The sequence below is a fragment of the Ottowia flava genome (genome assembly GCF_008017535.1).
GTDB classification, from domain to species: Bacteria; Pseudomonadota; Gammaproteobacteria; order Burkholderiales; family Burkholderiaceae_C; genus Ottowia; species Ottowia flava.
In genome coordinates this window covers 1-56244 of the sequence record NZ_VRUA01000019.1, presented here as the reverse complement: position 1 = coordinate 56244, position 56244 = coordinate 1, and the positions used below count along the sequence as shown (strand labels likewise).

Below are 56244 nucleotides of genomic sequence, written 5' to 3'. Positions count from 1 at the left end.
GCCGAGCAGGTTGCGCGCCATGTCCTGCACGATCTCCTCGGGCGGCTCGAAGCCGAACGGCGCGAGGTTGCCAATGTTCAGCTTGATGATCTTCTGGCCTTCATCTTCCATCTGCTTGGCGGCATCCACGATCGGACCGCGAACGTCGTAAAGCACGTTGGCCAGCTTGGCGGATTTCGGAATCGGCTTCATGGATACACCTTGTGCGGCAATGGATCGCCAGGGAAACCTAGAATTGGAACACATTCGCCACAGGTTTCTCCCATATAAGGCGATCGACAGGTTCCGCATGAAATTTCAGCCCGACGTCTTTGGCACTGCCATCACCGGCTACGGCCCCGGTTGGATTGCCGTGGCAGGCGAGCGCGTGCATCACAGCCTGATTCTTGACGGCACGACTGGTGAACAACAGGACTGGCGGGTCGACCGGTTCGACGCGCTGGATGCCGCCCATTTCGAGCGCCTCGCCGCGCTCAAACCGGAACTGGTGATTTTTGGCAGCGGCAACGCCCTGCGATTCCCCCGGCCACCCTGGATTCGCGCCTTGGTTGAAGCGCGTATTGGCATTGAAACCATGGACACGGCAGCAGCTTGCCGGACCTACAACATCCTGGCAGGGGAGGGGCGCCGCGTGGTCGCCGCCATCCTGGTCGAGCAAGGCAACGCCGACGCAGATGGGGTAAAATAACGGCTGGTAACTGTTGCCTGCGACACCGCGCGGCGTGGCTTACGCGGCGCGGGAATTCGCATGCGCAGCAGCGCTGCCTCGCAGCCCCATCAGAAAACCGTCCGGAGATTGAAGTTCATATGGCGATCGTTGTCAACAAACCCCTTCCCGAATTCGAAGCGATTGCCACCGGCGACGTCAAGGTTACCAACACTTCCCATATCGGCCAAGCTCTCGTCCTGTATTTTTACCCGAAAGATAACACTCCTGGGTGCACAACCGAGGCAATGCAGTTTCGCGATAAGTACAAAGACTTCGTCAAAGCCGGTGCCGTGGTGTTTGGCGTCAGCCGGGACAACATGAAATCGCACGACGATTTCAAGGCCAAGCTGGAACTGCCATTCGAGCTGATTGCCGATACCGAAGAGAAGATGTGCCACATGTTTGGCGTGGTCAAAAACAAGATCATGTACGGCAAGAAGGTCAAGGGCATCGAACGCAGCACCTTCCTTGTGAACGCCGAAGGCATTCTGGTTCAGGAGTGGCGCGGCCTGAAAGTACCCGGTCACGTTGAGGAAGTGCTGAAAGCCGTCAAGGTGCTCAAGAAAGCTGCTTGATCATTCACGCGACAGGAACCAGCGAACGCCCTCACACCAGCGTCAAACGGCTCATGCATAATGGGTCGACATGCTGCAGTCAGTCCAGTTGACGCTCATCGCGATCAAAGCCGCCGTGGCTCCCATGGCGGCTTTTTCTTTGGTGGTATCTCTTGCCGCCAGCCGGTATGCGGGCGGCCTGCCGCTCGCTCGAATCATCTGAGCACCTAGACCATGCCCCTGCCCCCTCCTCCTGCCAAGCGCGGCGCCCAGCTCACGCCCGACGTCATTGACCTGTCCGCACGCCGCAAGGCACGCGGGAGCCTCACCAAAGTCGCGCCTACGGCAAGCCAGGCGGATGAGCGCGATGAACAGCCCACGGCGTCTGCCGTGGCCGCCCGCAGCGGTCGTGCGCCAACGCGCGCCCGTTCGCCGGCAACCGAACCTGCCATGACGGCGCGAGAGCCCGCACTGCTGCGCGAACGCTCCCCGGCATTGGAGCAACCCAAGCCCACGCAACGTGCGCGCCGGGCCAAAGTGGCGGGCCCCAAGCGCCTGTTCGTGCTGGACACCAATGTCCTGCTGCACGACCCGGTAGCCTTGTTCCGCTTCGAAGAGCACGATATCTATTTGCCGATGATCGTCCTGGAAGAACTGGACGGGCACAAGAAGGGCATGACCGAGGTGGCCCGCAACGGTCGCCAGAGCAGCCGCTTGCTGGACGCGCTGGCCGGGGTGAAAGGCGCTGACATGGCCGAAGGCCTGGCGCTCGATTCCACCGGTCATGCGGAAGCCGCAGGCAAGCTGTATTTCCAGACCGCACCGCTTGACGTGACGATGCCGGCCGCGCTGCCGCAGGGCAAAGCCGACAACCAGATCCTGGGCGTCGTCGCTGCGCTGGAAAAGTTGCATGCCACCGCACACGTGGGCGCGGACCGTGGCCGCGAAGTGGTGCTGGTGTCCAAAGACATCAACATGCGCGTTAAGGCGCGCGCGCTAGGACTCGCAGCTGAAGACTACGAGAACGACAAAACGCTGGAAGACGGCGATCTGCTCTACCCCGGCTCGCTGCAACTGCCACCGGACTTCTGGACGCGCCAGAGCAAAACAGTGGAAAGCTGGCAATCCGGCAGTTCCACCTATTACCGGATCAGCGGGCCAGTTGTGCCGCAATTGCAGATCAACGAGTTCGTGTACTTCGAATCGCCGGGCGAACCCAGCCTGTACGCGCGCGTCACTGAAATCCGCGACAAAACCGCGGTGCTGCGCACACTGAAGGACTTCACCCATCTGAAAAACGGCGTGTGGGGCGTGACCGCGCGCAACCGCGAGCAGAACTTTGCCCTGAACCTGCTGATGGATCCGGAGGTCGACTTTGTCACCTTGGCGGGGACGGCAGGCACCGGCAAGACACTGCTGGCCCTCGCGTCCGGCCTGACCCAGGTGCTGGACGACCGCCGCTACACAGAGATCATCATGACCCGTGCCACCGTCAGCGTGGGCGAGGACATCGGCTTTCTGCCCGGTACCGAGGAAGAGAAGATGGGCCCCTGGATGGGCGCGCTGGACGACAATCTCGAATTCCTGGCCAAGGGCGACGCCGGTGGCGCCGGCGAGTGGGGCCGCGCAGCCACCAACGAGCTGATCCGCAGCCGTATCAAGATCAAGAGCATGAACTTCATGCGTGGCCGCACCTTCCTGAATAAGTGGATCATCATCGACGAGGCGCAGAACCTCACGCCCAAGCAGATGAAGACGCTGATCACGCGCGCCGGCCCCGGCACCAAGATCATCTGCATGGGCAACCTCGCGCAGATCGATACGCCCTACCTGACCGAAGGCAGCAGCGGCCTCACCTACGCCGTTGATCGCTTCAAAGGCTGGCCTCACGGCGGTCACATCACGCTGGCGCGCGGCGAACGCTCGCGCCTGGCGGACTTCGCCAGCGAGGTGCTGTAAGCATGAGCGACAAGGCCTTCACGCCAGCCGTGCAGGCGGCCATTCGTCTGTCCGATGCCCAACCCGGGCCGTACTACGTTCAGCTGCAGCGCCAGCTGCAGGCCCTGATCGACAGCGGCACCCTGGGTGAAGGCAGCTACCTGCCGTCCGAGCGCGACCTGGCCGAAGCGTTGAACGTCAGCCGCACCACGGTCAAGCGCGCCTACGATGCGCTTCGCGAGGCCGACGTCATCGCCAGCGGCGCCGGCCGGGGGGGCACGGTAGTCAAGCGCGCGCCGCGGGTGAGCCCGGAAATGTCACGGCTCAAGGGTTTTACCGAAGAAATGCATGAGCTCGGCCTGGCGCCGTCGACGCGGCTGCTGGCGCTGGAAGTGGTGCAGGATCGCACCATCGCCAGCATCTTTGGCCGGCCTTCTCACGCCCCGCTGCTGCACGTGCGCCGTCTTCGTCTGGGTGATGGCGCGCCGCTGTCGCGCGAACTGGCCTGGTACGACCTGACGCTGGCGCCGCAGCTCGAAGATTGGTCGGGTGAAGGCTCGGCCTACAGCTGGCTGCGCGAACACTGCGGCATCCAGATGGGCGGCGCCGAGCAAAGCATTGAGGCCGTGATGAGCTCACCCGCCGAGATGGAGGCCTTTGAATTCGACGTGCCCATGCCCTGTCTGCTGATCAAGCGCCGAAGCCTGGATAGGCAAGGTCACATGTTCGAATACGTCGAAGGCACCTTCCGCGGCGATGCCTACGCCTACCGGGTGCATCTGGCGAGCTGAGTGGGATCCCGATCCCTTTCGCTGACAGGCTGTCTGCATAGGTTCTAAAGAAAATCCTGGCCTGGCGCCTTACCAACCTGCGTGAGCAGCTATTCTTTTTGAAGCTATCGGCGTCCTGACAGGTCGTCGGAGTAAGCCGCAGCAGCAAGCCCCAGAACCTCCTCCCGACGTGGCAACGCCGCGAGAATACCGTCCCGACTGGTGGCCAGCGCGCCGCACGCGTTGGCCAGCTTCAGGGCGTCGGCCATGGCTTCGCCAGCGGTCAACGCGGCGCACAGGCCGGCGCTGAAGGCATCTCCCGCGCCAATCGGCTGACGGACATCGACCAAATGGCCCTGCACGTCCACGACTGAACCATCGGCACCATAGGCGACGCAACCGCGGGCGCCCAGCGTGATAACCAGCCACTGCCCGCCGGGCCAACGCCGCCATACCAAATCGGTCACGTGCGGCGGCAGGGCCGCCAGTGTGGTCACGCCGCCCTCGGGCTCAGATCGATCAGCCAGTTCGGCCAGAGCGGCGACCGCCTCGTTCTGATTGAGCACCAGTACGCACGTCGCTGCCAGCAGCCCTGCCCAGCTTTCTTCACGCCCTGAGAGTGCCGTCGCCGGCCATGGCGACGCATTGAGCACCGTGAGCGCACCGGTCGAGCGAGCTCGGCGCAAAACCTGTTGCGCCAGCGCCAGCGGCACCTCCAGTTGGGCATAGACGACCGAGGCGCTGCGCAGCGCCGCCTCCGCCAACTGCAACTCCCGCCCGCCAAGCAACGCATTTGCGCCAGCAAAGACGGTGACCGTGGTACCCCCCTGCGCAGTGATCAGCCCACATCCCCGCCCCGAATGCTGGCCAAGCCGATGGGTGTGCATGCTCGACACGCCTTCCTCCAGAAGCAGTGCCAGCAAGGCATCACCGGCGGCGTCCTCGCCAGCTGCAATCAGCAAATCGACTGCCACACCCAAGCGATGCGCGCCCAGCGCCACCGCCAGCCCCTTGCCGCCAAACTCCCGCGCGTAAGCATTCGCATGCTGGCTTTCGTCGGCGGCAGGGCGCTCCGCGACAAACCAGCAATGCGCTTCCACAAAACTGCCCACGACGAAAAGCCTGGGCAGGGCTACGGCAGTCGGCACATTCATTCATGAAAGCATACACATTTTCATGCACTGCCATGAGTATTTCAATCATTGAGCCATGTGGGCTCCACAGCGCCACCATACTGCTGGCATCCAAGCCATCCCGTTGCCCGCATATGAAAGGCACGGATTCTTAATTGCTATCTTTTGCATAGCTTTCAGCGCTTATCCACACTGCCTCAGAGCCAATTTTCTCTAACCACGACACGCGTCGACCGAAGATCCGATCCAGCAGGTCGCTGCTCCTGATCAACAAAAAAACCCGCGCCCTTTCGGGTCGCGGGTTCTTCAGCAGCGTCCCACGAGGGGTGCTGCCAGCAAGAGCGAGCGATCAGACTTTTTCCGCCACTTGGGCGTACTCCTCGATCTGATCGAAGTTCATGTAGCGGTAGACGCTGGCCTTGTCGGCATCGATCACGCCCATTTCCTTAAGGTACTCCTCCTTGGTCGGCAGCTTGCCCAGGCGGGACGCGATAGCGGCCAGCTCAGCGGAGCCCAAGAACACGTTGGTGTTTTTGCCCAAACGGTTCGGGAAGTTGCGCGTGGAGGTGGAGATCACCGTCGCGCCTTCGCGCACCTGGGCCTGGTTGCCCATGCACAGCGAGCAGCCCGGCATTTCGGTGCGCGCACCGGCCGTGCCGAAGGCCGCGTAATGGCCTTCCTTGATCAACTCGTTCTGGTCCATCTTGGTCGGCGGAGCGACCCACAGCTTGACCGGGATGTCACGCTGGCCGCCGAGCAGTTTGGCAGCCGCGCGGAAGTGACCGATGTTGGTCATGCACGAGCCAATGAAGGCTTCGTCGATAGGCGTGCCCGCCACTTCCGACAGGAACTTGGCGTCGTCCGGGTCGTTCGGGCAGCAGACGATAGGTTCCTTGATGTCGGCCAGATCGATCTCGATGACGTGGGCGTACTCGGCGTCCTTGTCGGCTTCCAGCAGGTCGGGCTTGGCCAGCCAGGCTTCCACTTTCTCGATGCGGCGCTGCAGTGTCTTGGCGTCGGCATAACCGTCGGCGATCATGTTCTTCATCAGAACGATGTTCGAGGTCAAGTATTCCTTGATCGGCTCGGGGTTCAGCTTGATGGTGCAACCGGCGGCAGAGCGCTCGGCAGACGCATCAGACAGCTCGAACGCTTGCTCGACTTTCAGGTTCGGCAGGCCTTCGATTTCCAGGATGCGACCCGAGAATTCGTTGATCTTGCCGGCCTTGGCTACGGTCAGCAGACCTTGCTTGATGGCGTACAACGGAATCGCGTGCACCAGATCGCGCAAGGTCACGCCGGGCTGCATTTCGCCCTTGAAGCGCACCAGCACGGATTCGGGCATGTCCAGAGGCATCACTCCCGTCGCGGCGCCGAAGGCCACCAGCCCGGAGCCAGCGGGGAAAGAGATGCCGATAGGGAAACGGGTGTGCGAGTCACCGCCGGTGCCCACGGTGTCGGGCAACAGCAGGCGGTTCAACCAGCTGTGAATCACGCCGTCGCCCGGACGCAGGGCCACGCCGCCACGGTTGCTGATGAACTGGGGCAGTTCGCGGTGCGTCTTCACGTCCACAGACTTGGGATATGCAGCCGTGTGGCAGAAAGACTGCATCACCATGTCGGCCGAGAAGCCCAGGCAAGCCAGATCTTTCAGTTCGTCACGCGTCATGGGGCCCGTGGTGTCCTGCGAGCCCACCGTCGTCATGCGAGGTTCACAGTAGGTGCCGGGGCGCACGCCCTGACCTTCCGGCAGTCCGACTGCGCGGCCGACCATCTTTTGCGCCAGGGTGAAGCCAGTCTTGGACTCGGCCGGCGCTTGTGGCAGGCGGAAAGCGGTCGATGCGGGCAGACCCAAGGCCTCACGCGCCTTAGCTGTCAGCGAGCGGCCGATGATCAGGTTGATGCGGCCCCCGGCCTGCACTTCGTCCAGCAGGACATCGGACTTGAGTTCGAAGTCGGCAACCTTGGCGCCGTTCTTCTCGATCTTGCCGCCGTACGGGAAGATGTCGATCACGTCGCCCATCTCCAGTTTGGAGACGTCAACTTCGATCGGCAGCGCTCCAGAGTCTTCCTGCGTGTTGAAGAAAATAGGAGCGATCTTGCCGCCCAGCGTCACACCACCAAAGCGCTTGTTAGGCACAAAGGGGATGTCCATCCCGGTCGCCCAGATGATGGAGTTGGTCGCGGACTTGCGCGAAGACCCCGTGCCCACCACGTCGCCCACGTAGGCCACCAGATGACCCTTTTTCTTCAGCTCGTCGATAAACTGAATGGGGCCGCGCTTGCCGTCTTCTTCGGGCTTGAACGCCGCGTCAGGACGCGTGTTCTTGAGCATCGCCAGGTAGTGCAGCGGAATGTCGGGACGGCTCCAGGCGTCAGGAGCGGGCGACAGGTCGTCGGTGTTGGTTTCGCCGGGCACCTTGAAGACGGTGACGGTGATCTTTTCTTCGACCTTGGGGCGAGAGGTGAACCACTCGGCATCGGCCCAGCTTTGCATCACTTCCTTGGCCTTGGCATTACCAGCTTTGGCCTTAGCTGCGACGTCGTTGAAGAAGTCGAACATCAGCAGCGTCTTCTTCAGGGCTTCTGCCGCGACGCCCGCCACGTCGGCATCGTCCAGCAGCTCAATCAGCGGGTGCACGTTGTAGCCGCCCACCATGGTGCCGAGCAGCTCGGTGGCCTTGGCCTTGGAGATCAAGGCCACCTGGATGTCGCCATGGGCAACGGCGGCCAGAAACGAGGCCTTGACCTTGGCAGCGTCATCCACACCAGGCGGCACGCGGTTCGCGAGCAGGTCAAGCAGGAACTGCTCTTCGCCTGCGGGCGGGGTCTTGATCAACTCGATCAGTTCGGCGGTCTGCTTGGCATCCAGCGGCAAAGGCGGGATGCCCATCGCGGCGCGCTCGGCTTCGTGGGCGCGGTAGGCTTGCAACATCGTTCTCTTCTCCTGCGTTTCAATGTCTGCGAAGCGGGGCACGCATCACCCCGCGCCGCGGTCCACGGCGGTCCACGGCCAGTGCAGGCCGCCCTGAGACCTGGATTACTTCTTCGGCGACCCGTCCAGCAAGCCGGGACCGCCTGAGCGCTCCAGTTGGGCAGCAAACTGCTTCTGCTCAGACGTCTGGCAGTCGTCGGCAACGCGCTGGCCCAGCTTCTGGTTCATCACCATCGATTTGTTGCCCAGCTGCAGCATCATGGCTTCAGCGCGGCCGTCTTCCAGGCGGATGGCGCCCGTGCGGCTTTCCACCGGGTGCATGTAGTAGCGCTGTTTGCCGGCAGACACGTTGAAGAAACCCGGGTTCTTCTCGTCCGGCGTCACGGTGATGTCCGCCCCCAACTCGCACTGGATACGGCCGGTGTAGACGCGCTGGGCAATCGCCAGTTCAGCGTCCGACAGCCGCTTGGACAACGGCTCCACCGGCGTGTTGGACTCGACCGCCTTGGCCGTTTTGGCCGGTACGCCCTTGGATGTCTTCTTGACGGTTTTCTTGGCTGGCGCCTTCTTGGTGGTCGCCGCTTTCTTGGCTGGCGGCTTGTTGGCGTTCGTCTGTGCTTGCACCACGCCGAAAGGCATGGCCAGAACGGCTACCGCAACGATGGAGAGCGCGAGATGCTTCATGGGGAGGTCACTTCCGTTGAACAACTGTAAGGAGTGGAATGATGCCATGCCACCCGGTCAAAACCACACGCCTGCCTCGGCCGGCAATACCACTCCTGTGGCGTGCGCGCGCTCGAGAATCTGCCAGAAATGGCGATAGCTGGCCCGGTCATGCAACTGACCCGCGTGGCTGATGGGCGCCCATTCCTGTCGTTCCGCCGCGATCAGGATGTCGGCGGCGGCTTCGACTTCTTTTTCGTCCGGGGCAAACGCTTCGAGAATCGGCCGAATCTGGCTTGGATGGATGCTCCACATGCGGGTGTAGCCAAACTCACGCGCCGCACGGCGCGCTGCACCGCGCATCGCGTCGATATCGTTGAATTCGGTGACTACGCAATGCGAGGGCACCTTGCCAGACGCATGAGCGGCCGAGGCGATTTCCAGCTTGGCACGCACCACCAGCGGGTGGGTGAACTGCCCTTCAACGCCCATGCCTGCTGCAGGGATGGCGCCCGCGTGCGCCGACACGAAATCCATCAACCCGAAGCTGAGCGATTGGACCCGTGGATGCGCGGCAATTTCAAAGGCACGATGAACGGCCCCAGGGGATTCGATCAGCACCTGCAACGGCAGCCCCAAAGGGAACGCGGCCAAGACCGCGCGTTCAGCGCGATCCACGTCGGCGACCGTCTCGACTTTCGGGATCATGACGTGCGTCAGACGCTGACCGGCCCGGCCAACAATTCGCGCCACGTCGGCGTCAAACGCCGGATGGTCCACCGGGTGCACGCGCACACCCACTCGAGCATCGGCTGGGGCGTTCAGTGCCAGTTCCGCCACCAACTCGGCGTGGTCGGTCTCCGCCCCTACGGGCGCACCATCCTCACAGTCGAGCGTGACGTCAAACACGCAAGTGCCGAATTCCTGCGTGAGTTCTGCCTGCAGCTGAAGGCTCTTGCGCATGCGCGCCTCGACGCCGCTGTAGTGGTCGCACACCGGCAGCAGGCCGGTGGCGGCCTGGGCACCAAGCAGAACGTCACGCGGATGGGCCATAGCTCGCGCGATCAGAGCAGGTGCTTGACGCCGTCCTGCTCGCCCTTCAGCTCGTCGAGGGTCTTGTTGATGCGCTCTTGCGAGAACGCGTCGACGTCCAGACCTTCGACGATCTTGTACTCGCCGTTCTCGGTGGTGACCGGGAAGCCGAACACCACTTCCTTGGGAATGCCGTACTCGCCATTGGAAGGCACGCCCATCGTGACCCACTTGCCGTTGGAGCCCAAGGCCCAGTCGCGCATGTGGTCGATGGCGGCATTGGCAGCCGACGCCGCCGAGGACAGGCCACGCGCTTCGATGATGGCAGCGCCACGCTTGCCCACCGTGGGCAGAAACACATCCGCGTTCCAGACCTGGTCGTTGACCATGTCCTTGATCGACTTGCCGTTGGCCGTGGCGAAGCGGTAGTCGGCGTACATGGTCGGCGAGTGGTTGCCCCACACCGTCAGTTTCTCGATGTCGCCCACCTTGACGCCGGTCTTGGCTGCCAGTTGCGACAGCGCGCGGTTGTGGTCCAGACGCAGCATGGCGGTGAAGTTCTTGGCCGGCAGGTCAGGCGCCGACTTCATGGCAATGTAGGCGTTGGTGTTGGCCGGGTTGCCCACCACCAGCACTTTCACGTTGCGCGACGCCACGGCGTTCAGGGCCTTGCCTTGCGCGGTGAAGATCTGAGCGTTGGCCGCCAGCAGATCAGCGCGTTCCATGCCCGGGCCACGCGGGCGGGCACCCACCAACAGTGCGTAGTCAGTGTCCTTGAACGCCGTCATCGGATCGCTGTGGGCCTCGATGCCCGCCAGCAGCGGGAATGCGCAATCCTCCAGCTCCATGATCACGCCCTTGAGCGCCTTCTGAGCCTTCTCATCGGGAATCTCAAGCAGCTGCAGGATGACCGGCTGGTCCTTGCCCAGCATCTCGCCCGAAGCGATGCGAAACAGCAGGGCGTAACCGATCTGACCAGCGGCGCCGGTAACGGCCACTCGAACGGGCTTCTTGCTCATGGATGGATAACTCCGATAGTTGGTGATGAATCCGGTCAGAGCCGCAGGCACGCCAAGAGGCGCATCACCTGAGCAGGCCAGCCGGCCACGGGAAAACCTTCGAAGTGTATCCGCGATAACCCTTAGGGTCAATTTGTCTTGTGTCTTATATAAGATATCATTGAAGGCTATCGCGCAGCCTCAGTCATCCCAAGTTCCACCCCATGGCATCCGCCAGCCCCGTATCACCGCCCGGCCAACAAGCGCCGGAGGCTTCCGTCAGCGCAAACGGGTGGTCGGGTCAGGCGCCCGCCTTCAGCCCGCTTTACCAGCAAATCAAGGGATTGATTCTGCAGAGCCTTCAACAGGGTGAATGGAAGCCCGGCGAAGTCATCCCGAGCGAATTCGATCTCGCCGCCCGGTTCAAGGTAAGTCAGGGCACCGTACGCAAGGCCGTGGACGAGTTGGCCGCCGACAACCTGCTGGTGCGGCGCCAAGGTCGGGGCACCTTCGTTGCCACCCACGCCGAACAACAGATTCAATACCGCTTTCTGCGCCTGATGCCCGATACCGGCAGCGTCGACAGCGAAGGGCCGGCTCAGCGCGACTTCATCGATTGCCGCCGTCAGCGCGCCAGCGCCGACGTGGCCCGGCTGCTCGGCCTGCGCGCCGGCGACCCGGTGCTGCAGGCCCGCCGCCTACTGCGCTTCAAGGGTGTTCCGACCATTCTGGAGGACATCTGGTTGCCCGGCGGGCCTTTTAAGGGCCTCACGGCAGAACGGCTTTCCCAGTACCACGGCCCCATGTACGCGTTGTTTGAAGCCGAGTTCGGCGTTCGCATGGTGCGCGCCGACGAGAAGATTCGCGCCCTCACACCAGACGACTCCCAGGCAGCGCTGCTGGAGGTTGATTCCGGCACGCCGCTTTTGAGCGTAGAGCGAATTGCCTACACGTACAACGACGTCCCGATGGAACTGCGCCGCGGGCTGTACCGAACCGACACCCATCACTACCGCAACCAGTTGAGCTGAGGTCGGTTTTTGTGCGCGCCAATGAGGCCTTTCGTCAGCCTCGCGACAGCGGCCTTGCTGCATTGCAATAGAATTTAACGGTTTGTCCGCCGATCACAACAACATCGCCAATTCTTCCACGAGAGTCTGCCCATGAGAGAAGTCGCCAAACCCCGTCCAGAGTACCGGAACATCAACGCCTTAAGCGATCTGCCCCATTACCGGTGGCCGTTGGCGGCTCTGGTGTCGGGTGCGCACCGCTTCAGCGGTGTCCTGATGTTTCTGCTGCTGCCTTTCGTGCTCTGGCTGTTTGATAAATCGGTGTCGTCAGAAATCTCGTTCGGGCAATTCATCTCTGCCTTTACCAACGGCCTGATCGGTCTGCCGGGCTGGTTCATCAAGCTGGTGGTGCTGGCGCTCATCTGGGCCTACCTTCACCACTTCATCGCAGGCCTGCGCCACATCTACATGGACGTGTCGCACAAGACCACCAAAGCATTCGGCCGCCAGTCGGCCGCGGTCACGCTGGTGCTGAGCATCCTGCTGACGGTGGTTCTGGGCGCCAAGTTGTTTGGCCTGTACTGATTCAGAGGAAGAAGGAAACCACCATGGCTGTCAACTACGGCTCCAAGCGCACGGTCGTCGGCGCGCATTACGGTTTGGCCGACTGGCTCGTCCAGCGTTTTACCGGCGGCCTGATGGCGATCTTCACCGTCGTGGTGCTCGCCCAGGTCCTGTTCTCGCACGGCCCGATGGGCTACGACAAATGGGCCGGCATCTTCGCGTCGCAGTGGATGCGCGTGCTCACCTTCTCCGTCATCGTCGCACTGGTCTGGCACGCATGGGTCGGCATGCGGAACGTATGGATGGACTACGTGAAATCGGTGGGCGTGCGGATGACGCTGCAGGCCCTTACCCTGGTGTGGCTGATCGGTTGCGCGGGCTGGGCTTTCCAGATCGTGTGGCGCCTGTGATCCCCGCTGCGCCGATTCAAGACAAGAACGACTGAACCACGACCATGAGTTACACCAAAGATCAAGTCAACGTCCGCAAATTCGACGTGGTCATCGTCGGCGCTGGCGGCTCCGGCATGCGCGCCTCACTGCAGCTCGCGCGCGCCGGCCTGAACGTCGCCGTGCTGTCCAAAGTCTTCCCCACCCGCTCGCACACCGTGGCAGCGCAGGGTGGCGTCGGCGCCTCGCTCGGCAACATGAGCGAAGACAACTGGCACTACCACTTCTACGACACCATCAAGGGCTCCGATTGGCTGGGCGACCAGGACGCCATCGAGTTCATGTGCCAGGAAGCGCCCAAGGTGGTGTACGAGCTTGAGCACTTCGGCATGCCTTTCGACCGCAACCCGGACGGCACGATCTACCAGCGCCCGTTCGGTGGCCACACGGCCAACTACGGCGAAAAGCCGGTGCAGCGCGCCTGCGCCGCGGCCGACCGCACCGGCCACGCCATGCTGCACACGCTCTACCAGCAGAACGTGGCGGCCCACACCACGTTCTTCGTGGAATGGATGGCGCTTGACCTGATTCGCGACGCCGACGGCGACGTCGTGGGAGTGACCGCCATCGAGATGGAAACGGGTGACTTCTACATCCTGCACGCCAAGACGGTGATGCTGGCCACCGGCGGTGCCGGTCGCATCTTCCAGGCCTCCACCAACGCCTTCATCAACACAGGTGACGGCCTGGGTATGGCCGCGCGTGCGGGCGTGCCGTTGCAGGACATGGAGTTCTGGCAGTTCCACCCCACCGGCGTGGCCGGTGCCGGCGTGCTGCTGACCGAAGGCTGCCGAGGCGAAGGCGCCATCTTGCGCAACAGCGAAGGCGAGCGCTTCATGGAGCGCTATGCGCCCACGCTGAAGGACTTGGCCCCGCGCGACTTCGTGTCCCGCTCTATGGACCAGGAGATCAAGGAAGGCCGTGGCTGCGGTCCCAACAAGGATTACATCCTGCTGGACATGACCCACCTGGGCGCCGACACCATCCACAAGCGCCTGCCGTCGGTGGAAGAAATTGGCCACAACTTCGCCAACGTCGACATCACCAAGGAACCGATCCCGGTGGTTCCCACCATCCACTACCAGATGGGCGGCATCCCGACCAACATCAACGGTCAAGTGGTCGTCCCGATGGGCGACGATCCGAACGTGCCGGTGCGCGGCCTGTACGCGGTGGGCGAATGCTCCTGCGTCAGCGTGCACGGCGCCAACCGCCTGGGCACCAACTCGCTGCTCGACCTGCTGGTGTTCGGCAAAGCCGCCGGCAACCACATCATTGCCAACCACAGCAACGGTGCATTCAAGCCCCTGCCCGCCACTGCGGCCGACTATTCGCTCGAACGCCTCAATCGCCTCGAATCCGCCAGCGACGGCGAATACGCGCAGCACATCGCCAACGACATCCGCAACACGATGCAACAGCACGCTGGCGTGTTTCGCACGCAGGCCAGCATGGACGAAGGCGTCGTCAAGGTCGCAGAACTGCGTGAACGCGTCAAGGGCCTGGGCCTGAAGGACCATTCGCGCGTGTTCAACATGGCGCGCCAGGAAGCGCTGGAAGTCGAAAACCTGATCGAAGTCGCCCAGGCCACCATGACCTCGGCCGCTGCCCGCCACGAGTGCCGTGGTGCACATACCGTGCTCGACTACGAGCGCCCGGCCGACGACCCGGTCGCGCCACTCGGCCGCAACGACGCCGAATGGATGAAGCACACCCTGTGGCTTTCGGAAGGTAACCAGCTCGGCTACAAGCCGGTGCGCACCCAGCCCCTGACGGTGGACACGGTGCCACCCAAGGTCCGCACGTTCTAAGCCCCGGCCCGGTTCCAAGGAAATCCACGATGCAAAAACGTACCTTCAAGATCTACCGCTACGACCCGGACAAGGATGCCAAGCCGTACATGGAGACGGTGGAAGTCGAGCTGGAAGGCAACGAGCGCATGCTGCTCGACGCGCTGATCAAGCTCAAGGAAAAGGACCCTACCCTGTCCTACCGCCGCTCCTGCCGCGAAGGCGTGTGCGGCTCCGACGCCATGAACATCAATGGCAAGAACGGCCTAGCCTGCTTGACCAACCTGCGCACGCTGAAGGACCCGATCGTGCTGCGCCCGCTGCCTGGCCTGCCGGTGATCCGCGATTTGATCGTGGACATGACGCAGTTCTTCAAGCAGTACAACTCGATCAAGCCTTACCTCATCAACGACACGCCCGTGCCCGAGAAAGAGCGCCTGCAGTCGCCCGAGGAGCGCGAAGAGCTCAACGGCCTGTACGAGTGCATTCTGTGCGCCAGCTGCTCGACCAGCTGCCCCAGCTTCTGGTGGAACCCCGACAAGTTTGTCGGTCCTGCCGGCCTGCTGCAGGCCTACCGTTTCATTGCCGACAGCCGCGACACCGCCACCGGCGAGCGTCTGGACAACCTGGAAGACCCGTACCGGCTGTTCCGTTGCCACTCCATCATGAACTGCGTGGACGTGTGCCCCAAGCACCTGAACCCCACCCGAGCGATCGGCAAGATCAAGGAATTGATGGTCCGCCGCGCGGTCTGATCGGCCAGCTCTGATCTACAGCGCATGACCGACGCTGCCCTGGACGAACGAGCTATTGCCAAGCTGCGCTGGCGCTGTCGGCGCGGCATGCTTGAAAACGATTTGTTCATCGAGCGCTTCTTCGAGCGCCATGAACACGAAATCACGCCCGCGCGCGCCCATGCGCTGGGCCTGCTGATGGATCTGTCCGACAACGATCTGCTCGACCTCTTTCTGAGACGAAAAGAACCCGTCGACGATCTCGACACGCCGGATGTGCGCGAACTGCTGGTCCTGCTGCGAGTCACGCCTCGCACAGCACCCTGAGGCAGCACCTCCGCCCACCAACCTGTAAGGAATCCAGACGACATGAAACTCGCCGACAACAAATCGACCCTGTCCTTCTCCAACGGCAGCCCCGCGGTGGAGCTGCCGGTGTACCAGGGCACCATCGGTCCCGACGTCATCGACATCCGCAAGCTGTACGCGCAAACCGGCATGTTCACGTACGACCCGGGCTTCATGTCCACGGCGGCGTGCCAATCGGCCATCACCTACATCGACGGTGACAAGGGCGAACTGCTGTACCGCGGCTACCCCATCGAGCAGTTGGCCCAGAAGTGCAACTACATGGACACCTGCTACCTGCTTCTGAACGGCGAGCTGCCCAACGCCGCGCAGAAGGCCGACTTCGAAGACCGCGTGACCAAGCACACCATGGTCAACGAGCAGATGCAGTTCTTCCTGCGTGGCTTCCGCCGCGACGCGCACCCAATGGCCGTGCTGACGGGTCTGGTCGGCGGCCTGTCGGCCTTCTACCACGACAGCACCGACATCAACAACCCGGAGCACCGCGAGATCTCGGCCATCCGCCTGATCGCCAAGATGCCCACGCTGGTCGCCATGGCCTACAAGTACGGCAAGGGCGAGCCGTACATGTACCCGCAGAACAACCTGAGCTACGCCGGCAACTTCCTGCGCATGATGTTCGGCACGCCATGCGAAGACTACAAGGTCAACCCGGTCATCGAAAAAGCGATGGACCGCATCTTCATCCTGCACGCCGACCACGAGCAGAACGCCTCCACCTCCACCGTGCGCCTGTGCGGCTCGTCGGGCACCAACCCGTTTGCCGCCATCGCGGCCGGCGTGGCCTGCCTGTGGGGCCCGGCCCACGGCGGCGCCAACGAGGCGGCGCTGAACATGCTCTACGACATCCAGAAACAAGGCGGTGTCGAGAAGATCGGCGAGTTCATCAAGCAGGTCAAGGACAAGAACAGCGGCGTCAAGCTGATGGGCTTTGGCCACCGCGTCTACAAGAACTACGACCCGCGCGCCAAGCTGATGCAGGAAACCTGCAACGAAGTGCTGGCCGCCATGGGCCTGGAAAAAGACCCACTGTTCGCGCTGGCCAAGGCGCTGGAAAAGATCGCCCTGGAAGACGAGTACTTCGTGTCGCGCAAGCTGTACCCGAACGTCGACTTCTACTCCGGCATCGTGCAGCGCGCCATCGGCATCCCGGTCAACCTGTTCACCGGCATCTTCGCCCTGGCCCGCACGGTCGGCTGGATCGCTCAGTTGAACGAAATGATCGCCGACCCCGAGTACAAGATCGGCCGCCCGCGCCAGCTGTACGTCGGTTCGCCGCGCCGCGACGTGCCCTGATCCGCGCCCTCATTGCAGGGCGCAGCCCGCACCGAACCCGCCCACAAGGCGGGTTTTTTGCGCCTAGCACGGACTCACCACAACTATTTTTTTGATAGCTGCTCGCGCAATTGGTTGTAGGGCCAGAGGTCGATTTGATTCAAATATTGACCGATAGGGCATGGCGTCGAACACTTGCGCAGTCGCGTGCCGCAGCCCAACCCGGGCGCCCTCGCCCACAATTCGCCCATGCCCGACCTTACCATCCGCCCTGCCACGCCCGCCGACATCCCGACTCTCTTGGGCTTCATCCGCGACCTGGCGATTTACGAGAACGCCGTGGACCAGGCCCAGGCCACGCCCGGTCATCTGCAGCGCACGCTCTTCGACGCTGGCGCCAGCGCCCATGCCTTGGTCTGCGAACGCGCCGGCGCGGCCATCGGCTTTGCCGTGTACTTCTTCAACTACTCCACCTGGCAGGGGCGCAACGGCCTGTACCTGGAAGACCTGTATGTCGACCCCGCCGCGCGCGGCAGCGGTGCGGGCAAGGCGCTGTTGCAGCACCTGGCGCGCATCGCCGTCGACCAGGATTGCGGCCGCTTCGAGTGGAGCGTGCTGGACTGGAACCGCCCCGCCATCGACTTCTACGAAAGCCTGGGCGCCCTGCCGCAGGGCGAATGGGTGCGCTACCGCCTGAGCGGCGACGCGCTGCTGAAGTTGGCCCAAGCGGCTTGAACCGGCGCGACTGCGGCACGGAAGTCTGAGCGTGGCAACGCATCGTTTCGTAAGCCCGACGCGCGCTTTTTACAATCGGGGGGTGAACCCCAATCTGCCCGTCCTCAACATTTCCGCTTACCTGTTCGTGCCGTTGACCGACCGCGAGACGCTGCGCGAGCAACTTTTCGCCGCCGCCGAAGCGCGGGCGCTGATGGGCTCCGTGCTGCTGGCCGAAGAAGGCATCAATATGTTCCTGGCCGGCACGCCTGACAACGTGCGCGCCTTCGTCGAAGAACTGCGCGCCGACCCACGCTTTGCCGCCCTGGCGCCCAAGGAAAGCTGGTCTGCTCGTCAGCCCTTCCGGCGCCTCTTGGTCAAGCTCAAGCGCGAGATCATCCGCATGAACCACCCGGCCATCCGCCCCGCTGCGGGCCGCGCACCGGCGGTGAACGCGCCCACGCTCAAGCGCTGGCTGGACCAGGGCCATGACGATGCAGGCAAGCCCGTGGTCATGCTCGACACGCGCAACGCCTTTGAGGTCGACTACGGCAGCTTTGATGACGCCATCGACTGGCGCATCACCAAGTTCACCGAATTTCCACAGGCGGTGATCGATCACCGCGCGCAGCTCGAAGGCAAGACCGTGGTGAGCTTTTGCACCGGCGGCATCCGCTGCGAAAAGGCCGCGATCTACATGCACGACCTGGGCCTGACCAACGTGCTGCAGCTCGAAGGCGGCATCCTCAAGTACTTCGAGGAAGTCGGTGGCGCCCACTACCACGGCGACTGCTTCGTGTTTGACGGCCGCGAAGCCCTGGCGCCCGACCTGAGCGCGCGCTCCAGCGAGCGCAGCGCCCGCGCCGTGGACGACCACGATCTGGCACGCAAGCTGACCGGCTGAGTCGCCGCCCAGGCGGCGCGCCGCGCTGAGGACGTCCTGCGTGGTCGCCCGAACCTGACGCTATTGATTGAGTAGCTGCCCGCGCAATGAGCTGTAGGGCCAGCGAGCCGTTGGGCGCCCCATTTTTTTGATGAGCGCCTCCTTCACGCGACCCGCGCCTTCGTGCGCAGCGCGCTTGCCAGCCCCGGCGCGCCTGCTCTCCGCCTCGTTGAATTCGTGCCGTCGCGGCCATAGCGTGATCGGCCACGCCGGCGGCTGATCTCCGCTCCCCGCGCATCAGCCCCCTTCACGCCTTGCGAGCGCCACGCGCATCCGCGACGTCACCTGCGCATGTGCCGCGCAGCACCTCAGCGTTCCGCCCGCGCCGACACAAGGTCGCGCCGTCAACGCAAAGATGTGTAAAGCAGCGACATGGGCTCTTGTTCTAAGCTGTATTACGATATATCTTTGACACATCTTTAACCACACAGGGTCAATCAATAATGCCTCCTCACCACCATCACCATCCGCACCACCACCATCCTCACGCCCCGCGCCACGCGCATGGCGACGACTTTGGCGGCGGCGGTCCCGGGCCGCGTCACCATGGGCCCGGCCACGGCCCGCGCCATGCCGAACACCACCAAGCACGCCGGCGCGAACGCATGTTTGAAGCCGGTGGCCTGCGCCTGTTGGCGCTGCACCTGATCGCCCAGCAACCCAGCCACGGCTACGACCTGATCCGCGCCGTGGGCGAACTGGTTGGCGGCGATTACCAGCCCAGCCCCGGCACCATGTACCCCACGCTCAGCGTGCTGGTCGACATGGGCCACATCACCGCAACCGAAGCCGCGGGTGGGCGCAAGCAGTACGCCATCACGCCCGAGGGCCAGGCCGCGCTGGCCGAGCAGGACGCGGCGCTCCAGCAACTGCTGGGCCGCCTGTCCGAAGGCCGCCGACACGAGCGCCACCAGCGCCCGGCGGCGCTGATCCGCGCGCTGGAGAACTTCCGAACCGCGCTGCGCCTGAAGCTCGACGGCCGCCCCGGCGTGCCGGCCGAGCCGCTGACCGACGTTCAGGTCAAGGCGATTGCCGCGGTGCTGGACCAGGCCGCGCTGCAGATCGAAGCGGCCTGAACCGCCACGCCGGCGTGTCGTCAACGCCCGGGCGTGACGATCCAACAGAAGAGCCGACGGCAGCACGCCGTCGGCTTTTTTTGTGCGTACACCGCTGCGTCAGGACAACGCCGGCCACCAAAAATCAAGAAAAATCAAGCGCTGGCCCTACAACCACCTGCGCTGCAAGCTTCTCTTTTTATAGCATTCTGTCAACCGCCACCGACCGCGGCGGACCGCCTCAAGCGTCCTTGGGCTCGCGGTGCAGCGCACAGATCTTGTTGCCCGCCGGATCGCGCAGGTAGGCGATGTACATGCGCCCCGGCTTCTCGCCGCGCCAGCCCGGCGGGTCTTCGCAGGCCACGCCGCCATGCGCCAAACCGGCCGCGTGGAAAGCGTCGGCCTGTTCGGGCGAACTGGCGGCAAAGCCGAGGGTGCCGCCGTTGGCGTGCGTGGCGGCTTCGCCATTGATCGGCGTGCTGATCGAAAACGTGCCACCGCCGCCGCGGTAGAAATAGCGGTGCTTGTTGGCCGCACCGGGCGCGATGCCCAGGGTGCCGAGCACGGCGTCGTAAAACTGGCGGGATTGCTCCAGGTCGGCGGCGCCGATCATGACGTGGCTGAACACAGGGACTGTCTCCTCAAAGTGGTTGAATTTTGGCCACTGCCCGCACGCTGGCTGCGCCCAGAACAGTGGCTTGGCCATCGTACCTTCGCGCCGCACCTTGGGCCGGCCCTGGCTGCCACGCGGGCGACAGCTCGGCATGGAGTGAGCGCACCTTTGCAGCCCCTGTCCGTGCCCCTTCAGCGTCGCAGCGCGATGATCTAATGCCAGCTTCTCTCCGTTGCCCTGCTTCGCGCCCCCATCTCTCCGCATGCGCCTTCTTCACACTTCCGACTGGCACCTGGGCCAGCACTTCATGGGCCAGACGCGCCAGGCCGAGCACGCGGCGCTGATCGACTGGCTGCTGAGGCAGGTGGATGCCCACGCGGTCGACGCCGTGCTGATCGCGGGCGACATCTTCGACACCGGCGCGCCACCCAGCTACGCGCGCGAGTTGTACAACCAACTGATCGGCCGCCTGTGCCGCGCCGGCGTGGCCCTGCTGGTGCTGGGCGGCAACCACGATTCGGTCAGTGTGCTGGGCGAGCACCAGCCGCTGCTGGCGCAGCTGAACGCGCACGTCGTCGCGGCCGTTGATGCCGACGCGGCGCAACACGTGCTGACGCTGCCCATGCGCGGCGACGCAGCCACGCTCGGCTGCATCGTCTGCGCCCTGCCCTTCATCCGCGCGCGTGACGTGGTGCAAAGCGACGCCGGCCAGTCGGCCGCGGACAAGCAGCTGGCGCTGCAGAGCGCCATCCAGGGCACCTACGCGCGCGTCTACGCTGCCGCGCAAGCGCTTCAGGCGCAGCACCTGGCGGACCACGGCCAACGTCTGCCCATCGTCGCCACCGGGCACCTGACCACCGTCGGCGCCAGCCGCAGCGAATCGGTGCGCGAGATCTACGTCGGCGCGCTCGAAGCCTTCCCAACCAGCGCCTTCCCACCGGCCGACTACATCGCGCTGGGCCACATCCACCAGCCGCAAAAAGTGGGCGGGCTGGACCACGTCCGCTACAGCGGCTCGCCCATCGCGCTGAGCTTTGACGAAGCGCGGCAGGCCAAGCAAGTGCTGCTGATCGACCTGGGCGCCGACGGCGTACAGCGCATTGAGGCCTTGCCAGTGCCCGCCTTCCGGCCGCTGGCTGCGGTGGCCGGCTCGCTCATCACCCTGCCCGCCGCGCTGCAGGCCGCCGCCGCGCCCGGCACCGCCGAATGCCCGGTGTGGCTGGAAGTCACGGTGCAGGAAGACGACTACCTGCCCGACCTGGCCGCGCGCGTCGACGCGCTCACCGCTGCGCTGCCGGTGCAGGTGCTGCGCGTGCGCCGCCAGCGCGGCACGGCCGCGCCGCAACTGGCGGGTGACGCGGGTGAGGCGCTGCACGAACTCAGCCCGCACGAGGTCTTCGCGCGTCGGCTGGCGCAGGAAACGCTGACGCCAGAACTGCGCACCGCGCTGGACACGCGCTACCGCCAGGTGCTGGACCAGCTCGGCACCGACGCCGCCGGCGGAGCGGCCGCATGAAAATCCTCAGCCTGCGTTTGAAGAACCTGAATTCGCTCAAGGGCGAATGGACGGTCGACTTCCGCCAAGCGCCGTTCAAGGACAACGGCCTGTTCGCCATCACCGGGCCGACGGGCGCCGGCAAATCCACCTTGCTCGACGCCATTTGCCTGGCGCTGTACCACCAGACGCCGCGCCTGCCCAGCGTGGGCGGCCAAAGCAACGAGCTAATGACGCGCCACACCGCCGACTGTCTGGCCGAAGTGGTGTTCGAGGTCAAAGGCACGGCCTACCGCGCATTCTGGAGCCAGCGCCGCGCACGCGACCGCATCGACGGCGCGCTGCAGGCGCCCAAGGTCGAGCTGGCTCAACTCACCGGCGACCACGGCGCGGGCGAGATCCTCAGCACCCACAGCGGCGACAAACTCAAACGCGTTGCCGCGCTCACCGGCCTGGACTTCGCGCGCTTCACGCGGTCGATGTTGCTGGCCCAAGGCGGCTTTGCGGCCTTCCTGAACGCCAACGCCAACGACCGCGCCGAACTGCTGGAAGAGCTAACGGGCACCGAGATCTACGGCCAGATATCGCAAGCCGTGTTTGAGCGTTCCCGTGACGCGCGCCACGCGCTGGAGCAGCTGCAGGCGCAGGCCGATGGCGTGCAGTTGATGGAGAGCGAGCAGCGCGACGCGCTGCAGGCCGACAGCACCCGCCTGCACGGTGAGCAGACGGCGCTTCAATCCCAACTGCAAAGCGCCAGCGGCCTGCGCCAATGGCAACGCGAGCGCGACCAGGCCGCCCAAACGCTGGCCCAGGCCGAGCAAGCACAATGCGCTGCCGCGCAAGCCCGCGCCGACGCCGCGCCCGAATTGCAGCGCCTCGCTGCTCACGCCCCCGCGCAGGCCCTGCAACCCACGCACCAGGCAGCGCAGCGCGCGCAGCAAGCGTTGACCGACAGCGCGGCCGCGCTGGAACGCCTGCACACCGAGGATGGCGCGCTGAACCAGCAGCTGGGCCAGCACCTGCGCCACGCCCACGCTTTGGCCACCCAGGCCGCGCAAGCGGCGCACAACCGCTTGGCAGCGCTGCAAGCCGAGCACGACCAGGCCGACGACCACCAGCGCGCGCACCCCGCCCACGCGTTGCTCGGCGAGCACATGGCGGACTGGCGCCTGCGTTTCGATCAGCGCACGGCCCTGCGCCAGCGCATCGCCGCGCAGGCCGCGCTGCTGCGCCAAGGCGAAGCCGACCGCGGCCAGTTGCAGGAACGCTTGCAGCAGCAGGAAGCGGCGGTCAAGGGCGCCGAGCAGGCTCAACAAGCTGCCGACACGGTGCTGAACACCAGCCGCCGCGCGCTGCAGGAACAGCTGGCCAACCACGCCGCCGACACCCTGGCCGCCCTGCGCGCGCACTGGCAAGCCGCGCAGCAGCAAGGCCAGTGGTGGCAGCAACTGGAAGACGCCGCGCGCCAACGCCGCCGCCTGGCCGCGCAAATCGCCGCGCGGCAACAACGCCAGGCGGCCGACCAGGCCGCGCTGGACCGGCTGACCCAGACGCTGCCCGCCCTGCGCGAGCGCTTCAAGGCGCAGCAAAGCGTCGTGGGCGACAAACAGAAACTGCTGGCGCAAGAACAGCGCATCCAAAGCCTGGAGGCGCACCGCCACGCGCTGCAGCCGGGCGAAGCCTGCCCGCTGTGCGGCGCAAGCGAACACCCAGCCATCGCCGCGTATGCCGCGCTGAACGTCGGCGAGACCGAACAAGCGCTGCACGCCGCCCAAACCGCGCTGGACGCGTTGCGCACGCAGGGCGAGCAATGCCGAGCCAACGCCGCCGCGGCGCAGACCCAGGTCGATCAAGGCAAGGCTCAGGCGACCGAGCTGCAGGAAGATGCCAGCGCCGCCGCCCAACGCTGGCAAACCTTGCTGGACCAGGCTGGGCCAGACACCAACGTCCCCGCCGCCGACGCCTGGCCGCGCGAAGAAGTCCTGACCCAAGCCGCGCAGGCCAGCGATGCGCGCACGCAACGCCTGGCGCAAGCGCTGGCCCAAGCCGAAGCCGCCGAGCAGGCCCTGAGCCGCGCCACCGAGGCCGCTGCCCACAGCGCCCAGGCACTGCAAGCCGCGCAGCATGCGCGCGAACGCCTGCAGCAATCGCTGACCGAGCTGGGCCAGCGCCAGGAAGCCGCCACACAGCAGCAGCGCGCGGCGCAGGACGAGCTGGACGCCGTGCACGCGGCACTGGCCCGCGCGCTGGCCGACGCCGGCCACGCCGTGCCGGAAGCGGACGACGCCGCCGCGCCCTGGCTGGCCGAACGCGCGGCCGAATGGCAACGCTGGCAGGCCACGCAGCAGCGCCTGCAGGCCTTGGCCCTCGACATCGGCACGCAACGCGCCGCCACCGAGCGCGCCGACGCCGACGCCACGCTGTGGACGGCGCGCGCGCAGACCGCACCGGCGGTGGCCGCGCCCGACACTGCGAACACGCTGGCACTGCCCACGACGCTGGCCGAAGCTGCGTCAACGGTCGAGCACATCACCCACACCCGTCACACGCTGGCGGGCCGGCTGGAAGCGGCGCAGGCGCAGCACGCTCGCGCACAGGCCGAGGCCGAACAGGCCACCGCCACCTGGGCCGCCGCCCTGCACGCCAGCCCATTGAGCGACGAAGCCGCGTACCACGCCGCCCTATTGCCCGCCGACGAACACGAACGCCTGACGGCCTGGGACGCCCGCCTGAGCACCGAGGCGCAGCGCGCCGCCACGCTGCTGGGTGAAGCGCAGGCGCGCCACACCGCACTGGCCACGCAGGCCCTGACCGACGAAGCGCCCGAAGCGTTGCAGGCGCGCATCGATCAGCTGCAGGCGCAGCGGGACGAATGCATCGCTCAACTCTCGAAAATCCGCACCCAGCTGGACGCCGACGCCGCGCGCCGCAGCGGCCAGCAGGCGCTGCTGACCCGCATCGACCAGCAGCGCGCCGACAGCGATCTGTGGCAGCGGCTGGACGGGCTGATCGGCTCGGCCAAGGGCGACAAGTACCGCCGGTTTGCGCAGGGGCTGACGCTGGACCATCTGCTGCACCTGGCCAACCAGCACCTCGCGCGCCTACACGGGCGCTACACGCTGCGGCGCAGGGCGACGGGCGAGCTGGAGCTGGAAGTGGTCGACGGCTGGCAGGGCGACGTGGCGCGCGACACGCGCACGCTGTCGGGCGGTGAAGGCTTTCTGGTCAGCCTGGCGCTGGCGCTGGCGCTGTCGGACCTGGTCAGCCACAAGACCTCGATCGATTCGCTGTTCCTGGACGAAGGCTTTGGCACGTTGGACGGCGACACGCTGGAGGTCGCCCTCGCGGCGCTCGACGCGCTGAACGCCAGCGGCAAGATGATCGGCGTGATCAGCCACGTGGAGGCGCTGAAGGAGCGCATCCCGGTGCAGATCCGCGTCGACAAAGGCGGCGGCGTGGGGCATTCGCGGCTGGTCTACTGAGCGGCAGCGAATCCCCTATTTCAAATGAAATCCGGAGCTGGCCTTACAACCACTTGCGCGGCCAGCTCCTGAATTTGCAGCAGACGCTGATCGGCCCGCTCAACGCCCGCGCGTCAACCGCGCCAGCACAAAGCACACGGCCAGCGTCGGCAGCGCCGCGCCCCAGCCCGGCAGCCACTGGGGCAGCAGGTGGTAGAAGGCGATGCCGCCCAGCCACAGCGCCACCGGCACCCCGTGCACGCTGCGCGCGCGCTGCAGCGCGGCGCCCACGTCAACACCCAACGCCAGGCGGCCCAGGATCACGCCGAACAGCGGCACGAAGACCGAACTGAGCAATAGCAGAAACGGCTCCAGGCTGTGCATCGGCAGCACCAGCGCCAGCGCGGTGCAGCCCAGCGCCAGCAATAAGCCCCAGCGCCGCACGCTCCAACGCGGCAGCAGGCTGTGGGCCGACACGGCGCCGGAATAGGCGTCGCCGTAGGCGTTGTCCACTTCGTCCACGAGGATCAGCGACAACGCGATCAGCCCGCCCTGCGCGAGCAGCAGCGCCGTCACGAGGTCTTTGCTGGGCAGGGTCAGCGCCACCAGCACGCCCAGCGCATAGCACCAGATGTTGGCCAGCGCGTATCCCAGCCACGTCCCACGCAGCGCGCTGCGGCCACTCATGCCGTGGCGCGCGTAGTCGGCCACCAGCGGCAGCCACGAAATCGGCATGGCGATCACCAGGTCCAGCGCGGGCATCACGCCCATGCCGCCTTCGCCCGGGCGCGCCCACAGCTGCGCCAGGCCTTGCGCCTGCGCCATGCCCAGGAATTGCCAGGACAGCCACAGCAGCGACAGCACCACCAGCGGCAGCGCAACGCGCGCGATCACGCGGCGCACCAGCTGCACCATCGACCCGCTGACCAGCAGCGCCACCACGCCGCCCCACAGCAGCGTGGCCGCCACTGGCCACCAACTGGCCGCCATGCCGCCCGACTGGCGACCAATGGCGACGGTAGCATCGCGCATCACCACCAATTCAAACGTGCCCCAGCCCACCAGCTGCACGATGTTCAAGATGATCGGCAGGCCGGCGAAGCGCCGCCCGTAGGCCGCGTGCATCAGCCCCGCGCTGGCCAGGCCGCTGTCGCAACCCAGCTTGGCGACCCAGCCCAGCAGCCCCGCGCCGATCAGCGAGCCAAAGACGATCGCCGCCAGCGCCTCGCGCGGGCTCAGCGCCGGCATCAGGTAGGCGCCGACCTGCATGACGAGCAGCCCCACGCCCAGGCTGAACCACAGCGACGCGTGGTCGTGCCAGCGGAACACGCGCCGGTCGGCCGGCAACGGCGCCAGTGCTTCGTTGGCAGCGGCAGGAGAGGAAGAGGAAGGGGAAGAAGCGGTTGGGCTCATGCGGCGGATTCCGTGCGGCACGGCACAAGGAAATCGCTCGCGCCGCGTGGCCCAAGGTGGGCGAACGCGGCCGGATGAGCGGGCTTCCCTGCGCGAGGATGACCTCAATCAGGTTCGAAGGGACTCTCTCAGCCCGCGCCGGCCCAGGGCCCGCGGGGCACCCCCAGCGTGTGCCGCGCGCAGGCGGCGGCGCGATTGTGCCATGGGCTCGTGGCAGAACAGGGCATCGGTAGAGCAGCACCCGGCTGGGTCTTGCCGAGGCACTATTGCGCAATCACTCGGGCATGCACGCGGAGCGTAGCTTGGGGCGCGAACACACCATCAGCCGGTGCCGCAGCACAACTGGGGCCTACCCCATCGTCGGTGGGATAGCGCGTCGGGTTGGATGCTGCGGCGTAGACCTTCCACTGTCCACGCGCGCTCACCGTAGAAGGCGTAGCTGCCCAATCCGTAGTTCGTGAAATCCTTGACCTGCTCCTGCCCCAGGTGGTCCAGCGGCATTTTCAGGATGGACTTGGTGCCGGCCGGCGACTCCACCACGATGCCGACCGAACCCAGGCAAACGTCGCTGCCGTCCATCAGCACTTGGAATTCGTCCATCGTCTGATCACCGCCGGTGAACTCGTCGATGAGGCGCATTTCCTGGTAGCGAACGCCCTGAAGCGCGTTGACCAGCGTGAAGTCGGGAATGGCTTGCAGCGACGATTGGCTGCGTTTCGGATCTTGCGCGTACGCGATGGCGAACGCCGAGTCGACATTCGAAGCAAGCTTGCCTGCAATGACCAGTTCGTCTCGAAGTGGACTGCGGCATTTGCAGCGTAGGGGCTGGCCGGCTTGGTGTCCTTGCACCCCGGCCGCACGCCCAAGACGCCGACGGCCAAGCTCGAGGCCAGGGTGCTCAACCGAACGCTCAAGCATCTACCCAAAGACGGCTCCACGCACTGGAGCAGCCGCAAGCTTGCCGCCGAACTGGGCGACGTGTCGTTCTCGGCCGTCCAGCGCACCTGGCGCAAGCACGGTGTTCAGCCCCATCGGCTCGATACCCACATGGTCTCCAACGACCCGGACTTCGAGACCAAGGCGGCTGACGTGATCGGCCTGTACCTGCAGCCGCCCGCGCACGCGGCCGTGTTTTGCGTGGATGAGAAGATGGCGATCCAAGCGCTGGACCGCAAGGACCGGATGCTGCCGCTGTCGCCCGGACGCGCCCAGAGTCACGGCTTCGAATACAAGCGCAACGGCACGCTCAGCCTGTTCGCCGCACTCAACACCGGCACCGGCGAGGTTCTGGGCAAATCCGCCACTCGTCACACCAGCGAGCAGTTCGTGACCTTCCTCGAAGACATCCTTGCCAGTCAACCCAGGCGCCGCGAGATCCACGTCATCTGCGACAACGTCAGCAGTCACAAGACGCCGCTCGTGCAAGTGTTCCTGGCCAAACATCAGCGCGTCCATATGCACTACACCCCGACATATTCGTCGTGGCTGAATCAGGTGGAGAACTGGTTCGCTCGCATCCAGCGCGACGTCATCAGCCGCGGCGTCTTCACCTCGGTCAAAGACCTGGACAAGAAGCTCATGCGCTATATCCGCCAGTACAACAAGGACCCCAAGCCGTTGAAGTGGGCATATGCTGATCCAACTCAACGCATCACATCCGATTCTTCGGATTCAGTGGACTAGCACATGACCCCCCCACTCAACGCTTCCAGGCGCACAACGGCGATTAAGTTGCCCTCGCAGCGCACCCCCAAAGGCTCGGGCGGGCTCTGAATCACTCGGGCGCGATAGTCGTGGATATTCCTGCTTCGGAGGCATGTCAGAACGCGTGCTCTCAGCGCGCCAGCAGCCCCACCGCCGCCGCCCCGCCCTGCACGCTGCGAGCGAATTGTTCGTACCCCTTCGCGTTGGCGTGGACCTGGTCGGCGCGCAGATCCGGCTGGGCCAGCACCTCGCCCCAGGCTTCGCGCAGCAGCGGGACGTTCAGGTCCTTGGCCACCTCGGCGTACAGCGTGTGGTCGGTCATCTGACCCAGCGCAGCGGCCACGGTCGCACGCGGCACGGCGACCAGCAGCACCTGCGCGCCGCTGGCCAGCGCCTGCTGGCAGATGGCGTGGACATTCGTGCGCGTATCGGCCTCCGGCAGTTGGCGCAGAAAGTCGTTGCCGCCGATGCTGACGATGACGAGTTGGGGCGCGTGTTCGGTCAGCAGCGCCGGCAGCCGCGCCAGCGCCTGCGCGCTGGTGTCGCCCGACAAGCCGCCGTTGACCACGTTCCAGCCGGTGAGGCGCGCGAGCACCGCGGGGTAGGCGGTGTCGGGCGTGGCGCCCACGCCGGAGGTCAGCGAATCGCCCAGCGCCAGCACCGTGGTGCCCGCCGGCACGGCCTGGGCGCGCGGGCTCTTGCGCCCACAGGCGTGCAAGAGCGCGATGGTGCCTCCCATGCCCAGCACGCTGACCGCGCGCAGCACGAAGGCGCGGCGGGCCGGGGCGCAAGGGCCAGCAGGTGCATGGGCGGCGGGGTCGAACATGGGCAGGTCAGGCGGGCGGCGCGAGTGGAGGGAACGAAAAGGCGTTGGGCAGCGCGTGGCGCGCAGGCGCTGGCCGTTGTAGCCTGCAGACTACTACATTTTTAATAGCTTCCCGCGCAGATGGTTGTAGGGCTGGAGGCCAAAAATGCTTGAAACCGGAGCCACTTGTCGCCCTGCCCGCCCATCGGTCCGCCCTCGGCGTTCAGGGCCGGGCAACACAGGCTCCGCCGCGCCCGGGCTGCCCGCACTCAGGGCGATTCCGCGCCGACCATCACCGCGTCGGGGAGCAGGCCCAGGCGCTCGGCCGACACGTATTGGCGGCGGTACTCCTCGAAAGGCATGGTGTCGGCGCGCTCAATGCGCTTTTGCTCGTCGATCGAATCGGCGGCCATGCGCGCGTAACGCTCGCGCAGCGCGTCGGGGTACGGCTGCATCAAAAAGGCATCGCGCGTGTTTTGCGATTGCTGGCAGACAAAGTCCTTGAAGCTCTGGCCTTCGGTGGCCTGCACCGCCTGCAGCACGCGGGCAGAGGGCAGTTGTTCGGGCGTGTTCAAGGCGGCTTTGGCCGCCCGCCAGGCTTCAGAGTACCCGGTGCCACCCAACGCGGCATCGAGCGACTGGGCGATGGGCTCGCACGCGGCCAGCACCTCATGGCCCCAGTCGGTCAGCTTCACCTTCTGACCGGCGCGCTCCAGTTCCAGCCCGGGCTCGCGTCCGCGTGCGGCCGTCTGGTGCTGGTTGCGCGCCAGCGCGGCGATCTCTTCGGGCGTGTCTGGCGGGCTCTCGGTCAGCAGGCAGTGCAGCAGGAATACGTCCAGAAAGCGCGCGGTCGAGGCGTTGATGCCGATGGTCTCGAACGGGTTCAGGTCCATCAGGCGCACTTCGACGTATTCCACACCGCGCTCGCGCAGCGCGTGCAGCGGGCGCTCGCCCGGCTGAATCACGCGCTTGGGGCGGATGGTGCCGTAGAACTCGTTCTCGATTTGCAGCAGCGAGGTGTCGAGCTGGTTGTAGTCGCCACCGGGGTTCTGGATGCCCACCTTCTCGTACGGCGGGTACGGCTCGGTCAGCGCTTTTTCCAAAGAAGCGCCGTAGCCGTCCAGGCTGTTGTAGCTGACCGCCAGCGAGGACTGCGCGTCGCTCTGGTAGCCCAGGCGGCCCATGCGCAGCGAGGTGGCGTACGGCAGGTACATGCTGTGCGCGCCCAGCGGCTGCAATTCGTGCGGGCGCCCGGCCACAAAGCACGAACACACGGTGGGCGACGCGCCAAACAGCACCAGCAGCAGAAACGCATGGCGGCGGAAGTTGCGGATCAGCGCGAAATACTCGTCGCTGCTCACGCCCGGCAGCGACCAGTTGTAGTGGATGCCCGAAATCGTCTGCATGCGCCGCCCGTAGCGGTGCGACAGGCCCATGCGGTAGACGCTCTTGGCGCGCCCGACGTTCGACGTGCCGAACACGCCAATCGGAATGTTCTCGTCCGACGGCAGGCCGCAGGGCATGCTGGACACCCACAGCATCTCGTTGCCCAGGTTGGCCATCTCCTGGTAGACGACCTGGTGGATCTCGCCCAGCTCGGACAGCGCGGCGTCCACCGTCGGGTGAACGCCGGTGACCAACTCCATCTGCGATTCGCTGAAATCGGTGGTGATGCGTGGGTGCGTCAGCGGCGAGCCGAGCGCCGCCGGGTGCGGTGTCAGCGCCAGCGTCCCATCGGGCCGCGCACGCAGGCTTTCCTTCTCGATGCCGCGGCGGATGCCTCGCAACCGCTCCGGCCCGACGCCGTTCAGTCGGTCCCTCAGGTTGTTCATGGTGTGTCCTTGTCTTGCAGGGCGCGAAGTTAGCACAGCCTTGACGGCCGCGTGCAGCCACGCCCATCTTGATCCGGAGCACGACCGGCGGTCGCCAATGGGCCGCCAGGGCAGCCGCTCAACGGCGCGCCGCCAGCGCCTTCTGCACCTCGTTGGTGCCCTGCTCGGCGCCGCTCATCGGCACAGTCTCGCCCTGACTGTCGGTCACCTGGCCCAGCGCGGCCAGCAGGCGTTCGGGCGTGTCGGGCGTCAGGCCCAGGTGCACGCCCTGCGTCAGGGTGATGTGGGCGGCTTCGTAGGTACCGGCGCCGGCGCAGAAGATGGTGCGCGTGGGCGCCTGCTCGCTCACGGCGACCAGCATGGTCGGCACCACGGTTTCAGGAAGGATGGCTTCCATCACCTCGGGGGGCAGCAGGCCTTCGGTCATGCGCGTGGCGGCGGTGGGTGCCAGGCAGTTCACCCGGATGTCGTTCTTGGCGCCCTCAATGCTCAGCGTCTGCATCAGGCCGACCAGCGCCATCTTGGCCGCGCCGTAGTTGGCCTGACCAAAGTTGCCGTACAGGCCAGTGGACGACGTCGTCATCAGGATGCGGCCGTACTTCTGCGCCACCATGTGCGCCCACACGGCCTTGGTGCAATTGGCCGCGCCCATCAGGTGCACGTCCACCACCAGGCGGAAGTCGTCCAGTTCCATCTTGGCGAAGCTCTTGTCGCGCAGGATGCCGGCGTTGTTGACCAGGATGTCCACGCGGCCCCAGGCGTCGATCGCCTGTTGCACCATGGCCTGCACGGCCGCGAAGTCGGTCACCGAAGCGCCGTTGACGATCGCCTCGCCGCCGGCGGCCTTGATCTCGTCCACCACCTTCTGTGCCGCAGTGACCGAACCGCCGGTGCCGTCCACCGCGCCGCCCAGGTCGTTGACGACCACCTTGGCGCCGCGCGCGGCAAGGCCCAGCGCGTGCAGGCGCCCCAGGCCGCCGCCCGCGCCCGTGACGATGGCCACGCGGCCGGTGAAATCGATCTTGTCCATGTTGCTTCTCTCCAGTTGTAAGTAGTGGGTCAGACAAAGTTCGGGGCGACTGTAATTCAGCCGCCAACCGGCGCCTGTTGCCCACCGGACAGTGGCCCCACGCGCTTGCCGCCACAATGTGGCGCCATGGAACTCAACCACGAGATCATCGACACCCCGCCGCGCGACGCGGCCAGCGTGGTCATGCTGCGCGACGGCGCGGCCGGGCTGGAAGTGCTGCTCATGCGGCGCCATACCGATTCCGCCGTGCTGGGCGGCGCCTACGTCTTTCCGGGCGGCAAGGTGGACAAGGAAGACACCGCGCCCGATCTGCTCGCGCGGCTCGACCGCGATCCGGCCGAGCTGCACGCGCGCCTGGGCGAGCCCGGCTTGACGCCTGCGCAGGCGGCTGGGCTGTACGTCGCGGCCGCTCGCGAGGCGGCCGAGGAATCCGGCCTGCTCTACCTTCAGCTCGGCGATGCCGAGGTCGCCACCCGCAGCGCCGAGGCCTGCGAGCGCTTGCGCACGGGCACGACGTTCGGCGCCCTGCTGGCCGAGCGCGAGGCGCGGCTGGACACCGACGCGCTCGCGCCGTGGTCGCGCTGGATCACCCCGCGCCGCCCTTCGGTGATGAACAAGCGCTTCGACACCCGCTTCTTCCTGGCCGCCGCACCCGCGGCACAGGAAACCCGCATCGACGATTTCGAGGTCACCGAAGCGCGCTGGCTGCCGCCGCGCACCGCGCTGCAGCAATACCGCGCGCACGAGATCGACCTGGCGCCGCCGCAGATCATCAGCCTGCTGCACCTCATGCAGTACGCCGACGTGGCCGCCGCCATGCAGGACGCACGTGCGCGCCGTCCGGCGCTGGTCGAGCCCGAGCCCGTCGAAACCAGCGAAACCCGCGTGCTCTGCTACCCGGGCGATCCCATGCACTCGGTGCCAGAGCGCGCCCTGCCCGAGCCCGTGCCCACGCGCGTGGTGTGGCGCAACAAGCGTTTCGAGCCGCCCGAGGGCTTTGGCCCGTTCCTGGACTGAATCGCCACCGCTCACGATGCCGCTGATCGCCCCCACCACCGAACAGACGCGTGACGAACTGGCGCTGATCGCGCGCTGGGTGCCGCTGCACAACTTGCGTGTGATCGAGCTGGGCTGCGGCGGGGCAGCGCTGTCGCGGCGCCTGGTGCAGACGCGCCCGGACTGCAGCGTGCTGGCGCTCGAAGTGGACGCGATCCAGCACGCGCAAAATCTGGCCGCGCCGGCCGTCCCCGGGCTGCGCTTTGTGGCCGCGGGCGCGCAGGCCATCCCCTCGCCGGATGCGCAGTTCGACCTGGCGTTGATGCTCAAGTCGCTGCACCACGTGCCGCTGCCTCTGCTGGACCAGGCGCTGGCCGAGACCCGGCGCGTGCTGCGCCTCAGGGCCCATCTGTATGTGTCGGAGCCCGTGTTCGACGGCCCGCTCAACGAGATCAACCGCTTGTTCAACGATGAGCAGCAGGTGCGCGAGGCCGCGTACGCCGCCGTGCAGCGCGCACTGGCCACGGGCGGCTGGCGCGAAGTGGCCGAACTCCATTTCGACATGCCGGTGCGCTTTACCGATTTCGATGATTACGAGCGTCGCATGACCGGCGTGACCTATGCCGACCGCCGCTGGAGCCCCGGCATGCGCGACGCGGTGCGCGAGCGTTTCGAGGCGCTCAAGCCGCCACCGGGCACGCCCTTCCTGCGTCCGATGCGCATCAATTTGCTTCAAACTTTATAGCTATTGGCGCTTATGGTTGTAGGGCTGTAGACCAATTTTATCCAGAATTCAACTCAGGAGACCTGCATGCACCCCATCGTTCGCCGCCAGTCGATCGCCGACGTCCTGCGCCGCACGGCGCTGCGCCTGCCGACCAAGACCGGCATCGTCTGCGGTGACACGCGCTGGACGTACGCCGAGTTCGATGCCATCGTCACGCGCCTGGCTGCGGGCTTGGCACAGCGCGGCATTCGCACGGGCGATCACGTGGCCGTGCTGGCGCGCAACTCGCACGGCTTCGCCGCACTGCGCTTTGCGCTGGCGCGCCTGGGCGCGGTGCTGGTGCCCATCAACTTCATGCTCAAGGCCGACGAGGTCGCCTACATCCTGCGCCACGCCGGGGCGAAATGGCTGGCCACCGACAGCGGCCTGGCGGAGCTGGCGCACGCCGCCGCTGCGCTGGATACGCAGGTCACGAATTTCATCTGGCTGCCCTCCGAAGACCCGAGCCAGCCGGTGCCCGGCATGGTCAGCTTCGACGAGCTGGCCGCCTGCACGGCCGCCCTGCCCGACGTGCCGCTGCAAAGCACCGACCTGGCGCAGATCGTCTACACCAGCGGCACCGAATCCAGCCCCAAGGGCGCCATGCTGACCCACGACGCCGTGCTGTGGCAGTACGTCAGCTGCGTCATTAACGCCGAAATCGCCGAAGGCGACGTGGTTCTGCATGCGCTGCCGCTCTACCACTGCGCGCAGCTCGACGTGTTCTTCGGCCCCGCCATCTACGTCGGTGCCGAGAACCACATCACCGCCAAACCCACGCCCGACCACCTGCTGCCGCTGATGGCCAACCAGGGCATCACCAGCTTCTTTGCGCCGCCCACGGTGTGGATCGCGCTGATGCGCTCGCCGTTGTTTGACGGCACCGATCTGTCGAAGCTGGCCAAGGGCTACTACGGCGCGTCGATCATGCCGGTGGAAGTGCTCAAGGAAATCGCCCGCCGCCTGCCGAACGTGCGGCTGTGGAATCTGTACGGCCAGACCGAAATCGCCCCGCTTGCCACCATGCTCGGCCCGGACGACCAGCTGCGCAAGGCCGGCTCGGCCGGGCGCGCCGTGCTGAACGTGGAAACGCGCGTGGTCGATCTGGACATGCGCGACGTGGCCGTGGGCGAAGTCGGCGAGATCGTGCACCGCTCGCCGCACCTGATGCAGGGCTACTTCAAGGACGAAGCGCGCACCGCCGCGGCCTTCAGCGGCGACTGGTTCCATTCGGGCGACCTGGGCGTGATCGACGACGAGGGCTACATCACCGTCGTCGACCGCATGAAGGACATGATCAAGACCGGCGGTGAAAACGTGGCCAGCCGCGAGGTCGAGGAAATGATCTACCGCCTGCCCGAGGTGAGCGAAGTCGCCGTGATCGGTCTGCCCGACCCGAAATGGGTCGAAGCCGTCACGGCCGTCATCGTCGTCAAGGTCGGGCAGGCGCTGACCGAAGAGCAGGTCATCGCCCACTGCACCACCCACATGGCCACCTTCAAGGCGCCCAAGCGCGTGGTGTTCGCCGACGCGCTGCCCAAGAACCCCAGCGGCAAACTGCTCAAGCGCGAACTGCGCAAGGCCCATACCGCCTGAGCCTGCGCCGCAAGGCACCCCGCGGCGCAGCTTACGGCCGGGCGCTGGCCGCGAGGATGTCCCGCTTGAGCTTCTTGAGGTACATCGCGTGGCGTCGCAATTCGGCCGGTACGCGTTCGCGCTCGCACGAAAAGCTGATGCTGAGGCTGTAGGTCTGGTCGTCCGCGCTGACCAAGGTGGTGGCGACGGCGAACAGGTGATCGGGCATGAACTCCGCCGTGCAATAGCCCTGCCGCGCCATCTGCCGCGTGCAGCGCAGGACACTGGCTCGCACCGCAGCCTCCGTCACGCCGCTGCGCTGGGCCAGGCGTGGCACCAGATGGTCCAGAGCAGCATCGTTCAACGAAGCCAGATGAGACAGCCCGGTCGCCGTCTGCTCCATCGGCACACGGGTACCTGCGGTGACCCGCCGCACCTGCGAGACGCTGTCACGCCCCCAGCGTTCGGTGGCCAAGTACACCATGTCCAGATCGTTCGGCCTGGCCAGCCCCGCGTTCAGGCGCTGCTTCTCGGCCAACTGCCGCATGAGCGGCTGCGCGACGTGGCTCGTGGGATGCGCCTGCTGGTAGGCGTCTGACAGGCTGAGAAACAGCGCGCTCAGCCGATAACTGCGCTCGTCCACGTCGTAATCCAGAAACCCGGCTTCGACCAGCGATTGGGTCAAGCGGCTGACTGTGGGGCGCGGCAGTTGGGTGCGACGCGCCAACTCGGCATTCGTCAGGCTGATCACCCCCACCCGGAAGGCGTGCAACAGGCGCAGCCCGCGCGCCAGCGTGAGGCTGCCCGCCGCGTCGCGTGTGAACACGCGGGTCAGCGCGGTTTCCCTGCGGGACGAAACGCCGCTGACGGTAGCTGGCATGCACGCCTCGTAATTTCAACTATTGAAATTCCAGTATAGCCAGACCCGGGGTGCGCCAGAAATACTTGGGCCAGATTCCCACCACCCACCCGAAGGAGACAAGCCGGGCATGACCACTGCAGACGACATCCAGGTGTCACAGACGGGGCACGTCGCCCATGTCGTGCTGACCCGCCCACCGCACAACTACGTTGACGAAGACGTGATGCGCCGTTTGGCCGATGCGCTGGAGGCGCTCGATGCCGACGCCGCCTGCCGGGCCATCGTGCTCAGCTCAGGCGCCAGCGCCTTCTGTGCCGGTGCGGACTTCGGCGCCCCTCGCCAGACGCCAACGTCAGACGCCGATCCCTCGTCGTTCTACGTGCAGGCGATGCGGCTGTTTCGCGGCCGCAAACCCATCGTCGCGGCCATCGAAGGCGCCGCGGTCGGCGCGGGTCTCGGTCTGGCGCTGGTGGCAGATTTCCGCGTCGCGTGCGCCGAGGCCCGCTTCAGCGCCAACTTCAACCGCCTGGGCTTTCACCCCGGCTTCGGCCTGAGTCTGACGCTGCCCCGCCTGATCGGCGAGCAGCAGGCCAGCCTGATGTTCTACACCGGCCGACGCATCGACGGCGCCAAAGCCGAGGCCCTCGGACTGATCGACGTGCTCGTCGACAAGGCGCAGGTACTGCCCACCGCGCTGGCTCTGGCTGAGGAAATCGCGACTTCCGCCCCGCTGGCCGTCGAATCCACCCGCGCCACGCTGCGTCGGGGCCTGGCCGATGCCATCGTGCAGGCCAACCGGCACGAATGCGCGATCCAGCGCACCGAATTCGCCACCGAAGACTTCCGTGAAGGCGTGGCCGCCATGGCCGCCCGCCGCGCCCCCGTGTTTCATGGCCGCTGAGGAACCCCGCATGACCCCAACCAAGTCCACGACATCGGCCGGCCCGCTGGACGGCGTGCGCGTGCTCGACCTGACCTCCGTCGTCCTCGGTCCACTGGCCACGCAGATCCTGGCGGATTTCGGTGCCGACGTGATCAAGATCGAGGCGCCTGAAGGCGACCTGATGCGCGCCAACGGCGTCTCGCGCCACCGCGGCATGAGCTCGATCTACCTGGCGCTCAACCGCAACAAGCGCTCCGTGGTGATCGATCTCAAGACGCCCGAAGGCGCCGAGCAGCTGCGCCAGCTCATCGCCACCGCGGACGTGTTGGTGCACAACATGCGCGTGTCGGCCATCGAGCGCCTCGGCTTCGGCTACGAGGCCGTGGCAGCGATCAATGCACGCATCGTCTACTGCGTGGCGACCGGCTTTGGCCAGGACGGCCCACACCGCGACCGCCCGGCCTTTGACGACATCATCCAGGCCGCTTGCGGTCTGGTCGGGCTCACCACCTCGTTGAGCGCCCAGCCGGACTACGTCCCCAGCCTGATCGCCGACAAGACCACCGGGCTGGCGCTGGCCAACGCCGTGCTGGCGGCACTTTTCCACCGCGAGCGCCATGGCGTGGGCCAGAGCGTCGAAGTGCCGATGCTGGAAACCATGGCCTCCTTCGCGCTCGCTGAACACCTGGGCGGCCTGACCTTCGAGCCGCAGACCGAGCCCGCCGGCTACGCGCGCCTGATGCAAGGTGGCCGTCGCCCGGCGCCGACGCAGGACGGCTGGATCTGCGCCCTGCCCTACACCGAGCGCCACTGGCAGGCGTTTTTCCGCGCCGCCGACCGCGAGGACCTGGCCGAACGCTTTGCCGTGACCGACCCGGCCCTGCGCAACGCCAACATCCGCGCGCTCTACGCCGCCATGGCGGAAATCACCCCGACGCGCTCGTCTGCCGAGTGGATGGCGATCTTCGAAGACCTCGACATCCCTGCCACGCCGATCTATGGCATCGACGAGTTGCCCAACCACCCGCACCTGCGCGCCGTGGGCCTGTTCCAGCACACCCAGCATCCGACCGAGGGCGCCTTGGTCGAGCTGCGACCGACCGCGCGGTTTTCCGCGACACCGCTGTCGCTGCGCCGCCATGCACCTGCGCTGGGTGAACACACGGCCGAAGTGCTCGGCGAACTCCCTTCCCACGACGGATCCAGACCATGAACACGGAATTGCCTGAAGAACACCGCATGCTCAAGGAGCTGGTCGCCCGCTTCGTGCGCGAGCACCTGATTCCCCTGGAGCCCGCCGTGCTGTCGCGCGAGGCCGCCGGTCAGCCGCTGGAGCTGCTTGTCGAGGAAAAAGAGCGTCTGGACAAGCTTACGCGTGAGCTGGGCCTGTGGGGACTGGACGCGCCGGAGGAGATGGGTGGCTCGGACTTGCCCGTGGTCGCCATGGTCGGTGTCAACGAAGCGCTGGGCCACACGGTCACGCCCTACGAGCTGCCACCCGATTCGCCCAATCTGCGCATGCTGATGTTGACCGCCAACGAAGCGCAACGCGCGCGCTACCTGGCGCCCTACGCCCGCGGCGAAACCGTGTCGGCGATCGCCATCTCGGAGCCCGGCGCCGGCGGCGACCCGGCCATGATGAGCACCCGGGCCGAGCGTGACGGCGACCACTGGATCCTGAACGGCCGCAAGATCTGGATCAGCCGCGCGGCCCGTGCCGACTGGACCATCGCCATGGCGGTGACCGACAAGGCCAAGGGCGCGCGCGGCGGCATCTCCGCCTTCATCGTCGATCGCGACACGCCGGGCTTTCGCGTTGAGCGGCGCATTCCGATGATCGGGGGTGTATCGACCTACGAAGTCGCTTTTGACGACTGCCGCGTCCCGTCCAGCCAGATGCTGGGGCGCGAAGGGCACGGCTTCGCGCCCATGCAGTCGCGCCTGTCGACCCGCCGCGTGCAGATGGCCGCCTGGTGCATCGGCCGCGCTCAGCGCGCGCTCGACATGCTGTGCGAATACGCCCAACAGCGCGAGACCTTCGGCGCCAGGCTGGCCGACCGCCAGGCGATCCAGTGGTGGGTCGCCAACGCCGCTACCCGCATCCACGCCTGCCGCCTGATGACCTACGACGCGGCCGCCCGCATCGACGCGGGCGATGAAGCGCGTATGCAGGTCTCGATGATCAAGGTCTTCGCCACCGAAATGGCCTGGGACGTGATCGACCACGCCATGCAGACCCTGGGCGCCATGGGTATGACCAAGGAACTGCCCCTGCAGCAGATGGCCAACGAAACCCGGCTGATGCGCATTTACGAAGGCCCGTCCGAGGTGCACCGCTGGGTCATCGCGCGCGAACTGCTCGGCCTGCGCCGCTGACTCTCACTCAACACCCTTGCCGCCGCCAGCGCAGCGGATTCACCCTTACGGAGACACCATGAAAAACCTTGCCTCGAATCGCCGCCAATTCATTCTCAGCGTCGCCGGTGCGGCCGCCGCCCTGGTGACTGGCGCCCATGCCGCCGACGTCTTTCCCAGCCGGCCGTTGCGGCTGGTCGTGCCCTTTCCGTCGGGCAGCGGCACCGACACGACGGCGCGCCTGTACGCCCGCGTGCTGGGCGAGCTGACCGGCCATGGCGCGGTGGTCGAAAACAAGCCCGGCGGCAACGGCTTCATCGCCGTGCAGACGGTGCTGAACGCGCCGGCCGATGGCTACACGGTGTTTCTGGGCAGCAACTCCACGCTGTCGACCAACGCCGCCACCTTCCGCAAGCTGCCCTACGACCCGCTGACCGACTTCGCGCCGATCTCGCTGCTCTCGCGCGGCCCGTGCCTGATCATCGTGCCCGCCAACTCGCCGTACCGCACGCTGGCCGACCTGGTCGCCGATGCGCGCAAGCGCCCCGGCGCGCTCAACTACGGCTCGGGCTCGATCTCGTACACGCTGTACTCGGAATGGCTGAACGACCTGGCCAAGATGAAAACCACGCTGGTCAACTTCAAGGGCGCGGGCGACGCGATCAACGCCGTGGTCAGCAACACCGTCGACTTCGCCGTGGTCGACGCCTCCGGCGCAGTCGAGCTCGTAAAGGGCGGCCGCGCCCGCGCACTGGCGTTCACGGCGGCCAAGCGCTACCAGCTGCTGCCGGACGTGCCCACCATCGTCGACGCCGGTTACCCCGACTTCCTGGCCGTCAACTGGGTCGCCGCCGCCGTCCCCGCCAAAACCCCGGCCCCCGCAATCAAGCGCTTGGCCGAGCTGTTCCGCCAAGCCAGCAACTCCGCCGAAGTGCACGAGTTCTACGCCCGCCAGGGCAGCGAGCAACTGGCCACCACGCCCGCCGAGATGCTGAAATACCAGAAAGAAGAAATCGCACGCTGGAAGCGCCTGGTGGAAGCGGTGAAGTTGCCGCTGCAGTGAGCGACGGGGGGCTGGCGATGCCCCATCGGCACCCCCCCGACTTGAGCGACACTTGCTTCCATTTCAATAGCTGGTCGCGCAGATGGCAGTAGGGAAAGAGGCCAATTCCTTATATAAATCCGGCCTCTGCTTCCAGACCGCTCAAAAGCCCGCCAGCACGGCCTTGCCGATCATCTTGCCGCTTTCGACCCGCGCGTGGGCGCGGCGCAGGTTGGCGGCATTGAGCGGGCCGAATTCCTCGGTCAGCGTGCTGCGGATGCGGCCGGCGTCCGCCAGTTGGGCGACCTCGGCCAGCAGCGCGCCCTGGCGCGCCATGTCGGCGGTGCCGAACATTGAGCGGGTGAACATCATCTCCCAGTGCAGCGACAGGCTTTTGGCCTTCAGCGGCACCACGTTCAGCGTGTCCATGTCGTCGATCAGCGCGATGCGGCCTTGCGGGCGCAGGCAGTCGACGTACTGCGCAAAGTAGTGCGGGGTGTGCGTCAGCCCCGCGACCAGGTCGATCTGCGGCAAGCCCAGCGCCGCCAATTGCGGCGCCAGCGGCTGGCGGTGGTCAATCACGTCGTGCGCGCCGTGGTCCAGGCTCCAGGCGCGCGTCTCGGGCCGTGAGGCGGTGGCGACCACGCGCAGCTCCGTCAGCTCGCGCGCCAGCTGCGTCAGCATGGAACCGACGCCGCCCGCGCCGCCCATCACCAACAGGGTTTGACCCTGTCCGCCACCGGCCGGCACGGCCAGGCGGTCGAACAGCAATTCCCAAGCGGTGATGCTGGTCAGCGGCAGCGCCGCGGCTTCGGCGTCGTTCAGGGTCTTGGGGGCGTGCGCGGCGATGCGGGCGTCCACGGCGTGCAGCTCGGCGTTGGTGCCCGGTCGCGTCAGATCGCCGGCGTAGTACACGCGGTCGCCCACCGCAAAGCCCTGCACGTCGGCGCCCATGCCCTCGACGACACCCACCGCGTCCCAGCCCAGGATGCGCGCGCTGCCGTCCTTGGGCGTGGCCGAAGCGCGCACCTTGACGTCCACCGGGTTGACCGACACCGCCTTCACCCGCACCAGCAGGTCGTGCGCGCCGGGCGTGGGCGTGGGCAAATCGAGGTCGAGCAGCGCATCGGCGTGGTCGATCGGTTGAGGGGTGAAGTAGCCAACGGCTTTCATCTCGGGGCTCCAAAAAAGAAGATGAGAGTCACTGTAGAAAATGCACAATGCTTTGTGAATACCGAATCATTTCCATATTCTTCAAATGCAGTTTGAAAATCTGAGTGACCTGCGCGTGCTGGTTGAGACCGCGCGAGGCGGCTCGTTGACAGCGGCGGCGCGGGCGCTGGGCGTTACCCCAGCGGCGGCCAGCGCCATGCTCAAGCGGCTGGAAGCGCAGTTGCAGGTGCGCCTGTTCGAGCGGTCCACCCGCGCCATGCGCCTGACGCCGCAGGGCCAGACCCTGCTGGACTACGCCACCCGCGCGCTGGAGCTGATCGACGAAGGCGCCAGCCAGGCGTCGGCCGCGGTGGGCGCGCTGCGTGGCGGCATCCGCCTGGCCGTGTCGTCCGATCTGGGGCGCAGCGTGCTGCTGCCCTGGCTGGACGACTTCCTGGCGCAGCACCCCGGCGTGCAGATCGCCCTGTCGGCCAGCGATCAGGTGCTGGATGTGCGGCGCGACGCGGTCGACCTGGCCCTGCGCTACGGCGCGGCCGAACTGCGCGACTCGCAGCTGGTCGCGCGCCCGCTGTGCACCACGCGGCGCGTGGCCTGCGCCGCACCCGCCTACCTGCAGCGGCGCGGCACGCCCACGCACCCGCGCGAGCTGGCGCAGCACAACTGCATTGCCCTGCAGATCGGCGGGCGGCGCGAACAGCGCTGGTCCTTCGAGCGCGCTGGCGAACAGCTGGACGTGCCCATCAGCGGCGACCGCAGCGCCGACGACGGCGCCGTTGCGCGCGAATGGGCCATGGCCGGCGCCGGCATCGTCTACAAGTCCCGGCTGGACGTGCACGCCGCCCTGCAGCGCGGCCAACTGGTCGCCCTGCTGCCCGACTGGGCCGGCCAGCCCTACACCTTGTACGCCACGCTGCCCAGCAACCGCTTCGTGCCCGCGCGCGTGCACGCGCTGGTGGAGCATCTGGTGGCGCGGTTTGCGGCTTGGCCGGAGGCGAAGCCCGCTGCAACATGAGCAGCCGTGTCGCCGTCAGTCGGTGACCGCTTTGCTTCACTATGGATAGCTGGCTGCGCTGATCCAGCAATGCCCACAGCCATAAAAGACTTGTAATGCGGTCTGGAGGGCGAGCGCGTCTGCCAGTTCGTGCGCTTACCAGCTGGGTATCACCCAGTAGGTAGTTTTCCTAGTGCGCCGGTGCTGCCTGGCCTGCGCGAAAACCGACAGTAGCCCAGCCAGGGGCCCAGGCCTGCATCAATGCGCCGCCGCTGGCTTCTTGCCGCGCAGTTTCTGAAACAGCGTGACCGCCGCCACGACGATGCCGCCGGTGACGATGCCGACGCCGGCGTTGGCCAGCATCTCGACCAGCCAGCCGATACCTCCGGCGGCGGTCTTCCAGTCGGTGACCAGGTGGTGCAGCGCCGGGATGCCGTGCACAATGATGCCACCGCCGACCAGAAACATGGCGGCGGTGCCGGCGACCGACAGGAATTTCATCAACCAGGGCGCCAGCCACAGGATGCCGCGGCCGATCGACTGCGCGGTGCTGCTGGCCTTCTGGCTGAGGTACAGGCCCAGGTCGTCCAGTTTGACGATGCCGCCGACCAGGCCGTAGACGCCCACGGTCATGATGAGGGCGATGCCGGTGAGCACCGCCAGCTGGGTCCAGAAGTCCTGCCCGGCGACGGCGCCGAGGGTGATGGCGATGATCTCGGCCGACAGGATGAAGTCGGTGCGCACGGCGCCCTTGATCTTGTCCTTTTCCATGGCGGCCATATCGACGTTGGGGTCGGCCACGGCGGCTTTCAGTTCGGCTTCGTGGCTGTCGGCCTCTTCCTTGTGCAGGAACTTGTGGGCGACTTTTTCGAAGCCTTCAAAGCACAGGAAGGCGCCGCCGACCATCAGCAGCGGCGTGACGGCCCAGGGCGCGAAGGCGCTGATGGCCAGCGCCGCGGGCACCAGGATGGCTTTGTTGACCATCGAACCCTTGGCGACTTGCCAGACCACCGGGATCTCGCGGTTGGCGCTGACGCCGGTGACCTGCTGCGCGTTGAGCGCCAAGTCGTCGCCCAGCACGCCGGCGGTCTTCTTGGCCGACAGCTTGGTCAGCACGGCCACATCGTCGGCCATGGCGGCCGATTTGCGGGCCGCGACCTTGGTCATGACGGCCACATCGTCCAGGACAGCGGCGATGTCGTCGATCAGCAAGAGCAGGCTGGAAGCCACAGGTGAAACCCTTCAACAAGAACAAGACAGCAAGGTCAGCGGTGCGACGCAGCGCTGCACCCCATTACAGAACAAAATCGGCCTCTGGCGCTACAACCACCTGCGCAAGCCGCTCCTGAATCGATAGTATCCAGGCGTCGATAGCGGGGGCGTCGTTGATGCGGCGCAGCGCGTCGAACGCCTGGTCGGCCTCCGGGTAGGCGTGGCGCAGATAGGTCAGCCACAGCTTGAGGCGCCCCGCCCGGTGGCGGCGCTCCACACGCGAGCTGACGTCGGCCCAGAAATCCACCAGCAGTGGCTCGATCCGGCGCCATGGTAGGGCCCGCACGGCCGGGTCGGTGTCGGACGGCACGCCTTCTGCGGTGCCGCCCAGCGGGTCCTTCGGCGCCTGGCTTTGCGCAATCGCCAGCGCCAGACCGGGGCGGCGCACCATGCTGCGGCCCAGCATCAGGTCATGGCAGCCGGTTTCGGCGCGGCAGCGCCAGGCGTCGGCCACGTTCCAGATGTCACCGTTGGCGATCATGGGCAGGCGCACTTCGGCGCGGATGCGCGCGATGGCGTCCCAGTAAGCAGGCGGCTTGTAGCCCTGCGCCTTGGTGCGCGCGTGCACGGCGAGTTCGCTGGCGCCGGCCGCCTCGATGGCGCGGGCGCAGTCGAGCATGGGGCCGTCGTCCTCGTAGCCCAGGCGCATCTTGGCCGACACCGGGATCGCCGCCGGCACGGCGCGGCGCACAGCGGCGACGATGGCGTGGACCAGTTCGGGCTCGTTCAGCAGCACGGCGCCGCCACGGTGGCGGTTGACGGTCTTGGCGGGGCAGCCGAAGTTCAGGTCGATGCCGGCCGGGGCCAGCTCGGCCAGGCGCGCGGCGTTCTCGGCCACGCAAACCGGGTCGGACCCCAGCAGCTGCGGCCGCACCGGCACGCCCGAGCGCGTGCGGCTGCCGCGCAGCAGCTCCGGCACCACGCGGATGAAGCTGCGGGGTGGCAGCAGCTGGTCGGTGATGCGGATGAATTCGGACACGCAGCGGTCCACGCCCCCGGCGCGCGTCAGGATGTCGCGCAGGCCGTGGTCCAGCAGGCCTTCCATGGGGGCGAGAACGAGGGTCACAAAAAGGTAGGCCGAACCTGAAAAGAGGGAGTATCGCGGGCGCGCAACCAGCACGGGCGGCCGCGCCGTGGCACCACCGTGGGTTCGGATTGTCACCGCCGCACGCGCATCGCGCCCATTGGCCCGCTGGTACCATTGGCATATAAAAAGCTTTGGCGTGGCCTTGTGAAGTCCCGCGCCGCTGGAGAGCGTCATGCCCCCCCGATTCATCTTGACTGCCCGCCTGATGGGCTGCGCCGGCCTGCTAGCCGCCTCGGCCGTGCTGGCCCAAACCCCTGCACCGGCCGCTTCCACAACGCAGCGCGCCACCATCGCTGGCGATGCGCGCCACGGCACCTTCAAGACCGTCCAGGGCGAGGTCACCGTGGTGCGCGGCAATGTGCGCAGTGCTGCCTTGGTGGGCGGCGCGCTGATGGCCTCCGACCGCGTGTTGACCGGCTCCAAGAGCAGCGCCGCGCTCACATTGAAAGATGGCACGGTGCTGGCCGTCGGGCCCGAGAGTTCGGTCGACCTTTCTACCTTCGATTTCGACCCCACCACGCAGGACGGCAACCTGATGGTCAGCCTGGCGCGCGGCAGCCTGCGCATGGTGACGGGGCTGATCGCCAAGATCAAACCTGAACACGTCAAAGTCACCACGCCGACCACGGTGATCGGCGTGCGCGGCACCGACTTCATCGTGGAGGAAAGCCCATGAACGCCGCCAAGCCAGTGACCCGCCTGCTCGGCCTGATGCTGCTGGGCACGGTCGTTGCCGGCTGCGCTCCCGCCACCCGGGTCGTGCTGCTGCCTCAGGAAGGTCGCCAGGGCGCGGTCGAGGTGCGTTCGCGCGAAGCCAGCACCGTGCTGACCACGCCCTACAGCGAAGCCAAGGTCAGTGCCCAGCAACAGCTCGAAACCGATCAGCTGACGCCCGAGCAGGTCAACCGCCGCTACCAACAGCTGCTGGCGGCCCAGCCGGCGCCGGAGCAGCAACTCACGCTGTACTTCGAGACAGGTGGCTCGCACCTGACCGCCGAATCCACCAACCAGTTGGCCGATGTGCTGGCGCGCGCCACAGCTCGTCCGGGAGGCGAGATCATCGTGACTGGCCACACCGACAGCGTCGGCACGGTGGAATCGAACGACCAGCTTTCGCTGCAGCGTGCGTCGGCCATCCGCGACCTGCTGGTGTCGCGCGGCTTCGACCGCGCGCGCGTCGACGCGGTCGGTCGCGGCGAGCGTCAGCCGGTCGTGCCCACGCCCGACAACACGCCCGAGCCGCGTAACCGCCGCGCCGAAATCACCATCCGCTGACCGGCATGGGCCGCGCGTTTCGTATTCGAGGCGTGGCCCCGGGCCTGCGGGCCGCGTTGGCCGCTGCGCTGATCGCACTGGCGCCCGCGCTGGCCGCCGCGCCGCGCTTTGTCGACGACATGGCCCAGCGCACACAGGCCTGTACCGCGTGCCATGGTGACCAGGGTCGGGCGGGCCCGGACGGCTATTACCCGCGCCTGGCCGGCAAGCCAGCGGGCTACCTGTACAACCAGCTGCTCAACTTCCGCGACGGTCGGCGCCACTACGGGCTGATGACGCGTCTGGTCGACCCGCTGTCCGACGCCTACCTGCACGAAATTGCCCAGCACTTCGCCAACCTGCAGGTGCCCTACCCGGCGCCGGTAGCCCCCGCCCAGCGCGCCGCCGCGCCGGTGCTGGCCCGCGGACGCGACTTGGCCCTGCACGGCGACCCCTCGCTGCGTCTGCCCGCCTGCGTGCAATGCCACGGGCAGGCGCTGACGGGCGCCCTGCCCCAGGTCCCTGGCCTGCTGGGCCTGCCGCTGGACTACCTGATGGCGCAATTGGGCGGCTGGCGCACCGGACAGCGCCGCGCCCACGCGCCCGACTGCATGGCCGACGTGGTGCGCCGCCTGAGCGACAGCGATGCCTACGCCGTCGTCAGCTGGTTGGCTGCGCAACCCGTACCCACCGACCCGAGCCCCGCGCCCAGGCTGCCTGAGGTGCCGGCCGGCGCGCCCGACCTGAAATGCGGCACTGCGCCGCTGCCCGGGGCCGCGCGATGAAGCGCCTGGTCTGGATCGGCGGCGGGCTGATCGCGCTGTTGCTGCTGGCCTGCGCCTGGCTGTGGTGGATCAACTTCGGCGACGGCGTGGACGTCAGCGGCGCCAGCGCCACGGCGCCCGCCACCAACGACCCCGCGCTGCTGGAACGCGGCGCCTACCTGGCGCGCGCCGGCAACTGCATGGCCTGCCACACGACGCGCGGCGGCGTCGCGGGTGCGGGGGGCCGCGCCATCCCGACACCGTTCGGCACGCTCTACACCAGCAACCTCACCCCCGACGCCGACACCGGCATCGGCCAGTGGAACGCCGCCACCTTCTGGCGCGCGCTGCACTACGGCCGCGGCGCGGACGGCCGCCTGCTGTACCCGGCCTTCCCGTACACACACACCACCGCGCTCACGCGCGAAGACGCCGACGCGCTGTTCGCCCACTTCCGCAGCCTGAAGCCGGTGCGCACCCAGGTGCCCGACCACGACCTGCGCTGGCCTTACGGTACGCAGGCCGCGCTGGCGGTGTGGCGCGCGCTGTACTTCAAGGCGGGCGCGTCGCCCTCGCTGCCCGCCCCCGGCAAGAACAGCCCCACCATCGTGCGTGGCGCCTACCTGACCTACGCCGTGGCGCATTGCTCGGCCTGTCACGCGCCGCGCGACGGCTGGGGCGGCGGCGACTGGCAAAGCCTGGGCGGCGGGCTGATGGCCAGCGAAGGCTGGTACGCGCCCTCGCTCGTGTCCCCGCGCGAAGCCGGCATGGCCGATTGGCCGGTGGACGAGATCGTTGCCCTGCTGCGCACCGGCGTCGCGCCCCACGGCCAGGTCAGCGGCCCGATGACGGAAGTCGTCACCCAGGGCACGCAATACCTGAGCGAACCCGACCTGCGCGCCATGGCCGATTACCTGAAGGCGCTGCCGCCTACCGAGGGGCCCGCACCCACGCGCGACCGTCCGCCCGTGCGCACCTCCGCCGTGGTCGCAGGCGAAAAGCTCTACCAGCAGCACTGCGTCGACTGCCACGGCGCCCAGGGCCAGGGCGTGCGCGGGGCCTACCCGCCGCTGGCCGGCAACCGCGCCGTGACCATGGCGCAGACCGACAACCTGCTGCAAACCCTGCTCTACGGGGGCTTCGCCCCCGATACCGCCGGCCACCCGCGTCCGTTCGGCATGCCGCCCTTCACGCTGGTGCTGAGCGACCGCGAAATCGCCGCCGTCCTGACCTACCTGCGCGCCAGCTGGGGCAACGGCGCGCCGGAAGTCTCGGCACTGGACGTGCACCGCATGCGCAGCCGCGTGGCCAGCAACCTGCGCTGAACACGCCCGCCGCACTGCTCCTTGGGCCGGCCAAACGGCCTTGCACGCAAGCTGAGCACGCACTGATGGTGCCCCGGCCCCTATACTTTGCTGCCACATCGCACGCCTGCGCGTCGCTGGGTGGAGTCCCGGGCGCAGCAGGCTTCATGCTAGGAAGGAGGCTGACATGGCACTCAACTGGTTTTCCCTGCGACAGGCCGCCCGCACGCGGGTGCCGCCGGACGCCGCTGCGCCTGCCAGGCCTGTCGAGCGCAGCCGGCCGCACATGGCCGCCGCCAACGGGCTGACCGCCACCGTAGCCGCGGACGGCCCGCCGATCCCCTGGCCCGACGTGGTGCGCTTGATGGGCGAAGAGGTTTCCACCTCGCTCAACGCGGCCAGCGAACAGCTCGACCGCCTCAACCGGCTGGAGCCCGGCCTGGTCAACGGCCTGGGCCCGCTGCGCGACTCGATCGAGCGGGCGCGCCAGGCCGGCCTGGCCGCGCAGCAGATGCTGCGCCTGCGCGAAGACCCGCCCGCCCAGCACCGCGAGGTGCTCAACCTGGCCGACGTCGCCCGCGCCGCGCTGACGACGCGCAGCGACTGGTTCAAGCGCCGTCAGGTCAGCGTGCGCCAGGGTTTGGCGCAGGCGCAGGTGTTTGCCGATTCCAGCATGACCTACCTGCTGATCGACGAGATGCTGCAGTGGGCCGGCCAGCTCTCGCCCAGCGTCGCCATCACCGTGGACAGGTCCAGCCGCGCCGGCCGCCCGCGCCTGCGCGTGGCCGCCTGGTGCGACCCGGCCACCACGCCAGAAGCAAGCTGGCGCAGCATGCGCTGGATGCTGTGGCACCAGCTGGCGCGCGCGCTCGATGCGCAGACGCAGATGGAAATGCGCGACGACCATGTGCGCGTCACCGTCAGCCTGGCCGCTGCGACCGACACACAACTGGCCGCCGCCGCCGAAGAGCACGCCGGCCCCTCAAGCGTGTCGGCCGTGATCCAGGGCTGCCGCGTGCTGGTGGTCTCGACCCAGCCGCAGCGCCGCGCCCAGTGCCTGCAGGCGCTGGCCGGCTACGGGGTGCTGGTCGATCAGGCCGAAGATGCGCACCAGGCCAGGCGCCTGGCCAACCAGCACCTGCCCGACGCCCTGGTCTACGACGCCAGCGTGCCGGCGCAGCAGATGGAGCATTTGCGCGAACAGATTGGCGCGCAGGCCGGCTCGCACCCGGCGATGATCGAAATCAACGAACAGGCTGGCGCGACCGAGTTCCAGGCGTCCACCATCGGCGCCATCTCCACCGGCCGCGTCGCCGCGGGCGCGATCGGACAGTCGCTTGGCCCGGCGCTGGTGTTCGAGCTGTGCAAGGTGATGTAGCCGCGCTGGCCAGCGCTTTCCGCACCCGCCTGAAAACTCTATTTTTCATAGCGCTCTGCGCAGGTGGTTGTAGGCCTGACAGCCAGTTTTCCTTGAAGACTGGCCAACCGACCCGCTCGGCGCCCTACCCCGTCGTCGCCGGATGACTGCCCATCTGCCCCGTCTGGGCCAAGCCCTGCACCAACTGTTGTGCGCCCGCCGCACCGGCGCGCTGGGCTCGCTGAACGCCAGTGGCGGCGCGCCGAGCGTGTCGCTGGTGCCCTTTGCGGTGGACCCGCTGGGCGACGGCGCCCCGGTCATCGTGCTGCACCTGAGCGGCCTGGCCGCGCACACGGCCAATCTGCAGGCCGATCCGCGCGCGTCGCTGCTGGTCAGCGCGCCCGAGGTCGCGGGCAGCCCGGTGCACGATTTGCCCCGCGTCACCCTCGACGCGCTGGCCCGCACACCGGCGCCCGACTCGCCCGCGCAGCGCAGCGCCCATGCGGCCTATGTGCAGCGCTTTCCCGAAGCCGCGTTCATGGCCGAGCTGGGCGACTTCCGCTTCGTCACGCTGCGCCCGACCGGCGCGCGCCAGATCGCCGGCTTTGGCAGCGCCCGCAGCGTGGGCGCCGAAGAACTGGCGCAGGTGCTGGCGCTGGGCACGCCCACACCGCCGATCAACCCCGCGTGACCAGCGGCGGCCTGCTGCGCATGCGCCTGTCGGGTCGCCTTGACGCGGTCGGACGGTGCCATAATTCACTATGCATTCGATAGCTGCCTGCGCAGACGGCTCTAAGCCCAGCGTCCATCTGGATGCTCTGTGCGTCGTGCACGAAGACGCCCACCTGCTGGTGCTCGACAAGCCCGCCGGCCTGCTCGCCGTGCCGGGCCGCGGCCCCGACAAGGCCGACTGCCTGAGCGCCCGCGCCCTGCGCCGCTGGCCCGACGCGCTGGTGGTGCACCGGCTGGACCAGGCCACCAGCGGCCTGATCGTGCTGGCGCGCAGCCTCGCGGTGCAACGGCAGTTGTCCGCCGATTTCGCCGAGCGCCGCGTGGCCAAGCGCTACGAAGCGCTGGTGCATGGTCGGCTGCTCTTGCCGCCCGAAGCGAGCGCCGATGCGCACCGGAGCGACGCCGCGCTGGCGCACGGCGTGCGCGCAGCCGATGGTCTAAGCACCACGCCCGCCGACGGCTGGGGCCTGATCGATCTGCCGCTGCTGCTCGACTGGCCCAACCGGCCGCGCAGCAGGGTCGACCCCTTGCATGGCAAGCCGAGCCAGACGCACTGGCGCCCGCTGGCCCACGACCCGGCGACAGACACGACACGCGTGGCGCTGGCGCCCGTCACCGGGCGTTCGCACCAGTTGCGAGTGCACCTGATGGCGCTGGGCCACCCGATCGTGGGCGACGCGCTGTACGGGCCGCCGCATGATGCGGCAGCGCGGCTGATGCTGCACGCGTGCGCGCTTGGTCTGACGCACCCCGCGACGGGCGAAGCACTGCGCTGGCACTGCGCTGCACCGTTTTGACCGGATCACACAGAAATACTTGTCAAATAGACCTTTTTCGCTACAGCCGCGTGCAGCCAGCTACGCCTTTCATAGCAAAATCGCGGGGAACTCTGGCGCCACAGGTGGGCTCGCACAGCCCATGCCCGACCCGCGCCACCCCACCTTCAGCCTGCCCGCGCCGCGCCCGCGCCTGGCGCGCCGCCGACAGGCCGCCCTGGCCCTGCTGGCCGCGCCCTGGGTGTTGACCGGCGTGCGCGCCCAGCCCACAGAACCTCTGCGCGCCACGCCGCGCCAGACCGAAGGGCCGTTCTACCCCGTCGCACTGCCTTCCGATTCCGACCACGACCTGCTGAAGAACGGCGCGCTGCGCTACCGCGGCGGCACGCCCGCCTGGGTCGAAGGCACGGTGGTTGACCTGGACGGCCGCCCGCTGAAGGGCGCACAGGTCGAAATCTGGCAGTGCGACCAGGCTGGCCACTACCACCACCCGCGCGACGGTGATCGGGCCGACCCGGCGTTCCAGGGCTTTGGCCGGGTCGCGCTGGGCGGCGACGGCACCTGGCGTTTTCACACGCTGCGGCCGGCGCCCTACAGCGGCCGCACGCCGCACATTCACCTGAAGGTGCGTCTGGGCCAGCGCGAATTGCTGACCACCCAGCTTTACGTCGAGGGCGATCCGGGCAACGCGCGCGACTTCCTCTGGCGCAGCCTGGACACACACGGGCGCCGCGTATTGACCCAACCTTATGTGATAGACGGACAAGCACTGCGGGCGCGCTACGCGCTCGTGGTGGCGGCCTGAAACTGGGGCCGCGTGCGACACTTTTTTCGGCGCGGCTATGTGACACCAGCACAAGCCGGTGTCCTACGCCCCGCCCTTGGCCCGCGCACTAGAGTGGCGCCAACTGAAGTTTTCGGTTCTCAGAGGAGTCTGCACATGAACAAATCCTTCCCATCTCTTCGCACCCTGGGTCTGGCCGCTGCGCTGGCCGTGGGTGGTATCGCTTTTGTCGGCTGCACCACCACACCGGCGGGCTCCGAAGCCTCGGGCCCGAGCGCGCGCAACGCCATGGACCAGAACGTGGACGCCACCCTGGCGCGCCTGTATTCCACCGTGCCGGGTTCGCGTGAACTGGTGCAGCGCGCCGCGGGCACGCTGGTGTTCCCGTCGGTCGTGGGCGGCGCCTTCGTCGTTGGGGCCGAATACGGCAAGGGCGCGCTGCGTGAAGGTGGCCGCACCAGCGGCTACTACAGCACCACCGCGGGCTCGGTCGGCCTGCAGGCCGGCGGCCAATCGAAATCGGTGGTTTATGTCTTCAACACGCCCGAGGCGCTGCAAAAGTTCAAGTCGAGCAAGGGCTGGACTGCCGGCGCCGACGCCACGGTGGCGGCCGGCAAGATCGGCGCCAACGGCTCGGTCGACACCCAGACCTACCAGCAGGCCGTGACCAGCTTCGTGCTGACCAACGTGGGCCTGGAGGCCGGCGCTGCCGTCGGCGCAGCCAAGATCACGCAGATCAGCATGTAAGGCCACGGGGCCGCTTGGGCACGCTGGTCGCGCCCGAGCCCGGTACCCTGAAGCAACGCCGCCTTGTGCGGCGTTGTGTTTTTGTCAGATGGCGCCCACGACATGTCGTGGGCGCGTTGTTTTGTTAGATTCCAAAGCATGAGTGAATCTGCAGCAAAACATATCTACATCCTCACCGGCGCATCGCGCGGCATGGGCCTGGCCATGGCGCAGCAGTTGCTGGCGGCCGGTCACACCGTGCTGACGCTGGCGCGGCGCGTCAACGGCGAGCTGGCGCAGCACGCCACGAAGTCGGGCGCGCAGCTGACCCAATGGTCGGCCGACCTGGCCGATGGTGTCGCGGCCGCCACGCATTTGCGCGGCTGGCTGGGCGACTTGCCCACCGACCGCTTTGCCAGCGCCACGCTGATCAACAACGCTGGCGTCATCCCGCCGATCACCCCGCTGCGCGACAGCCGCCCGGCCGACCTGGCCAACGCGCTGCGCGTCGGGCTGGAAGCGCCGATGCTGCTGTCGGCCGCCTTTCTGGACGCCACGCGCGGTTGGAAGGCCGAACGCAAGGTGCTGAACATTTCGTCGGGCCTCGGCCGCAAGGCGATGGCGTCGCAGGCCGCCTACTGCGCCGCCAAGGCCGGCATGGACCACTTCACGCGCTGCCTCGCGCTGGACGAGGCCAACGCACCGGGCGGTGCCAAGGTCTGCTCGCTCGCCCCGGGCGTGATCGACACCGACATGCAGGTGCAGCTGCGCGGCGCGGATGCGGGCGCCTTCCCCGACCGCGGCAATTTCGAGCAGCTCAAGCAAGGCGGGCAACTGACCTCGCCCGACGACGCGGCGCGGCGCATCCTGGCCTACCTGGCGCGCCCCGACTTCGGCAGCGAGCCGGTGGCCGACGTGCGCCAGGCCAGCTGAAGAGCGTCTGACACCATCCAGGTCAACGGCTGACCGCTACCGATTCGATAGCTGATCGCGCAGGTGGCTGTAAGGCCAGAGGCCAATTTGACTTGAATTCCTGATGGCGCCACCGGGCGACCGCCCGGCGCCCATATCGCACCGCCTCAGTACACCTGCGGCACGATCATGCTGTCCGGCACCGGGTGTCGCACGTAATCCTCGTGCCGTTCGCGTGCGGGCAGGATCACCTCCGGCCGCGGCGTCTCGTGGTAGGGCAGCTGCGCCAGCAGGTGGCTGATGCAGTTCAGGCGCGCGGTTTTCTTGTCGTCCGCCGGAATCACCCACCAGGGCGCCTCGGGGATGTGCGTGCGCTGCAGCATCTCCTCCTTGGCGCCGGTGTAATCCTCCCAGCGGCGGCGGCTTTCCAGGTCCATGGGGCTGAGCTTCCACTGCTTCAGCGGGTCGTGGATGCGGCCCAGAAAGCGCAGGTGCTGCTCTTCGTCCGAGATCGAGAACCAGTACTTGATCAGCACGATGCCCGAACGCACCAGCATCTTTTCAAACTCGGGCACGGTGCGGAAGAACTCCTCCAGCTCGGCCTCGGTGCAAAAGCCCATCACGCGCTCGACCCCGGCGCGGTTGTACCAGCTGCGGTCGAACAGCACGATCTCGCCGCCCGCCGGCAGGTGCGGCACGTAGCGCTGAAAGTACCACTGCGTCTTCTCGCGGTCGCTGGGCGCGGGCAGCGCCACCACACGGGCCACGCGCGGGTTCAGCCGCTGGGTGATGCGCTTGATCACGCCGCCCTTGCCGGCCGCGTCGCGCCCTTCAAAAATGATGACGACCTTGGTCTTGGTCGTGGCCACCCAGTCCTGCAGCTTGACCAGCTCGCCCTGCAGGCGAAACAGCTCGCGGAAATAGTGCCGGCGCGCGCTGCGGTATTCGGGCGAATCGGTGACGACGCCGGACACCGCATCGATGTTGCGGTCTTCCAGCTCCATCTCCAGCTCTTCGTCGTAGCTGTCCAGCAGGTCGCCACGCAGGCGGCGGATGATTTCTTCTTCGCTCACGGTCGGCGCGCGCCAGGCGGGCCCGGCGCAGGTATTGGGGACAAGAAAGCCTAAGTCGTTTTGATGACACCCGTGTGACGGTCACCCGTGCGTCACCACCCGCCCTGGGCCCTTCCGGGATCGGGTGCATACTTGTCCTGATCGCAGTTCTGCGCTCCTTTTCACCCCCTACCCCAACTTGCAGGAGATACAAAAATGGCACGTGAAGTTGTCCTCGTCAGCGGTGTGCGCACCGCCATCGGCACCTACGGCGGCAGCCTCAAGGACATTCCGCCCGTCGACATGGCCGCCACCGTGGTCAAGGAAGCGCTGGCGCGCGCCAATGTGGAAGGCAAGGACGTCGGCCACGTCGTCTTCGGCCACGTCGTCAACACCGAGCCGCGCGACATGTACCTGTCGCGCATGGCGGCCGTCAACGGCGGCTGCCCCATCGAAACCCCGGCCATGAACGTCAACCGCCTGTGCGGCTCGGGCCTGCAGGCCATCGTCAGCGCCAGCCAGGGCATCCTGCTGGGCGACTACGACGTGGCCATCGGCGGCGGCGCCGAAAACATGAGCCGCGCCCCCTACGCCAGCCTGAACACCCGCTGGGGCGCGCGCATGGGCGACACCACTTTGGTCGACATGATGGTCGGTGCCCTGCACGACCCCTTCCACAAGATCCACATGGGCGTGACGGCCGAAAACGTGTCCAAGGAATTCGGCGTGTCGCGCGAAGACCAGGACGCCCTGGCCCTGGAAAGCCACCAGCGCGCCGAACGCGCCTGGGCCGAAGACCGCTTCAAGGGCCAGGTCGTGCCGATCATGCTCAAAAGCAAGAAAGGCGAAGTCGCGTTTGAAAAAGACGAACACTTCCGCGCCGGCGCCAAGCTGGAAGACTTCCAGAAGATGAAGCCCGTCTTCTTGAAAGAAAACGGCACCGTCACCGCCGCCAACGCCAGCGGCATCAACGACGCTGCCGCCGCCGTGCTGCTGATGGAAGCCGCCGCCGCCAACGCCCGCGGCGTCAAGCCCCTGGCCCGCCTGGTCGGCTACGCCCACGCCGGCGTCGACCCCAAGATCATGGGCATCGGTCCCGTGCCCGCGTCCAAAGCCGTGTTCGCCAAGACCGGCCTGAAACTGGACCAGATGGACGTCATCGAAGCCAACGAAGCCTTCGCCGCCCAAGCCTGCGCCGTCACCAAAGGCCTAGGCGCCGACCCCGCCAAGGTCAACCCCAACGGCTCCGGCATCTCGCTGGGCCACCCCATCGGCGCCACCGGCGCGGTCATCACCGTCAAAGCCGTGCACGAGCTGCACCGCACCGGCGGCCGTTATGCGCTGGTCACCATGTGCATTGGCGGTGGGCAGGGGATTGCAGCGATTTTTGAGCGGATGTAATCCACCGGCATTTTTTTGGTTGGCCTGATTGGCTGCCGTCGTGCGCACACTGGGGCTTCGATGCCCCAGTGTGCTTTTGTTCGACTGGCGGTGAGTGGAACGCTGTCGTCTATTTTTAATTAGGGATGGTGTTCAAAACACGATTGAAGCCAGCCGATAGCGGGCGGCTTGCCACGACATGAAGCAGCGCGG

The 56244-nt window shown here is 66.9% G+C and carries 53 protein-coding genes and 1 pseudogene (1 of these 54 only partly in view); 37 read left to right on the top strand and 17 right to left on the bottom strand.

Annotated features, from left to right (window positions below; all coding sequences use genetic code 11):
- A protein-coding gene (locus FVQ98_RS16160) for a pyridoxal phosphate-dependent aminotransferase (RefSeq protein ID WP_147914485.1) crosses the window boundary here: on the bottom strand, positions 1–192 show its beginning. Its footprint begins 1083 nt before the window's first position; only the first 192 of its 1275 coding nucleotides appear in the window; it begins with the start codon at positions 190–192; its stop codon lies off the left edge, out of view.
- 97 nt (positions 193–289) lie between these two features.
- Between FVQ98_RS16160 and FVQ98_RS16155 the strand changes: the two genes are divergently transcribed.
- The 5 genes from FVQ98_RS16155 (at position 290) to FVQ98_RS16140 (ending at position 3992) form a co-directional block, all read left to right on the top strand.
- Positions 290–688, top strand: a complete 399-nt coding sequence (locus tag FVQ98_RS16155; RefSeq protein WP_147914503.1) for an Mth938-like domain-containing protein — start codon at positions 290–292, stop codon at positions 686–688.
- Between the two features lie 119 nt (positions 689–807).
- A complete protein-coding gene (locus tag FVQ98_RS16150; RefSeq protein ID WP_147914484.1) occupies positions 808–1284 on the top strand; it encodes a peroxiredoxin in 477 nt (158 codons plus the stop codon).
- A 70-nt stretch (positions 1285–1354) separates the two neighbouring features.
- The gene (locus tag FVQ98_RS20170; RefSeq protein ID WP_255507824.1) at positions 1355–1486 is read left to right on the top strand and encodes a hypothetical protein; all 132 of its coding nucleotides are present in this window, start codon (positions 1355–1357) and stop codon (positions 1484–1486) included.
- Between the two features lie 11 nt (positions 1487–1497).
- Positions 1498–3222: a PhoH family protein gene (locus FVQ98_RS16145; RefSeq protein WP_147914483.1), complete on the top strand. Its 1725-nt coding sequence runs from the start codon at positions 1498–1500 to the stop codon at positions 3220–3222.
- 2 nt (positions 3223–3224) lie between these two features.
- Positions 3225–3992, top strand: a complete 768-nt coding sequence (locus FVQ98_RS16140; RefSeq protein WP_147914482.1) for a GntR family transcriptional regulator — start codon at positions 3225–3227, stop codon at positions 3990–3992.
- A gap of 104 nt (positions 3993–4096) precedes the next feature.
- On the opposite strand, the gene FVQ98_RS16135 is transcribed toward FVQ98_RS16140, so the two are convergent.
- From FVQ98_RS16135 to FVQ98_RS16115, 5 genes are all read right to left on the bottom strand, one after another.
- Positions 4097–5125, bottom strand: a complete 1029-nt coding sequence (locus FVQ98_RS16135) for a PfkB family carbohydrate kinase (RefSeq protein WP_147914481.1) — start codon at positions 5123–5125, stop codon at positions 4097–4099.
- A gap of 328 nt (positions 5126–5453) precedes the next feature.
- The gene (gene acnB / locus FVQ98_RS16130; protein WP_147914480.1) at positions 5454–8039 is read right to left on the bottom strand and encodes a bifunctional aconitate hydratase 2/2-methylisocitrate dehydratase; all 2586 of its coding nucleotides are present in this window, start codon (positions 8037–8039) and stop codon (positions 5454–5456) included.
- A gap of 105 nt (positions 8040–8144) precedes the next feature.
- Positions 8145–8723 (bottom strand): hypothetical protein, encoded by a 579-nt coding sequence (locus FVQ98_RS16125; protein ID WP_147914479.1) that lies wholly within the window; start codon positions 8721–8723, stop codon positions 8145–8147.
- 57 nt (positions 8724–8780) lie between these two features.
- Positions 8781–9755: an HpcH/HpaI aldolase/citrate lyase family protein gene (locus tag FVQ98_RS16120; RefSeq protein ID WP_147914478.1), complete on the bottom strand. Its 975-nt coding sequence runs from the start codon at positions 9753–9755 to the stop codon at positions 8781–8783.
- Between the two features lie 11 nt (positions 9756–9766).
- Positions 9767–10753 carry a malate dehydrogenase gene (locus tag FVQ98_RS16115; protein ID WP_147914477.1) on the bottom strand — a complete coding sequence of 329 codons (987 nt, stop codon included), beginning with the start codon at positions 10751–10753 and terminating at the stop codon, positions 9767–9769.
- Between the two features lie 203 nt (positions 10754–10956).
- Between FVQ98_RS16115 and FVQ98_RS16110 the strand changes: the two genes are divergently transcribed.
- The 10 genes from FVQ98_RS16110 to FVQ98_RS16065 all read left to right on the top strand — a co-directional run bounded on the left by FVQ98_RS16110 (position 10957) and on the right by FVQ98_RS16065 (position 19656).
- Positions 10957–11763 (top strand): GntR family transcriptional regulator, encoded by an 807-nt coding sequence (locus tag FVQ98_RS16110; protein WP_147914476.1) that lies wholly within the window; start codon positions 10957–10959, stop codon positions 11761–11763.
- Between the two features lie 132 nt (positions 11764–11895).
- Positions 11896–12327 (top strand): succinate dehydrogenase, cytochrome b556 subunit, encoded by a 432-nt coding sequence (gene sdhC / locus FVQ98_RS16105; RefSeq protein ID WP_147914475.1) that lies wholly within the window; start codon positions 11896–11898, stop codon positions 12325–12327.
- 23 nt (positions 12328–12350) lie between these two features.
- Positions 12351–12716 carry a succinate dehydrogenase, hydrophobic membrane anchor protein gene (gene sdhD / locus FVQ98_RS16100; protein WP_147914474.1) on the top strand — a complete coding sequence of 122 codons (366 nt, stop codon included), beginning with the start codon at positions 12351–12353 and terminating at the stop codon, positions 12714–12716.
- 44 nt (positions 12717–12760) lie between these two features.
- Entirely contained in the window at positions 12761–14566 is a 1806-nt protein-coding gene (gene sdhA, locus FVQ98_RS16095; RefSeq protein ID WP_147914473.1) for a succinate dehydrogenase flavoprotein subunit, read from the top strand.
- A 29-nt stretch (positions 14567–14595) separates the two neighbouring features.
- Positions 14596–15300 (top strand): succinate dehydrogenase iron-sulfur subunit, encoded by a 705-nt coding sequence (locus tag FVQ98_RS16090; RefSeq protein WP_147914472.1) that lies wholly within the window; start codon positions 14596–14598, stop codon positions 15298–15300.
- A 24-nt stretch (positions 15301–15324) separates the two neighbouring features.
- On the top strand, positions 15325–15606 hold the full coding sequence (locus FVQ98_RS16085) for an FAD assembly factor SdhE (protein WP_147914471.1): 282 nt from the start codon (positions 15325–15327) through the stop codon (positions 15604–15606).
- A 42-nt stretch (positions 15607–15648) separates the two neighbouring features.
- Positions 15649–16944 carry a citrate synthase gene (gene gltA / locus FVQ98_RS16080; protein WP_147914470.1) on the top strand — a complete coding sequence of 432 codons (1296 nt, stop codon included), beginning with the start codon at positions 15649–15651 and terminating at the stop codon, positions 16942–16944.
- Positions 16945–17172: 228 nt separating this feature from the next.
- Entirely contained in the window at positions 17173–17658 is a 486-nt protein-coding gene (locus tag FVQ98_RS16075) for a GNAT family N-acetyltransferase (protein WP_147914469.1), read from the top strand.
- Between the two features lie 82 nt (positions 17659–17740).
- A complete protein-coding gene (locus FVQ98_RS16070; RefSeq protein ID WP_147914468.1) occupies positions 17741–18541 on the top strand; it encodes a sulfurtransferase in 801 nt (266 codons plus the stop codon).
- Positions 18542–19185: 644 nt separating this feature from the next.
- Positions 19186–19656 carry a PadR family transcriptional regulator gene (locus FVQ98_RS16065; protein ID WP_187265767.1) on the top strand — a complete coding sequence of 157 codons (471 nt, stop codon included), beginning with the start codon at positions 19186–19188 and terminating at the stop codon, positions 19654–19656.
- 220 nt (positions 19657–19876) lie between these two features.
- Here the strand turns inward: FVQ98_RS16065 and FVQ98_RS16060 are convergent, their stop codons facing one another.
- On the bottom strand, positions 19877–20263 hold the full coding sequence (locus FVQ98_RS16060; RefSeq protein WP_147914502.1) for a VOC family protein: 387 nt from the start codon (positions 20261–20263) through the stop codon (positions 19877–19879).
- Between the two features lie 247 nt (positions 20264–20510).
- On the opposite strand from FVQ98_RS16060, the gene sbcD reads away from it, so the two are divergent.
- Together sbcD and FVQ98_RS16050 are read left to right on the top strand one after the other, a co-directional pair.
- Complete coding sequence (sbcD, locus tag FVQ98_RS16055; RefSeq protein ID WP_147914466.1) at positions 20511–21764, top strand: exonuclease subunit SbcD; 1254 nt, start codon at positions 20511–20513, stop codon at positions 21762–21764.
- Complete coding sequence (locus tag FVQ98_RS16050) at positions 21761–25225, top strand: AAA family ATPase (RefSeq protein WP_147914465.1); 3465 nt, start codon at positions 21761–21763, stop codon at positions 25223–25225. Before sbcD ends, FVQ98_RS16050 begins: the two co-directional genes overlap by 4 nt.
- 99 nt (positions 25226–25324) lie before the next feature.
- Here FVQ98_RS16050 and FVQ98_RS16045 read toward each other — a convergent pair whose 3' ends face one another.
- Both FVQ98_RS16045 and FVQ98_RS16040 read right to left on the bottom strand, forming a co-directional pair.
- Entirely contained in the window at positions 25325–26617 is a 1293-nt protein-coding gene (locus FVQ98_RS16045) for a purine-cytosine permease family protein (RefSeq protein WP_147914464.1), read from the bottom strand.
- Between the two features lie 321 nt (positions 26618–26938).
- Positions 26939–27217 (bottom strand): hypothetical protein, encoded by a 279-nt coding sequence (locus FVQ98_RS16040; protein ID WP_147914463.1) that lies wholly within the window; start codon positions 27215–27217, stop codon positions 26939–26941.
- Positions 27218–27259: 42 nt separating this feature from the next.
- On the opposite strand from FVQ98_RS16040, the pseudogene FVQ98_RS16035 reads away from it, so the two are divergent.
- A pseudogene (locus FVQ98_RS16035) lies at positions 27260–28300 on the top strand (IS630 family transposase).
- Positions 28301–28451: 151 nt separating this feature from the next.
- Here FVQ98_RS16035 and FVQ98_RS16030 read toward each other — a convergent pair.
- From FVQ98_RS16030 to FVQ98_RS16020, 3 genes are all read right to left on the bottom strand, one after another.
- Complete coding sequence (locus FVQ98_RS16030) at positions 28452–29147, bottom strand: GDSL-type esterase/lipase family protein (protein ID WP_370512973.1); 696 nt, start codon at positions 29145–29147, stop codon at positions 28452–28454.
- A gap of 248 nt (positions 29148–29395) precedes the next feature.
- Entirely contained in the window at positions 29396–30958 is a 1563-nt protein-coding gene (gene gshA, locus FVQ98_RS16025) for a glutamate--cysteine ligase (protein WP_147914462.1), read from the bottom strand.
- A gap of 118 nt (positions 30959–31076) precedes the next feature.
- The gene (locus FVQ98_RS16020) at positions 31077–31988 is read right to left on the bottom strand and encodes an SDR family NAD(P)-dependent oxidoreductase (RefSeq protein WP_147914461.1); all 912 of its coding nucleotides are present in this window, start codon (positions 31986–31988) and stop codon (positions 31077–31079) included.
- 126 nt (positions 31989–32114) lie between these two features.
- Here FVQ98_RS16020 and FVQ98_RS16015 point away from each other — a divergent pair, with 126 nt between their 5' ends.
- The 3 genes from FVQ98_RS16015 (at position 32115) to FVQ98_RS16005 (ending at position 35346) form a co-directional block, all read left to right on the top strand.
- Positions 32115–33005 (top strand): NUDIX hydrolase, encoded by an 891-nt coding sequence (locus FVQ98_RS16015; RefSeq protein ID WP_147914460.1) that lies wholly within the window; start codon positions 32115–32117, stop codon positions 33003–33005.
- 16 nt (positions 33006–33021) lie between these two features.
- Positions 33022–33729: a class I SAM-dependent methyltransferase gene (locus FVQ98_RS16010; protein ID WP_147914459.1), complete on the top strand. Its 708-nt coding sequence runs from the start codon at positions 33022–33024 to the stop codon at positions 33727–33729.
- Positions 33730–33795: 66 nt separating this feature from the next.
- Positions 33796–35346: an acyl-CoA synthetase gene (locus tag FVQ98_RS16005; protein ID WP_147914458.1), complete on the top strand. Its 1551-nt coding sequence runs from the start codon at positions 33796–33798 to the stop codon at positions 35344–35346.
- A 31-nt stretch (positions 35347–35377) separates the two neighbouring features.
- Here FVQ98_RS16005 and FVQ98_RS16000 read toward each other — a convergent pair whose 3' ends face one another.
- The gene (locus FVQ98_RS16000; RefSeq protein ID WP_147914457.1) at positions 35378–36205 is read right to left on the bottom strand and encodes an IclR family transcriptional regulator; all 828 of its coding nucleotides are present in this window, start codon (positions 36203–36205) and stop codon (positions 35378–35380) included.
- A gap of 109 nt (positions 36206–36314) precedes the next feature.
- On the opposite strand from FVQ98_RS16000, the gene FVQ98_RS15995 reads away from it, so the two are divergent.
- From FVQ98_RS15995 to FVQ98_RS15980, 4 genes are read left to right on the top strand one after another with little or no spacing between them, the layout of a single operon-like run.
- A complete protein-coding gene (locus tag FVQ98_RS15995) occupies positions 36315–37088 on the top strand; it encodes an enoyl-CoA hydratase/isomerase family protein (RefSeq protein ID WP_147914456.1) in 774 nt (257 codons plus the stop codon).
- 10 nt (positions 37089–37098) lie between these two features.
- Entirely contained in the window at positions 37099–38283 is a 1185-nt protein-coding gene (locus FVQ98_RS15990) for a CaiB/BaiF CoA transferase family protein (RefSeq protein WP_255507823.1), read from the top strand.
- The gene (locus tag FVQ98_RS15985; RefSeq protein WP_147914454.1) at positions 38280–39446 is read left to right on the top strand and encodes an acyl-CoA dehydrogenase family protein; all 1167 of its coding nucleotides are present in this window, start codon (positions 38280–38282) and stop codon (positions 39444–39446) included. Before FVQ98_RS15990 ends, FVQ98_RS15985 begins: the two co-directional genes overlap by 4 nt.
- A 58-nt stretch (positions 39447–39504) precedes the next feature.
- Complete coding sequence (locus FVQ98_RS15980) at positions 39505–40488, top strand: Bug family tripartite tricarboxylate transporter substrate binding protein (RefSeq protein WP_147914453.1); 984 nt, start codon at positions 39505–39507, stop codon at positions 40486–40488.
- A gap of 141 nt (positions 40489–40629) precedes the next feature.
- On the opposite strand, the gene FVQ98_RS15975 is transcribed toward FVQ98_RS15980, so the two are convergent.
- Positions 40630–41640, bottom strand: coding sequence for a zinc-binding alcohol dehydrogenase family protein (locus tag FVQ98_RS15975; protein ID WP_147914452.1), 1011 nt, complete (start codon positions 41638–41640; stop codon positions 40630–40632).
- 85 nt (positions 41641–41725) lie between these two features.
- Here FVQ98_RS15975 and FVQ98_RS15970 point away from each other — a divergent pair, with 85 nt between their 5' ends.
- Positions 41726–42652 carry a LysR family transcriptional regulator gene (locus FVQ98_RS15970; protein ID WP_147914451.1) on the top strand — a complete coding sequence of 309 codons (927 nt, stop codon included), beginning with the start codon at positions 41726–41728 and terminating at the stop codon, positions 42650–42652.
- A 237-nt stretch (positions 42653–42889) separates the two neighbouring features.
- On the opposite strand, the gene FVQ98_RS15965 is transcribed toward FVQ98_RS15970, so the two are convergent.
- Entirely contained in the window at positions 42890–43861 is a 972-nt protein-coding gene (locus tag FVQ98_RS15965; protein WP_255507822.1) for a DUF808 domain-containing protein, read from the bottom strand.
- Between the two features lie 64 nt (positions 43862–43925).
- A complete protein-coding gene (locus tag FVQ98_RS15960) occupies positions 43926–44948 on the bottom strand; it encodes a tRNA dihydrouridine synthase (RefSeq protein WP_147914499.1) in 1023 nt (340 codons plus the stop codon).
- A gap of 214 nt (positions 44949–45162) precedes the next feature.
- On the opposite strand from FVQ98_RS15960, the gene FVQ98_RS15955 reads away from it, so the two are divergent.
- The 10 genes from FVQ98_RS15955 to FVQ98_RS15910 all read left to right on the top strand — a co-directional run bounded on the left by FVQ98_RS15955 (position 45163) and on the right by FVQ98_RS15910 (position 53620).
- Positions 45163–45666 carry a FecR family protein gene (locus tag FVQ98_RS15955; protein ID WP_147914450.1) on the top strand — a complete coding sequence of 168 codons (504 nt, stop codon included), beginning with the start codon at positions 45163–45165 and terminating at the stop codon, positions 45664–45666.
- Entirely contained in the window at positions 45663–46265 is a 603-nt protein-coding gene (locus tag FVQ98_RS15950; protein WP_147914449.1) for an OmpA family protein, read from the top strand. Before FVQ98_RS15955 ends, FVQ98_RS15950 begins: the two co-directional genes overlap by 4 nt.
- Positions 46266–46270: 5 nt before the next feature.
- Entirely contained in the window at positions 46271–47029 is a 759-nt protein-coding gene (locus FVQ98_RS15945) for a c-type cytochrome (RefSeq protein WP_147914448.1), read from the top strand.
- Entirely contained in the window at positions 47026–48333 is a 1308-nt protein-coding gene (locus FVQ98_RS15940) for a c-type cytochrome (protein WP_147914447.1), read from the top strand. The genes FVQ98_RS15945 and FVQ98_RS15940 overlap by 4 nt, the downstream gene beginning before the upstream one ends.
- Before the next feature lie 166 nt (positions 48334–48499).
- Positions 48500–49690, top strand: a complete 1191-nt coding sequence (locus FVQ98_RS15935) for an ANTAR domain-containing protein (RefSeq protein ID WP_147914446.1) — start codon at positions 48500–48502, stop codon at positions 49688–49690.
- 142 nt (positions 49691–49832) lie between these two features.
- Entirely contained in the window at positions 49833–50360 is a 528-nt protein-coding gene (locus FVQ98_RS15930) for a HugZ family pyridoxamine 5'-phosphate oxidase (protein WP_147914445.1), read from the top strand.
- A gap of 136 nt (positions 50361–50496) precedes the next feature.
- The gene (locus tag FVQ98_RS15925) at positions 50497–51198 is read left to right on the top strand and encodes an RluA family pseudouridine synthase (protein WP_370512972.1); all 702 of its coding nucleotides are present in this window, start codon (positions 50497–50499) and stop codon (positions 51196–51198) included.
- Between the two features lie 121 nt (positions 51199–51319).
- Positions 51320–51982, top strand: coding sequence for a dioxygenase family protein (locus tag FVQ98_RS15920; protein WP_187265766.1), 663 nt, complete (start codon positions 51320–51322; stop codon positions 51980–51982).
- A 135-nt stretch (positions 51983–52117) separates the two neighbouring features.
- Positions 52118–52708 (top strand): BPSL1445 family SYLF domain-containing lipoprotein, encoded by a 591-nt coding sequence (locus tag FVQ98_RS15915; RefSeq protein ID WP_147914443.1) that lies wholly within the window; start codon positions 52118–52120, stop codon positions 52706–52708.
- 138 nt (positions 52709–52846) lie between these two features.
- Positions 52847–53620, top strand: a complete 774-nt coding sequence (locus FVQ98_RS15910; protein ID WP_147914442.1) for an SDR family NAD(P)-dependent oxidoreductase — start codon at positions 52847–52849, stop codon at positions 53618–53620.
- 146 nt (positions 53621–53766) lie between these two features.
- On the opposite strand, the gene ppk2 is transcribed toward FVQ98_RS15910, so the two are convergent.
- On the bottom strand, positions 53767–54672 hold the full coding sequence (gene ppk2, locus FVQ98_RS15905) for a polyphosphate kinase 2 (RefSeq protein ID WP_147914441.1): 906 nt from the start codon (positions 54670–54672) through the stop codon (positions 53767–53769).
- A 195-nt stretch (positions 54673–54867) separates the two neighbouring features.
- Here ppk2 and bktB point away from each other — a divergent pair, with 195 nt between their 5' ends.
- Positions 54868–56052, top strand: a complete 1185-nt coding sequence (bktB, locus tag FVQ98_RS15900) for a beta-ketothiolase BktB (RefSeq protein WP_147914440.1) — start codon at positions 54868–54870, stop codon at positions 56050–56052.
- Positions 56053–56244 lie beyond the last annotated feature (192 nt).

Coding starts and splice junctions, on each gene's coding strand:
- FVQ98_RS16155 (WP_147914503.1), top strand. CDS start 290: ATGAAATTTCAGCCCGACGTCTTTGGCACTGCCATCACCGGCTACGGC.
- FVQ98_RS16150 (WP_147914484.1), top strand. CDS start 808: ATGGCGATCGTTGTCAACAAACCCCTTCCCGAATTCGAAGCGATTGCC.
- FVQ98_RS20170 (WP_255507824.1), top strand. CDS start 1,355: ATGCTGCAGTCAGTCCAGTTGACGCTCATCGCGATCAAAGCCGCCGTG.
- FVQ98_RS16145 (WP_147914483.1), top strand. CDS start 1,498: ATGCCCCTGCCCCCTCCTCCTGCCAAGCGCGGCGCCCAGCTCACGCCC.
- FVQ98_RS16140 (WP_147914482.1), top strand. CDS start 3,225: ATGAGCGACAAGGCCTTCACGCCAGCCGTGCAGGCGGCCATTCGTCTG.
- FVQ98_RS16135 (WP_147914481.1), bottom strand. CDS start 5,125: ATGAATGTGCCGACTGCCGTAGCCCTGCCCAGGCTTTTCGTCGTGGGC.
- acnB (WP_147914480.1), bottom strand. CDS start 8,039: ATGTTGCAAGCCTACCGCGCCCACGAAGCCGAGCGCGCCGCGATGGGC.
- FVQ98_RS16125 (WP_147914479.1), bottom strand. CDS start 8,723: ATGAAGCATCTCGCGCTCTCCATCGTTGCGGTAGCCGTTCTGGCCATG.
- FVQ98_RS16120 (WP_147914478.1), bottom strand. CDS start 9,755: ATGGCCCATCCGCGTGACGTTCTGCTTGGTGCCCAGGCCGCCACCGGC.
- FVQ98_RS16115 (WP_147914477.1), bottom strand. CDS start 10,753: ATGAGCAAGAAGCCCGTTCGAGTGGCCGTTACCGGCGCCGCTGGTCAG.
- FVQ98_RS16110 (WP_147914476.1), top strand. CDS start 10,957: ATGGCATCCGCCAGCCCCGTATCACCGCCCGGCCAACAAGCGCCGGAG.
- sdhC (WP_147914475.1), top strand. CDS start 11,896: ATGAGAGAAGTCGCCAAACCCCGTCCAGAGTACCGGAACATCAACGCC.
- sdhD (WP_147914474.1), top strand. CDS start 12,351: ATGGCTGTCAACTACGGCTCCAAGCGCACGGTCGTCGGCGCGCATTAC.
- sdhA (WP_147914473.1), top strand. CDS start 12,761: ATGAGTTACACCAAAGATCAAGTCAACGTCCGCAAATTCGACGTGGTC.
- FVQ98_RS16090 (WP_147914472.1), top strand. CDS start 14,596: ATGCAAAAACGTACCTTCAAGATCTACCGCTACGACCCGGACAAGGAT.
- FVQ98_RS16085 (WP_147914471.1), top strand. CDS start 15,325: ATGACCGACGCTGCCCTGGACGAACGAGCTATTGCCAAGCTGCGCTGG.
- gltA (WP_147914470.1), top strand. CDS start 15,649: ATGAAACTCGCCGACAACAAATCGACCCTGTCCTTCTCCAACGGCAGC.
- FVQ98_RS16075 (WP_147914469.1), top strand. CDS start 17,173: ATGCCCGACCTTACCATCCGCCCTGCCACGCCCGCCGACATCCCGACT.
- FVQ98_RS16065 (WP_187265767.1), top strand. CDS start 19,186: ATGTTTGAAGCCGGTGGCCTGCGCCTGTTGGCGCTGCACCTGATCGCC.
- sbcD (WP_147914466.1), top strand. CDS start 20,511: ATGCGCCTTCTTCACACTTCCGACTGGCACCTGGGCCAGCACTTCATG.
- FVQ98_RS16050 (WP_147914465.1), top strand. CDS start 21,761: ATGAAAATCCTCAGCCTGCGTTTGAAGAACCTGAATTCGCTCAAGGGC.
- FVQ98_RS16045 (WP_147914464.1), bottom strand. CDS start 26,617: ATGAGCCCAACCGCTTCTTCCCCTTCCTCTTCCTCTCCTGCCGCTGCC.
- FVQ98_RS16040 (WP_147914463.1), bottom strand. CDS start 27,217: ATGGACGAATTCCAAGTGCTGATGGACGGCAGCGACGTTTGCCTGGGT.
- FVQ98_RS16030 (WP_370512973.1), bottom strand. CDS start 29,147: ATGTTCGACCCCGCCGCCCATGCACCTGCTGGCCCTTGCGCCCCGGCC.
- gshA (WP_147914462.1), bottom strand. CDS start 30,958: ATGAACAACCTGAGGGACCGACTGAACGGCGTCGGGCCGGAGCGGTTG.
- FVQ98_RS16020 (WP_147914461.1), bottom strand. CDS start 31,988: ATGGACAAGATCGATTTCACCGGCCGCGTGGCCATCGTCACGGGCGCG.
- FVQ98_RS16015 (WP_147914460.1), top strand. CDS start 32,115: ATGGAACTCAACCACGAGATCATCGACACCCCGCCGCGCGACGCGGCC.
- FVQ98_RS16010 (WP_147914459.1), top strand. CDS start 33,022: ATGCCGCTGATCGCCCCCACCACCGAACAGACGCGTGACGAACTGGCG.
- FVQ98_RS16005 (WP_147914458.1), top strand. CDS start 33,796: ATGCACCCCATCGTTCGCCGCCAGTCGATCGCCGACGTCCTGCGCCGC.
- FVQ98_RS16000 (WP_147914457.1), bottom strand. CDS start 36,205: ATGCCAGCTACCGTCAGCGGCGTTTCGTCCCGCAGGGAAACCGCGCTG.
- FVQ98_RS15995 (WP_147914456.1), top strand. CDS start 36,315: ATGACCACTGCAGACGACATCCAGGTGTCACAGACGGGGCACGTCGCC.
- FVQ98_RS15990 (WP_255507823.1), top strand. CDS start 37,099: ATGACCCCAACCAAGTCCACGACATCGGCCGGCCCGCTGGACGGCGTG.
- FVQ98_RS15985 (WP_147914454.1), top strand. CDS start 38,280: ATGAACACGGAATTGCCTGAAGAACACCGCATGCTCAAGGAGCTGGTC.
- FVQ98_RS15980 (WP_147914453.1), top strand. CDS start 39,505: ATGAAAAACCTTGCCTCGAATCGCCGCCAATTCATTCTCAGCGTCGCC.
- FVQ98_RS15975 (WP_147914452.1), bottom strand. CDS start 41,640: ATGAAAGCCGTTGGCTACTTCACCCCTCAACCGATCGACCACGCCGAT.
- FVQ98_RS15970 (WP_147914451.1), top strand. CDS start 41,726: ATGCAGTTTGAAAATCTGAGTGACCTGCGCGTGCTGGTTGAGACCGCG.
- FVQ98_RS15960 (WP_147914499.1), bottom strand. CDS start 44,948: ATGGAAGGCCTGCTGGACCACGGCCTGCGCGACATCCTGACGCGCGCC.
- FVQ98_RS15955 (WP_147914450.1), top strand. CDS start 45,163: ATGCCCCCCCGATTCATCTTGACTGCCCGCCTGATGGGCTGCGCCGGC.
- FVQ98_RS15950 (WP_147914449.1), top strand. CDS start 45,663: ATGAACGCCGCCAAGCCAGTGACCCGCCTGCTCGGCCTGATGCTGCTG.
- FVQ98_RS15945 (WP_147914448.1), top strand. CDS start 46,271: ATGGGCCGCGCGTTTCGTATTCGAGGCGTGGCCCCGGGCCTGCGGGCC.
- FVQ98_RS15940 (WP_147914447.1), top strand. CDS start 47,026: ATGAAGCGCCTGGTCTGGATCGGCGGCGGGCTGATCGCGCTGTTGCTG.
- FVQ98_RS15935 (WP_147914446.1), top strand. CDS start 48,500: ATGGCACTCAACTGGTTTTCCCTGCGACAGGCCGCCCGCACGCGGGTG.
- FVQ98_RS15930 (WP_147914445.1), top strand. CDS start 49,833: ATGACTGCCCATCTGCCCCGTCTGGGCCAAGCCCTGCACCAACTGTTG.
- FVQ98_RS15920 (WP_187265766.1), top strand. CDS start 51,320: ATGCCCGACCCGCGCCACCCCACCTTCAGCCTGCCCGCGCCGCGCCCG.
- FVQ98_RS15915 (WP_147914443.1), top strand. CDS start 52,118: ATGAACAAATCCTTCCCATCTCTTCGCACCCTGGGTCTGGCCGCTGCG.
- FVQ98_RS15910 (WP_147914442.1), top strand. CDS start 52,847: ATGAGTGAATCTGCAGCAAAACATATCTACATCCTCACCGGCGCATCG.
- bktB (WP_147914440.1), top strand. CDS start 54,868: ATGGCACGTGAAGTTGTCCTCGTCAGCGGTGTGCGCACCGCCATCGGC.